This is a genomic window from Pseudoalteromonas ardens (genome assembly GCF_030125445.1).
GTDB classification, from domain to species: Bacteria; Pseudomonadota; Gammaproteobacteria; order Enterobacterales; family Alteromonadaceae; genus Pseudoalteromonas; species Pseudoalteromonas ardens.
On sequence record NZ_JASJUV010000002.1, the window covers coordinates 519,045 to 576,715 of the forward strand.

Annotated in this window: 55 protein-coding genes and 1 pseudogene (2 of these 56 cut by a window edge); 15 read left to right on the plus strand and 41 right to left on the minus strand. The window is 46.7% G+C overall.

Annotated features, from left to right (window positions below; translation table 11 throughout):
* Nucleotides 1-439, minus strand: the 5' portion of a protein-coding gene (locus tag QNM19_RS07260) for a hypothetical protein (protein ID WP_284026533.1). The gene continues 200 nt to the left of window position 1, outside the view; the window shows 439 of its 639 coding nt (coding positions 1-439); its start codon is at nt 437-439; the stop codon falls past the left edge of the window.
* A gap of 178 nt (nt 440-617) precedes the next feature.
* Between QNM19_RS07260 and QNM19_RS07265 the strand changes: the two are divergent.
* A pseudogene (locus QNM19_RS07265) lies at nt 618-762 on the plus strand (IS4 family transposase); the annotation flags it as partial.
* A gap of 481 nt (nt 763-1,243) precedes the next feature.
* Here the strand turns inward: QNM19_RS07265 and QNM19_RS07270 are convergent.
* From QNM19_RS07270 to QNM19_RS07280, 3 genes are all read right to left on the minus strand, one after another.
* Nucleotides 1,244-1,699 (minus strand): hypothetical protein, encoded by a 456-nt coding sequence (locus QNM19_RS07270; protein ID WP_049863052.1) that lies wholly within the window; start codon nt 1,697-1,699, stop codon nt 1,244-1,246.
* Nucleotides 1,700-1,816: 117 nt separating this feature from the next.
* On the minus strand, nt 1,817-2,197 hold the full coding sequence (locus tag QNM19_RS07275; protein WP_049863051.1) for a RidA family protein: 381 nt from the start codon (nt 2,195-2,197) through the stop codon (nt 1,817-1,819).
* 126 nt (nt 2,198-2,323) lie between these two features.
* Nucleotides 2,324-2,740, minus strand: a complete 417-nt coding sequence (locus tag QNM19_RS07280) for a GFA family protein (protein WP_082225310.1) — start codon at nt 2,738-2,740, stop codon at nt 2,324-2,326.
* Nucleotides 2,741-2,883: 143 nt separating this feature from the next.
* Here QNM19_RS07280 and QNM19_RS07285 point away from each other — a divergent pair, with 143 nt between their 5' ends.
* A complete protein-coding gene (locus QNM19_RS07285; RefSeq protein ID WP_284026534.1) occupies nt 2,884-3,459 on the plus strand; it encodes a TetR/AcrR family transcriptional regulator in 576 nt (191 codons plus the stop codon).
* A gap of 649 nt (nt 3,460-4,108) precedes the next feature.
* On the opposite strand, the gene QNM19_RS07290 is transcribed toward QNM19_RS07285, so the two are convergent.
* The 10 genes from QNM19_RS07290 to QNM19_RS07335 all read right to left on the minus strand — a co-directional run bounded on the left by QNM19_RS07290 (nt 4,109) and on the right by QNM19_RS07335 (nt 10,893).
* Complete coding sequence (locus QNM19_RS07290; RefSeq protein ID WP_049863049.1) at nt 4,109-4,462, minus strand: DUF4431 domain-containing protein; 354 nt, start codon at nt 4,460-4,462, stop codon at nt 4,109-4,111.
* 768 nt (nt 4,463-5,230) lie between these two features.
* Nucleotides 5,231-5,584, minus strand: coding sequence for an energy transducer TonB (locus QNM19_RS07295; RefSeq protein ID WP_284026535.1), 354 nt, complete (start codon nt 5,582-5,584; stop codon nt 5,231-5,233).
* Nucleotides 5,585-6,533: 949 nt separating this feature from the next.
* Complete coding sequence (locus QNM19_RS07300; RefSeq protein WP_049863045.1) at nt 6,534-7,055, minus strand: DUF6795 domain-containing protein; 522 nt, start codon at nt 7,053-7,055, stop codon at nt 6,534-6,536.
* Between the two features lie 84 nt (nt 7,056-7,139).
* Nucleotides 7,140-7,556, minus strand: a complete 417-nt coding sequence (locus QNM19_RS07305; protein WP_049863044.1) for a DUF5071 domain-containing protein — start codon at nt 7,554-7,556, stop codon at nt 7,140-7,142.
* Nucleotides 7,557-7,653: 97 nt separating this feature from the next.
* Complete coding sequence (locus QNM19_RS07310) at nt 7,654-7,944, minus strand: DUF3144 domain-containing protein (protein WP_049863104.1); 291 nt, start codon at nt 7,942-7,944, stop codon at nt 7,654-7,656.
* A 73-nt stretch (nt 7,945-8,017) separates the two neighbouring features.
* Nucleotides 8,018-8,386 carry a VOC family protein gene (locus QNM19_RS07315; RefSeq protein ID WP_284026536.1) on the minus strand — a complete coding sequence of 123 codons (369 nt, stop codon included), beginning with the start codon at nt 8,384-8,386 and terminating at the stop codon, nt 8,018-8,020.
* Between the two features lie 105 nt (nt 8,387-8,491).
* A complete protein-coding gene (locus QNM19_RS07320) occupies nt 8,492-8,674 on the minus strand; it encodes a hypothetical protein (RefSeq protein ID WP_049865440.1) in 183 nt (60 codons plus the stop codon).
* A 347-nt stretch (nt 8,675-9,021) separates the two neighbouring features.
* The gene (locus QNM19_RS07325) at nt 9,022-9,327 is read right to left on the minus strand and encodes a hypothetical protein (protein WP_049865439.1); all 306 of its coding nucleotides are present in this window, start codon (nt 9,325-9,327) and stop codon (nt 9,022-9,024) included.
* Nucleotides 9,328-9,438: 111 nt separating this feature from the next.
* Nucleotides 9,439-9,771 carry an immunity protein Imm33 domain-containing protein gene (locus QNM19_RS07330; RefSeq protein WP_049865438.1) on the minus strand — a complete coding sequence of 111 codons (333 nt, stop codon included), beginning with the start codon at nt 9,769-9,771 and terminating at the stop codon, nt 9,439-9,441.
* A gap of 111 nt (nt 9,772-9,882) precedes the next feature.
* Complete coding sequence (locus QNM19_RS07335) at nt 9,883-10,893, minus strand: PDDEXK family nuclease (RefSeq protein ID WP_049865437.1); 1,011 nt, start codon at nt 10,891-10,893, stop codon at nt 9,883-9,885.
* 486 nt (nt 10,894-11,379) lie between these two features.
* On the opposite strand from QNM19_RS07335, the gene QNM19_RS07340 reads away from it, so the two are divergent.
* Nucleotides 11,380-11,622 (plus strand): phage integrase N-terminal SAM-like domain-containing protein, encoded by a 243-nt coding sequence (locus QNM19_RS07340; protein ID WP_284026537.1) that lies wholly within the window; start codon nt 11,380-11,382, stop codon nt 11,620-11,622.
* A gap of 510 nt (nt 11,623-12,132) precedes the next feature.
* Here the strand turns inward: QNM19_RS07340 and QNM19_RS07345 are convergent.
* The 3 genes from QNM19_RS07345 to glnS all read right to left on the minus strand — a co-directional run bounded on the left by QNM19_RS07345 (nt 12,133) and on the right by glnS (nt 16,181).
* Nucleotides 12,133-12,429 (minus strand): hypothetical protein, encoded by a 297-nt coding sequence (locus QNM19_RS07345; RefSeq protein ID WP_010381464.1) that lies wholly within the window; start codon nt 12,427-12,429, stop codon nt 12,133-12,135.
* A gap of 92 nt (nt 12,430-12,521) precedes the next feature.
* Nucleotides 12,522-14,345, minus strand: coding sequence for a protein kinase domain-containing protein (locus QNM19_RS07350; protein WP_049865434.1), 1,824 nt, complete (start codon nt 14,343-14,345; stop codon nt 12,522-12,524).
* 174 nt (nt 14,346-14,519) lie between these two features.
* Nucleotides 14,520-16,181 carry a glutamine--tRNA ligase gene (gene glnS, locus QNM19_RS07355; RefSeq protein ID WP_010381467.1) on the minus strand — a complete coding sequence of 554 codons (1,662 nt, stop codon included), beginning with the start codon at nt 16,179-16,181 and terminating at the stop codon, nt 14,520-14,522.
* A 253-nt stretch (nt 16,182-16,434) separates the two neighbouring features.
* Between glnS and QNM19_RS07360 the strand changes: the two genes are divergently transcribed.
* Entirely contained in the window at nt 16,435-17,505 is a 1,071-nt protein-coding gene (locus QNM19_RS07360) for a DUF3083 family protein (protein WP_010381469.1), read from the plus strand.
* A 267-nt stretch (nt 17,506-17,772) separates the two neighbouring features.
* On the opposite strand, the gene QNM19_RS07365 is transcribed toward QNM19_RS07360, so the two are convergent.
* The 9 genes from QNM19_RS07365 to sdhC form a co-directional block, all read right to left on the minus strand.
* A complete protein-coding gene (locus QNM19_RS07365) occupies nt 17,773-19,710 on the minus strand; it encodes a hypothetical protein (protein WP_284026538.1) in 1,938 nt (645 codons plus the stop codon).
* Nucleotides 19,711-19,972: 262 nt separating this feature from the next.
* Nucleotides 19,973-20,845 carry a succinate--CoA ligase subunit alpha gene (sucD, locus tag QNM19_RS07370; protein ID WP_010381473.1) on the minus strand — a complete coding sequence of 291 codons (873 nt, stop codon included), beginning with the start codon at nt 20,843-20,845 and terminating at the stop codon, nt 19,973-19,975.
* A complete protein-coding gene (gene sucC / locus QNM19_RS07375) occupies nt 20,845-22,011 on the minus strand; it encodes an ADP-forming succinate--CoA ligase subunit beta (protein ID WP_010381475.1) in 1,167 nt (388 codons plus the stop codon). The genes sucD and sucC overlap by 1 nt, the downstream gene beginning before the upstream one ends.
* A 186-nt stretch (nt 22,012-22,197) precedes the next feature.
* Nucleotides 22,198-23,682: a 2-oxoglutarate dehydrogenase complex dihydrolipoyllysine-residue succinyltransferase gene (gene odhB, locus QNM19_RS07380; protein WP_049865971.1), complete on the minus strand. Its 1,485-nt coding sequence runs from the start codon at nt 23,680-23,682 to the stop codon at nt 22,198-22,200.
* Nucleotides 23,683-23,692: 10 nt separating this feature from the next.
* Nucleotides 23,693-26,506, minus strand: a complete 2,814-nt coding sequence (gene sucA / locus QNM19_RS07385; protein ID WP_049865972.1) for a 2-oxoglutarate dehydrogenase E1 component — start codon at nt 26,504-26,506, stop codon at nt 23,693-23,695.
* Nucleotides 26,507-26,589: 83 nt separating this feature from the next.
* Complete coding sequence (locus QNM19_RS07390) at nt 26,590-27,309, minus strand: succinate dehydrogenase iron-sulfur subunit (protein WP_010381481.1); 720 nt, start codon at nt 27,307-27,309, stop codon at nt 26,590-26,592.
* A gap of 10 nt (nt 27,310-27,319) precedes the next feature.
* Nucleotides 27,320-29,092: a succinate dehydrogenase flavoprotein subunit gene (sdhA, locus tag QNM19_RS07395; RefSeq protein ID WP_010381483.1), complete on the minus strand. Its 1,773-nt coding sequence runs from the start codon at nt 29,090-29,092 to the stop codon at nt 27,320-27,322.
* Nucleotides 29,093-29,440, minus strand: coding sequence for a succinate dehydrogenase, hydrophobic membrane anchor protein (gene sdhD, locus QNM19_RS07400; RefSeq protein WP_049865973.1), 348 nt, complete (start codon nt 29,438-29,440; stop codon nt 29,093-29,095). It lies immediately after the preceding gene.
* A complete protein-coding gene (gene sdhC / locus QNM19_RS07405) occupies nt 29,431-29,808 on the minus strand; it encodes a succinate dehydrogenase, cytochrome b556 subunit (protein WP_082225568.1) in 378 nt (125 codons plus the stop codon). Before sdhC ends, sdhD begins: the two co-directional genes overlap by 10 nt.
* Nucleotides 29,809-30,220: 412 nt before the next feature.
* Here sdhC and QNM19_RS07410 point away from each other — a divergent pair, with 412 nt between their 5' ends.
* The 3 genes from QNM19_RS07410 (at nt 30,221) to QNM19_RS07420 (ending at nt 33,273) form a co-directional block, all read left to right on the plus strand.
* Complete coding sequence (locus QNM19_RS07410; protein WP_125564282.1) at nt 30,221-31,507, plus strand: citrate synthase; 1,287 nt, start codon at nt 30,221-30,223, stop codon at nt 31,505-31,507.
* Nucleotides 31,508-31,639: 132 nt separating this feature from the next.
* The gene (locus tag QNM19_RS07415; RefSeq protein ID WP_284026539.1) at nt 31,640-32,863 is read left to right on the plus strand and encodes an aminotransferase class V-fold PLP-dependent enzyme; all 1,224 of its coding nucleotides are present in this window, start codon (nt 31,640-31,642) and stop codon (nt 32,861-32,863) included.
* Nucleotides 32,864-32,865: 2 nt separating this feature from the next.
* The gene (locus QNM19_RS07420; RefSeq protein ID WP_010381491.1) at nt 32,866-33,273 is read left to right on the plus strand and encodes a SufE family protein; all 408 of its coding nucleotides are present in this window, start codon (nt 32,866-32,868) and stop codon (nt 33,271-33,273) included.
* A 22-nt stretch (nt 33,274-33,295) separates the two neighbouring features.
* Here QNM19_RS07420 and tcdA read toward each other — a convergent pair whose 3' ends face one another.
* From tcdA to QNM19_RS07455, 7 genes are all read right to left on the minus strand, one after another.
* On the minus strand, nt 33,296-34,090 hold the full coding sequence (gene tcdA, locus QNM19_RS07425; protein WP_049866167.1) for a tRNA cyclic N6-threonylcarbamoyladenosine(37) synthase TcdA: 795 nt from the start codon (nt 34,088-34,090) through the stop codon (nt 33,296-33,298).
* 1 nt (nt 34,091) lies between these two features.
* Nucleotides 34,092-34,757, minus strand: coding sequence for a TIGR01621 family pseudouridine synthase (locus QNM19_RS07430; RefSeq protein ID WP_049866168.1), 666 nt, complete (start codon nt 34,755-34,757; stop codon nt 34,092-34,094).
* Nucleotides 34,744-35,508: a 3-deoxy-manno-octulosonate cytidylyltransferase gene (gene kdsB / locus QNM19_RS07435; RefSeq protein ID WP_284026540.1), complete on the minus strand. Its 765-nt coding sequence runs from the start codon at nt 35,506-35,508 to the stop codon at nt 34,744-34,746. Before kdsB ends, QNM19_RS07430 begins: the two co-directional genes overlap by 14 nt.
* Complete coding sequence (locus tag QNM19_RS07440) at nt 35,496-35,693, minus strand: Trm112 family protein (protein WP_010381495.1); 198 nt, start codon at nt 35,691-35,693, stop codon at nt 35,496-35,498. The genes kdsB and QNM19_RS07440 overlap by 13 nt, the downstream gene beginning before the upstream one ends.
* Entirely contained in the window at nt 35,683-36,666 is a 984-nt protein-coding gene (gene lpxK, locus QNM19_RS07445; RefSeq protein ID WP_049866169.1) for a tetraacyldisaccharide 4'-kinase, read from the minus strand. The genes QNM19_RS07440 and lpxK overlap by 11 nt, the downstream gene beginning before the upstream one ends.
* Nucleotides 36,663-38,405 (minus strand): lipid A export permease/ATP-binding protein MsbA, encoded by a 1,743-nt coding sequence (msbA, locus tag QNM19_RS07450; RefSeq protein WP_284026541.1) that lies wholly within the window; start codon nt 38,403-38,405, stop codon nt 36,663-36,665. The genes lpxK and msbA overlap by 4 nt, the downstream gene beginning before the upstream one ends.
* A 63-nt stretch (nt 38,406-38,468) precedes the next feature.
* The gene (locus tag QNM19_RS07455) at nt 38,469-40,526 is read right to left on the minus strand and encodes a DNA internalization-related competence protein ComEC/Rec2 (RefSeq protein ID WP_284026542.1); all 2,058 of its coding nucleotides are present in this window, start codon (nt 40,524-40,526) and stop codon (nt 38,469-38,471) included.
* Nucleotides 40,527-40,703: 177 nt separating this feature from the next.
* Between QNM19_RS07455 and QNM19_RS07460 the strand changes: the two genes are divergently transcribed.
* Entirely contained in the window at nt 40,704-41,219 is a 516-nt protein-coding gene (locus QNM19_RS07460; RefSeq protein WP_049866074.1) for a DUF2062 domain-containing protein, read from the plus strand.
* A 132-nt stretch (nt 41,220-41,351) separates the two neighbouring features.
* On the opposite strand, the gene QNM19_RS07465 is transcribed toward QNM19_RS07460, so the two are convergent.
* The 8 genes from QNM19_RS07465 to QNM19_RS07500 all read right to left on the minus strand — a co-directional run bounded on the left by QNM19_RS07465 (nt 41,352) and on the right by QNM19_RS07500 (nt 49,893).
* A complete protein-coding gene (locus QNM19_RS07465) occupies nt 41,352-41,960 on the minus strand; it encodes a MarC family protein (RefSeq protein WP_010381499.1) in 609 nt (202 codons plus the stop codon).
* Nucleotides 41,961-42,253: 293 nt separating this feature from the next.
* Nucleotides 42,254-43,015, minus strand: coding sequence for an SDR family oxidoreductase (locus QNM19_RS07470; protein WP_049866073.1), 762 nt, complete (start codon nt 43,013-43,015; stop codon nt 42,254-42,256).
* A gap of 21 nt (nt 43,016-43,036) precedes the next feature.
* Entirely contained in the window at nt 43,037-43,927 is an 891-nt protein-coding gene (mmsB, locus tag QNM19_RS07475; RefSeq protein WP_049866072.1) for a 3-hydroxyisobutyrate dehydrogenase, read from the minus strand.
* Between the two features lie 10 nt (nt 43,928-43,937).
* The gene (locus QNM19_RS07480; RefSeq protein WP_049866071.1) at nt 43,938-45,077 is read right to left on the minus strand and encodes an enoyl-CoA hydratase/isomerase family protein; all 1,140 of its coding nucleotides are present in this window, start codon (nt 45,075-45,077) and stop codon (nt 43,938-43,940) included.
* On the minus strand, nt 45,077-45,853 hold the full coding sequence (locus tag QNM19_RS07485) for an enoyl-CoA hydratase (RefSeq protein WP_049866070.1): 777 nt from the start codon (nt 45,851-45,853) through the stop codon (nt 45,077-45,079). Before QNM19_RS07485 ends, QNM19_RS07480 begins: the two co-directional genes overlap by 1 nt.
* A gap of 12 nt (nt 45,854-45,865) precedes the next feature.
* Nucleotides 45,866-47,023, minus strand: coding sequence for an acyl-CoA dehydrogenase family protein (locus QNM19_RS07490; protein WP_284026543.1), 1,158 nt, complete (start codon nt 47,021-47,023; stop codon nt 45,866-45,868).
* Between the two features lie 132 nt (nt 47,024-47,155).
* Nucleotides 47,156-48,646, minus strand: coding sequence for a CoA-acylating methylmalonate-semialdehyde dehydrogenase (locus tag QNM19_RS07495; RefSeq protein ID WP_049866069.1), 1,491 nt, complete (start codon nt 48,644-48,646; stop codon nt 47,156-47,158).
* A gap of 68 nt (nt 48,647-48,714) precedes the next feature.
* A complete protein-coding gene (locus QNM19_RS07500; RefSeq protein ID WP_010381507.1) occupies nt 48,715-49,893 on the minus strand; it encodes an acetyl-CoA C-acyltransferase in 1,179 nt (392 codons plus the stop codon).
* Between the two features lie 395 nt (nt 49,894-50,288).
* Here QNM19_RS07500 and QNM19_RS07505 point away from each other — a divergent pair, with 395 nt between their 5' ends.
* The 7 genes from QNM19_RS07505 to QNM19_RS07535 all read left to right on the plus strand — a co-directional run.
* Nucleotides 50,289-50,681 carry a MerR family transcriptional regulator gene (locus QNM19_RS07505; RefSeq protein WP_010381509.1) on the plus strand — a complete coding sequence of 131 codons (393 nt, stop codon included), beginning with the start codon at nt 50,289-50,291 and terminating at the stop codon, nt 50,679-50,681.
* Between the two features lie 78 nt (nt 50,682-50,759).
* A complete protein-coding gene (locus tag QNM19_RS07510; protein WP_284026544.1) occupies nt 50,760-51,935 on the plus strand; it encodes an isovaleryl-CoA dehydrogenase in 1,176 nt (391 codons plus the stop codon).
* A gap of 9 nt (nt 51,936-51,944) precedes the next feature.
* On the plus strand, nt 51,945-53,552 hold the full coding sequence (locus QNM19_RS07515; RefSeq protein ID WP_010381513.1) for a carboxyl transferase domain-containing protein: 1,608 nt from the start codon (nt 51,945-51,947) through the stop codon (nt 53,550-53,552).
* Between the two features lie 9 nt (nt 53,553-53,561).
* Nucleotides 53,562-54,344 carry an enoyl-CoA hydratase/isomerase family protein gene (locus tag QNM19_RS07520; protein WP_284026545.1) on the plus strand — a complete coding sequence of 261 codons (783 nt, stop codon included), beginning with the start codon at nt 53,562-53,564 and terminating at the stop codon, nt 54,342-54,344.
* 10 nt (nt 54,345-54,354) lie between these two features.
* On the plus strand, nt 54,355-56,298 hold the full coding sequence (locus QNM19_RS07525; protein ID WP_284026546.1) for an acetyl/propionyl/methylcrotonyl-CoA carboxylase subunit alpha: 1,944 nt from the start codon (nt 54,355-54,357) through the stop codon (nt 56,296-56,298).
* 1 nt (nt 56,299) lies between these two features.
* Nucleotides 56,300-57,208, plus strand: a complete 909-nt coding sequence (locus QNM19_RS07530; RefSeq protein WP_284026547.1) for a hydroxymethylglutaryl-CoA lyase — start codon at nt 56,300-56,302, stop codon at nt 57,206-57,208.
* A 34-nt stretch (nt 57,209-57,242) separates the two neighbouring features.
* Nucleotides 57,243-57,671, plus strand: partial view of a CoA transferase subunit A gene (locus QNM19_RS07535; protein ID WP_010381521.1) — the 5' portion only. The gene runs 270 nt beyond the window's last position; the window shows 429 of its 699 coding nt (coding positions 1-429); the start codon lies at nt 57,243-57,245; the stop codon falls past the right edge of the window.

The following is a 57,671-nucleotide window of genomic DNA, read 5'->3' on the forward strand; positions in this document are numbered from 1 at the left end:
TCGTAATTACATTTGGTAATGCCACTACAGCTTTTTTTTCCGCCCAAAAGCCATTGTAATGAAAACTGTATGGAACACTTGGATAGAACTTTTTAACATTAGGGTGTCCATTACTATCGTTTCCTTCGACAACTTTTGTAACACCGAAACCAGTTTTTTCATTTGCTAAGTTTAATTTTATTGGATAGGAACCTTTGTTTTCGATCAATACGTCTAACTCTAATCCAATTTTATCCTCGCAATGTACATCTAGAATGGACACTTCGATGTCTAAATCTAGAGCTACTAATTTTGACTCTTTTACCGATAAGTCCAGTTGTGCAGAATATTCAGTTCGTAAGATATGGAAATTATATAGTGCCCAAATACCTCCAAGTATGATTGCAATCACACCCCAGTAATTTTTGAATATTTCTGACCGTAGTTTTTGCTCTTCCATACCGGACATTCCGAATACTCCTTTTCAGTGTGAATTGAACCTAACGCCCAACTCTGAGAGCCCTAGACAATTCTATTTTAAATCAAAATGATGGACACTCGGCATTGTTTGTTCCAATTTATTTCAAAAAAACTAACCAGATAACAATGCCACGCGTGATACCATCATTCTACGCGATATGCTAAGAAAAGCTGCCCCAAATTCATGCCCGGCGCCTTGACTCACTAATGCTGACAACTGAGACTTTGCTCGGTAGTAATAAACTTTCACTTACTGAGCTGGGTAGATATATGAAGGGCCCTGCCGCTGCTAAGCACAACATAATGAATTTTTGATATCTCATCACTGAAACACCCTAAGTAAATCAGGCACTGCTACGAGCAGAATTTGCCTTATTAGTAAGAATCCTAGAACAGTCCCAATTGGGTAAACGATAATCCTAGCAATTATAACGGCCACGGATTCCGACAGCGGTGTATATTTGGCCAGCAATTTAGGTGAGTACGCCATATACATAACAAGCCAAATCGCAACCACACATACCAATATCTGTAGCGTACCCAAAATTTGAGATGTTCCACTTAGACCAGGGGACCCCAATGCCGTTAAGGCGAGAAGCCCCGCTATAGATCCAAATACAGCTAGTCCAACAATTGCCATATATCTAACGAGCAAATCGACGAACTTAAGACTCTTATGCATATGCACCTAACACCTTATTAATGGGAGCATAAATGCTTGGCTAAAGTTAGCGACAAAGGAGCGCAAGTCAAGCGTTTTGCGTCCTTTTGAGTAACTTGTTAGCTATACTTTTACACAAGTACCTACTTCTTCAAGCTCTTTGTATTTCGTTATGAACTTCGACTCTGATAACTCGACAATTTCTGATATGAATACCTCACCCTCATAAGAAACAGCATTAAACATCTCTGGCGAATTTTTTAATTCGGGAATTGAGGCATCAAGAATTACCGTTTTTGTTGCTTCCTCGGTAATTACATTCTCGTTTATTTTCCAGGGGCCTGAATGTGCTACTTTAAGCCATACATCTTCTTCCATGCCTCTTAGTCGGTATATATGAGTGTCTGTTGACGTACCGTCCTTTCTGTATTCGACAGTATGAGAAACATCGAAGATTCCCTCAACTTCTTCGCCTATTGTAAATGAATCGCACACCCAGCTTCCAATGGCGAGAGATGGATTTGGCGCTCCAAAAGTAGAAAAAGAAAACAATATTAAAAATAATGAAGAAATTCTCATAACTATCCTTGTATAGCTAACGCCCCAATAAGGGACTTTTAAATAGTTGGCTAAAATATGTAACAGAGCGGAACCTAGCCAACAGTTAAAAGTCCCACCTTGATCTGCGTGTTATAACTACAGTACTACACAGTCAATTTCTGTTTCAACTAACCATTTTTCGTCAATGAAACGGCTTACTTCAACAAAAGTACAGGCTGGTCTAATAGCTGAAAATAACTCACCGTGGGCTTTTGCCGCTTCTTCCCATTGAGAAATATCAGTAAGCATAATCCGAGTTCTAACAACATCACTAATATTCCCTCCAGCTTCTTCTATCGCACCAATTGATAGCTCAAGGCAATATTTCGTTTGATTGTATACGTCATCAATATAAACAGTTTCACCATTCTTTATTGGGGCAGTCCCTGAAACAGAGATTTGATTTCCGACACGACAGGCACGAGAAAAACCTATTGGTTCTTCAAGATGCGAGCCTGAACTTATAGTTTTTCTCATAAGTCGACCTGTAGTTATAACGCGGCGCTCAGCCGCTGACAAAACAAATAACAGCTTTGCCAGTTGGTTTCAGCGCCTTGTTATATTCCTGTTCACATAGCCTATTTCAGCTTTTTTGTCATACGTTTAGCCTGCCATTCCTGGAGGTAAAATGTCAAATTTTGGAACATTGTTAGGAAAGGTAGCCCACGATGGTGCTGAAGATGCATAAATCGACATTTTTGGAGTGAAGTTATTATTTTTTAACGACGTTGCCGATACAGAGTAAAAATTACCCGCTGTTATCTCTGCGCACAAAGCCGTGCTACAAATACTACAGAAGTGATAATGTACCTCTTTTCCTGAATCTCCAGAACGCGTATACGATGAGGGTATACCTTTAGTAAAAGAAAAGTTTTCTCTTGGCACCCAAAGCCCAAACCATTTATCCGATCCAGTAAGCGCTTGACAGTCCTTACAATAGCAAAAAGTAGAATTTATAGGATCATTATCAAAGCAAAATTCAATGTCGCCGCAACGACAACTTCCAATGTGTTTTTCCATGCTATCTCCAGTGTGGTTGATTCCAGAAATGGATAGGGTGAACTCAAATTCATATTGACTTTTCCATCCAAAGATCGACTTCATCCTAGAGTAGAACTTATATATGATAAAGAACATATATAAATATGAGAAGGCCTGGCCTTATGCCCTACACAAAGGAGCACAAAAATAAAACCCGCGAAAAAATTCTTGATAGTGCCTTCAGGCAATTTGTATTAAAAGGTTTTGAAGGCGTTACAATCAATGATTTGATGAAGGGCTGTGGACTTACCCGAGGCGCTTTTTATGCCCACTTTACGAGCAAAGCTGAGCTTTACCGTGAAGCATTAAGTTTCGCTTCCAGTAGTACTAAGCTTGCCAACCTTAAGCCTGAAGATTTATCAAATAAACAATGGCTATGTCTGTTGTTAAATGAATACCTAAGTCTGGATCATGTGAAAGAAAAAAATCCATGTCCGCTAGCGTTCTTAGTTACAGACATCAACATGAAAAATGATGAGGCCAATATAGCTTACGCGAACACTTTCCATGGTATGAATGCAGCAATTATGGAATACGCGAAAAGTTACACGGATTGTGACGAGCAAGATATTTTGTCGGTAACAGCAATGATTATCGGGGCAGTAGCTATAGCAAGAAAGCTTCAGGATCCAGATTCTATTCATAGCTTATTAGAAGCATGCAGACGAGAAGCTGGCGCAAAGTTGGGAGGAATATAACACTTTAATTTGGGGAGTTTTTACACACTTTAGAGCGAAGCGATAGTGTAGAAATTTTTAATAATAATTAAATTGTTAAGAGGTATTTTCGCACTTGCCTACACCTTGGTTAACTCCTTGAACGCGCATGTACCAGTGTTGCGTGTCTGCCACCTTTGCCTTTATGTCATCGACATAAGATGGTGATCCTTTAATCGGTTCTAAGTCACCGAAGTACTTGCCGTCAATCCAAAGCGCACCAGCCGGAAGCATATAACCGCGTAACCGCGCCACCCAACTTGTTCTACAGTGTATGTGCACTTGATTAGTGAAACCAAGTGCTCAGTAAAAATAGTTTCGTATTGTTCGAGGAGATCTGCTTTAGTTTTGACGTGACTAGTGAGCGGATAGGCAAATAGCTCTGATACTTTATTGCGCTCGTTAGCTAACACAAGCTCCCGAAACCCTTTATAGAATTTGTTTGCATCTGTCTCAGCCAACAGCAGACTTTCAGCTACACTCATGTTGCTGTAAAGAATGGTAAAAATATAGATTATTACTCGAACCATCTTTGCCTCTTAACGCCCGCATATGCGGAACAAAATGCTTGGCTATAATTGGTGAGGCACAAACCAAGCCAAGCTTTTTGGTTCCGCTCATAATGCGCTTGTTAGAGTTTTTTGGCTGACCTTACAATAAACAACACTTTTGTATGATGGTGTGCTGTATGCCAATGAAACGCATCGCCAATTAAAGAATACCTTTGTCCCAAACTTAAACTAATAGTATTTGGAGTAACGAGTTGCAATGTACCTAAACATTGTTCTTTATCAGAGATAACACCATCAGCTTTAAAGCACTGTTTTTGTTCAAGCTTAATGGTTTTAAATTTTATAAGCTTATCTTCAACAAGAACTTCCGAAAGCACTATTATTCCTGAAATAGTAACCTTTTCTCCATTAGTAGGCATACTTGAAAAAGTATCAAAAGAAACTAATGCTATAACTAATGCTAAATATTTCATGAAAACTCTATCGCCGCAATATGGGGCGTATTAGGCTTGGCTAAAGTTAGCGAAGAATGAGCGCCAGCCAAGCTTTAGACGTCCCACGTATGATTGCCTTGTATATTACGACTTACGCCTACGTTTTAAAAAACTTAATTGGATTTAAGTGACATACATGGACGCTCCATTGATGTCTATTCAATCTTTCTCATGTTGCTGTAAAGAATGGTAAAAATATAGAACATTAATCGAACCATTTTTGCCTCTTAACACTTCGCACAACGGGGTAATAATACTTGGCTAAAATTGGCTGCGCACGAGCCAAGCCAAGCTTTATCAGTCCATGCGTTGATGCGCTTTCTATGTGTACCTTTACAGCGACGCCTCAATAATATATAGAATAAAACCATAGGAGAAGCATAAATTAACCGCACAAATTCTTTTTAATAGGTGATTTAAGAACTTATGACCGAACAAAAACACCACAGAATTAATAAAAACGAATACACAAGCGGGAAAAATTAAATACACAGCGAAAATTAAAGCCTCATGTGGAGCTTTACCTATATTAAACCAATATTGAATAATTGAAAAAATAATCATACCATTAAAAATGGCGACAACAAAGGAGCTTGCTAATATAATTATTGGAGCTATTTTTCGTTCTTCCACATTCCCTCTGGTACACATAACGCTTTGCTAAGGGCCAATTAATAGTTGGCTAAACTTGCGCGAAGCGCCAAGCCAACTATTAATTGTCCCAGTGAGTTTACGAACGAGCTTGATCTACTTGTTATACTCAAATTTTTCCGACTCGTATTTAAAAGTTACATCAAAGCAACGTTCTGCATGCTTTGATGAGTTAAATTTCCACTTCTTTAACGCACGAAGTGATTGCCTATCAAAAATTCCTCCTGGCTGGGAGCGAGTAATTTGGTACTCTACAACCTTACCTTCACAATTCACTGTTACCCTAAAATCAACGTAACCGACACCTAAGAACCTCTCGGAATGTATCGGCCACTGAGGGTTTGCAGCTTCAATTAACTCAAATTTTTCACCTAAGCACGAACTTACCTCATACATTTCGGTATTAACAAATGACACTAAGGTTGTGGCTAAAACTAGTTCGATCATCATGGCTTATAACGCCCTCGCTAAGGGGCTGATAATGATTGGCTAAAATGTGTAGCGTAGCGAAACCGAGCCAAACTTTAGCAGTCCCGCTTGTACAGCTTCTTAGCAATACTACCCAAAGATTACCGCCAATAAAACTAAAGCAGAAAAAACACCAATAGAAACAAGCTTTTTGGATTTATAGCGTTTCACTTTATCAGTTTCAATTGGCTCCAACGGCACGCAGTAAAGAGAGTAAATTGGAAATATTATGGTGAAAGCAAACCAGATAGCCAAATATAAAATAGTCTGAGTAAATAGTGATAACCAACCCAAAACAAAGAGGCCAAGGAAAACTATTCGCCGATAAGAGTCATTTGCGCCTTTGGTATCAATTGAGTGTTTACCACAGTTTGAACATGTCGCAGGGCTACCTTCAAAAGATAGAAGCTTAGAAAAGTGGCTAACGCTTATTTGATTACAGTGTGGACAATTAAAAGCCATGCTTCCCTTGTGTTGCTAACGCCGCAAATATACGGCTAAAAATAGTTGGCTAAAATTTGTGAGGTACGAACAAAGCTAACTGTTTTTTGTTTGCACTTTCAATGTACTTTGTTAGTGTTCGTTTTTCGACTTTATCAAGAATTTCAATGCACCATACTTAACAAATGGCGACATGACATAAGCAAGTAACAAAGAGTCCGCAACTAGAATCCATGTGAGAACAACCGACTTATCTTCTGAGTTACATAACTCTTTATAAAATATTTCAAAGCAAACACCATCCGGTGATGACAAAATATATATTGCCACACCGAACAAAGTTAATGCGACAAGTACTCTTTTAAACATTTCCGCTTTGAGTTGTCGGCTAGCTCTAATTCTCAACTAAAACTCCAAGAACACTAACGCCTCAATAAGAGGCCAAGTAATGCTTGGCTAAAACCTATGAGGAACGAACACGAGCCAAGCGTTACGCGTCCGACGTTATTGACTTGTTATAAGCACACACTCCAGTGTAGCGGTACTCTAGTTCATTCTTTTCCCAATATCGGTCACCATTTAGCTCAGGAATTACGCTTTCAACTACAGCGTCAGATAATTCACAAGTTAATTTGATGGGTTTAGAAACGTCAATTTTATTGTTATCCATATAATCTCTAACACCAATAAGACCTATATAAACTTTGTCTTCATGATAGATAAATATTCGAGATTCAATTTTGTGGACATGTGGGCCAACAAGTCCGGTATGGGTGAACAGGGGAATATTGAACACGCCATTTTCATTAGTTTTATACTTATCTACTTTTGCATAAAACTGAGGAGACCAATGCGAGAAATCTCGTGTTGAGAAATTTTCCACAACAACATTTTCTAAAGGTTTGCCATTTAATGTCACTACCCCTTTTATTGATGGGAAATAATGTAAGGTTGAGTATGTGCACCCACTTATGAAAATCAAAAAGGTAAAAGAAAGGTAAAGATGTTTCACTCTATTTCCTTGTGCTTATCGCCGCCATAAGCGGACAAGTAATTGTTGGCTACAATGTGAAGCGGAACGAAACCGAGCCAACTGTTACGGTTCCGTTCTTAATGCCCTTGATACGCAGTGACTGTAATAAAACACAGCTTCTCGTGCAATTAGATTAACGCCTTCATCAGCTTCTGATTTTGAAGGTGAATTAATAATCCTTACAACTTCAGCCAAGGCTAACTCCATGACATCTGGCTTCAATTTCATAATTAAATGCTCGATAACATTACACTTCCATATTTCATCATCACCTGCCAGTACCTCATTTATAAATGGTACTATTTCAATATTCGCCTCGGCTAACTTTTCAGATATGGGTAATGCAACAGGCCAATTCATATCTTGAAGCCACGGAAGAAGAATCTCAACGTGAGATGTCAACTCCCCACTCGTAAGATTACATAAGTTCTTACATGCACCTAAATCGTGCTTATTTTGTGGCACAAAGTTCAAATTCATAATTGCGTATAACGCCCCGCTAAACGGCGAGCGTTAGCGAACCCGGTGAAGGCCACGCTTTTTGTGGCCGGAACGAATTTCAGCGGCTTGTTATGCATTATTCGCCAGGCAGCATATATGACTCGAAATTCTCGATATAATCATCTAGATTTTCTGCAAGCATTTTCCGATATTCGGTTACAAAGTATTCCAATGTTTCCTGCTTGGATTCAGCCATTTCTTGGCCATTGCTCCAGCCACAAGCACTAACCCAAGCATTGAAACGAGCAGTAGCGTACATATTTGAGGCACTGACTTTACCCAGAGTAGCCTTCTCATTTATCTGTTCGTTAGACAAATGAATATGCGCATCAGCACGTTCGTAAAATTCATCATCTACATCCTGCATGGATTCTCCTTTAATGCATAACGTCTAAATAAGGGGCGCCGCGCCTTATGCGGCGTCCGATTTGATTTAATTGTTAAGTGCCGTGCTTACATAGTAATTCAATAGTGTGACCATCAGGGTCTTTTACTACAGCCTTCCTTCCTGCTGAGCTGTCATAAGGTGGTGTAACCACTACCCCACCAAACCCTTCAATCTCGTGTATGTATCCATCAACAGTATCGATTTCAAAGCCTAGACGTATATTTGTAGTAGGCACATCTCCCTCCTTAAGAGGGTATATTTCAAACACAAAGCCATCTACAGAACATGCATAATGTTCAGGACCGCCTTCATGTTTTTCCTTAACGAAGAGTAATCCAAGCATAAAATAAAAATTTTTCGTCTTATTAAAATCTTTAGATCGAATTACAACTAAATTCATTTTCGGTGGTGGTGCATACATGCTTGTCACTTAACGCCCCACTAAGGGGCTGAAAACAGTTTGCTAAAATTGTGAAGCGAAGCGAAACCGAGCAAACTGTTGGCAGTCCCGCACTTCAGTGGCTTGTTAGGGTTCAATTTGCACAACTGCTGATTTAGCCCCAATTATAATCTCTGCTCCAGACTGAAAAGCAAATGACCAAAGCCAGTTATCATCTGGGGTTTTATCAACCCAAAATTGACCGTCGCACCATTCATCGTCTGATAGAAAACCAAAACTCTCTAGGCAGTCATCTTCTGTGAAAGGCATAACAGAATCTCTAGGTTTAAATTCAAATTGAGATACATTAGAAATATTTAGAACAATGAACTCAGGTTGATTTTGATTGACCCAATTTCCAGTACCTCTTTTCCATTTTAGAGTAACCGATTGATTTTAAATAATATAATTAACTTCGATGAAATCAAAATCATTGTGAAGATCATATTCGCTGGAATCGTATTTTAGATAAATACTCTCAGACCATGAAAAGTTTTCCGAAATCATCCTTGAACCCTAACGCTTGCCTAACCGGCGAAAAATAGCAGGCTAAAATTAGCGACGAAGGAGCACAAGCCTGCTGTTTTGCGTCCTTTGGTTTAGGCACTTGTTAGTTTTTAATGCCTACCAACAAACGCCATAATCCAATCATGTTCTTCATCACTTGTTGTTTCAGTATCAAAGAACTCTGATATTTCAGCTTTCATTGCATACAACTCGTTTACTCCCTCTTCTAGGGTTGATAAATAAATTGTATGAAAGAAGCACCCGTACACTCCACTTGTTATTGAGTATGGTGCAATATCACCACCTTTTTCCAAAGTTAGGCGAGCACCTTTGGAATGCTCCTCGTCCTTAATTATTTCACCACTTTCAGAACCTATTGTTCCAATGGTTTCTCCATTATCAGTTTGATTCCACATAGCTCAACTTTTGAAAACTAACGCCTTAATAAACGGCGAAAAATAGCAGGCTAAACTAAGCGAAGAATGAGCGCAAGCCTGCTGTTTTGCGTCCATTGTTTAATTAAATTGTTATATGCCGATTAAAGCCAAGTCTTGCCACACATCCTCGTAACCATCAGTAATTAGAAACCGATGCCCAGGAGGCAATGCTAAATAAGGCACTATTTGAGGAAGGTATTTATCAATATGACTAACGTGTAATGGTTTGAAGAAGTCTGGTTCATCGCTCCATTCTTCACCACACCAGATATACCAACCACAAGTTCCATTTTCTGCAACGTGTCTTAGGCCATTTATAGGAAGTTTACCGATTGTTTCAATGGCAATTCCCAATTTTTCCGCACTATTACAAGGCGTATATTCTGCGTTGAATTGCGCGCAAATATCTACCTGCTTACTCATTGACTTCCTTAGGCATATAACGCCGCATTAAGGTGTGAGCAGCGCTTGGCTATACTGGAGCGAAGCGAAACTGCCAAGTGTTGCGAATCACTCTTAAATGCTTTGTTAGCATTATGCTTTCGCTCTGCGCACAATTAAATCTGCCACTTTATCATTGTAAATTTTACACAAAGTACTTCTTACTGGTAAGTTATATCCTAAACCTCTAACTTCTGAAGCACTAATGCCATTCGGAACTTCTACTATATTTTTGACTTTCCTTATATACTCGCCTTCATCTTTCTTACCAAAAATACTATTGCTGGACTCAATAGTTGATTCAAACTCACCGATTGCAATAATCCCGACACCATTTCTATAAAAGAAAACACGATCTCCATCATTAGGTGCCGAAAGCATTTCTTCTGGGTTAGAGTAGCCATAAATTGCAATGCAAGAGTGCTCTAGCATATTTTTATATGCGCCCCGGCTATAGGTTTCATTGGTATTAAAAAACCAATCGCCTCCCCATTTACACCCAAAAGATAATGGTTCGACATTGATCTGATTAACTTTTAGGAGTAGTTCGTCCCCTTTTAGATACAATGTAAAAGGCGCAACATCAATTGGTAGATCGTAACTGCTTAACCAATGCACTATTCGAGATATTTCTTCTTCAAAATGTGGAGCAACAATGAATAATCTTTGCTTCTTACACAACTCATCCTTCGAAAAATCTTGGGAGTCAACGAATTTACGATATTCGTCAATTAATTCAGTTCCGTTGTTTTTATAAGACTTGTACCGAGCGTTAAAGTTTTCATACTCCCAAGCGGCTAAAGTGGAGGCATAATCTAATACCTGTCCAACGGTAGTTCGATCGGCAAGTCCTCTTTTTAATTCGATAATTATCAAATTACCTTGGGAGTCAATACCAAGTATATCTGCTTGCTTCTCCCCTTTGGATTCTTGGGACAAGATAAACACGGAGTCAGCATCTGTGAAAAGTACGTTCAAATTTTCTGCAAACCAGTTTTCTATATCTTTTTCATAGATATCGTAGTCTGAAGGGCTAATCTCTCGGTATAGCTCAAACTTTGGTTTTCTTTTGTCTGATAAATCTAATTCGAAGATTTTTTCCATTTGGAAATTTCCTGCTAAATAATGCTAACAGCTTATTAGCGTGAATGCCGGTTAAACCCAGTTCCTAAAACCGTAAAGATCCACAGCCAAATTAATTTATTCATATAAATAACAATAACCTACCACCATTACTCTCATTGCTCAAGCCAAAATGGCTTTGTTGAAACCGAGCCTTGTTCATAGCGAGACTTGGGGTCTCGTTATGTAAAACTACTAACCTCATGAATATAAAGAACTTAAATTGGTGTTTGACTTAAACGAGACCTTCAAGCGCGGAGAAAACGAGAAATTTGACTTGATAAATGGCCGTATTCACCTATACCTGTATAAAAAAACAGCACTCGGGGTAAAGATGTCTTATTCGCCTTTTTTGGAATCTGTACGCGTTGAGCTGAGGACCAAGCACTACAGCCTCAAAACAGAGAAAAGCTATCTATATTGGAGCAAAGGCTACATTTTATTCAATGACAAAAGCATCCTGCTAATATGGGCAACAGGGAAATAGAGCGTTTCCTAAACCACTTGGCCGTTAACCGGGCGGTGAGCGCTGCAACGCAAAATCAAGCGCTGTGCGCCATCATTTTTTTGTACCGTTTTATTATAAAGCGAGACATCAAAGGTTTGAACTATTCATTCAGTAAGCGGGATGTCACATTACCCACTGTTTTGAGTGCATATGGTTTGACAGGTTTATCTGTAACTAGTCGCTGTTGTTTGGTTTGTAAGTAGATCCCGGCTCGCAAGCGGCCGGGATGACGCAGTTGATTTTCAGGTTTGTCTGTAACAAGGCACAGCTGTGTAGTGTTCGGGTAGACCCCGGCTTGCACACGTCCGGGATGACGGAGTTGCCTTCTGCGTTGCCTGTAACGAAGCACAGCGGTGTGGTGTTCAGGTAGATCCCGGCTCGCACGCGTCCGGGATGACGGAGTTGTTTGTTAGGTTTGCCTGTAACGAGGTACAACTGTGTGGTGTTCAAGTAGATCCCGGCTCGCACACGTCCGGGATGACGGAGCTGTTGTTAGGTTTATTTTCATTCAAAAACTGCTGCATGTTGCTCAAGTAGAGCCTGACTCGCTCGCGTCCGGGATGACGGAGTTGTTTGTTAGGTTTGCCTTTAACGAGGCACAACTGCGTGCTGTTCAAGTAGATCCCGTCTTGCACGCGTCCGGAATGACTAATAAGCGCAAGTGCATGAAACAGGATTAGAGACTAAATGCTGATTGGAGGATCAGCACCCAATCACTTATCCAGCCCATAGAGAGCATCGGCAGTTTTACGTAAGTCGACTTCGTCGATAAAGTCGTCACTGAGCGTTAGAATAGCGTTGAGGTTATTTTTAAGCTTTTCCTGGCTAAGCCCATTAGGTTTAAGTGCGGTTTGCAGCAGGTGTAGCGACATATCTGCCAGCAGCAGCTTTTGCTTTTCTGTCCAGTTGTCGTCGCCCTGTTTGGCGCTGTCTTTTAATATGGCCTGCTCTACTTCGTCGTGCATGCTCCAGCTCAGTTTGAGCAGCTCTCGGCGTGTTTCCTGATCCATGTTTCCCTCCGGTTGTTCGCTGTTTATCTTGGCGGAGGACGGGCTGATGTGCAACGTGCGTTTTGTTATATCTTAGTCGTAGACGGCCTCATTCAGCCCTGTACAGCAGCCTTTGGGTCTTTGGGATAAAAGTGATCCGGTTGCCTTGCGCATAAGGCAAATTCGCGGGTGTTTTTATAGGGTAGTTTCATAAAGCCTGCGACGCCAAAGTCCTGAATACTCATGGCATATTGCATAATACGGGTCAGCAGCACTTTAAACTCACGCTCTTTACTGGCATCCAGCAGGCAATAATAATGGTGAATTTTAAGGCGGTCGTTGAGCGACTCAAAAATGATGCAGCCGGTATGATGGATCTGGTTTAGCTCAAATACACACTGCACTATCTGCCGTGGTAATTGTAGTTGCTCATCGGGGTCTTTGCCGTCCTCAAAGTAAGAATGCGGCCTGGCGATTTCGCTGGTGCCAATGTCCGATACCGTATATTGCAGCTCAGGAACCTGATCAAAAATAAACGCACCTGTGCCGTCACGCTGAAGCTGAATGGTCTGTCTGGCGTCGAACAGGCAGCATTTAAATAAGCCTTTCTGCTCTATGCCTTGAGCCAGCATCACAGTGGCATTTACCGCATCGGTAAAAGCACTTTGCAAAGATTCATCGTGCAGTACCAGGCTGGATTCAACAAACAACGAAGCGTCTTTCCAGTGAAAACTCAGACCGCCTACTACCGGATACTTTGCCAGCCGGCTGATGGACGCCAGAAACGCCTTTTCGCTATCGCCGGTATCAAACAAAAACTCTTTATAGTAGCGGTCAAGCTGAGCGTCGTTCACATCCAACAGTTGCTGGTTATGATCGGCCCGGCGTAAAAACTGTTTGCGAGAGCTGTACACAACGGTGTCTGGCTCTTCATCGATTTCAGTGAACCAGAATGGGATGCTGGCCTTACTAGGCGTTGTTTCAAGTTCAGGCAAATACATACGGGCCATTGCCGGCATATTACGCATAAAGTAGTCACCGGCCTGATCGCGTGTGGCTTTGTCTTTACTCAGCATTGCATCGATCATTCTGGCAAATGCCTGCGGCAGCCCCAAGCTGGTTGCAGGAATTACAGCGGCACCAAAACGGCAGGACTGAGCGCTGGCCAGTGCATAGATTGTGGATGCCACGCCCTGCTCGTCAAAGCGCGGCGAAGAACGCGCACCCGACATCTGTTCGTCACCGATAAAATACACATCGCCCATTCGGGCATTAGTACTACTGATGTCAGAGGACATCAGATCCATGATATTGCTGGCAATGGGCTCGCCGTGGGCATCAAGCTGTGCATACACCGAGCTACCCCAGTCAACCAGCGAGAAGCTATCTGTTTGTACATCCCAGACGATGTTAGAGGGTTTAATATCGCCATGCACCACAGGCTGCGGCGACATGCCATTTTTACGGTCGCGTAAATCAACTAAAACGTTACGTAGCTTATTAGCCAGGTGCACCAGTTCATGCGGTTTAAAGCGACCACGTTTTAACGACCACTGCTCCAGATCTTCGCCTTTTGCGCGGGCCATCATCAGGATCCCCTGCTTTTTTACCCGTTCAAAGGCGTAAAATTCGGGCACCATAGGGTTATGGATCTGCGACAGCATATACGCTTCGTCTTCAAGGCGGTCGCGCACGCTTTGTGCCAGTGTAATGCGGGAGAATTTAAACACCCATTCCCTGTCCTGCTCATCAATACCGGCAAAGACAAAACCAAAAGCCCCAGAGCCAATCACTTCCACATCCCGATAGCCCAGCAAAGTCAGTTGCTTTTGGCAGATGTTGAGCCACTGACGGTGTTTTTTTGCATCTTTATGTGAGAGCAAATACACCGACTGCTGTTCATTGATGTAAAAGTTGTGGATCGACTTTTCTGCCATATAACTGTCCGTTTAACGCTATCCGTTTAGTGTACGACTGTAATACTCACCTCTAGTGCAACCAATGGATGTTCATCGATTGCTGCAAGCGTATGTTATCAAATCGGTTATGAAGTTCGGGCATGATAATTAAAAAAGGCCGACATGAGCCGACCTTTTTGTTATTTGCACGTGTTAGGCGTTTTCGATTTTCGCCCAGGAGTCACGCAGACCAACCGTCTGGTTAAACGTTAGCGTGTCACCCTTGTTATCACGGCAGTAATAACCTAAACGCTCGAACTGGAAGCCCTGCTCAGCTGCTGCTTCTGCCAGAGACGGCTCAAGCTTAGCATTTGCAATGATCACCAGTGAGTCCGGGTTCAGCGTTGTTGCAAAATCTTCCGCAGCAGCCGGGTTTGGTACATTGAACAGGCGGTCATACTGACGTACTTCTGCATCAATGCAGTGACTTGCAGAGACCCAGTGGATCACCCCTTTCACTTTACGACCATCAGCCGGATTTTTACCCAGAGTATCTGCATCGTATGTACAGTAAATCGTGGTGATGTTGCCCGCGTCGTCTTCTTCAACACGCTCAGCTTTGATCACATAGGCATTACGCAGACGCACTTCTTTGCCCAGTACCAGACGCTTAAACTTTTTATTTGCTTCAACACGGAAATCATCGCGCTCGATGAAGATTTCACGTGTGAACGGCAGCTGACGTGAGCCCATATCCAGCGTCGGGTGGTTAGGCGCGTCAAGCATTTCAACCTGCTCGGCATCATAGTTCTCAATGACTATCTTAACCGGATCAAGCACAGCCATCGCACGGGGTGCATTTTCGTTCAGGTCGTCACGGATACAGGCTTCTAGCATGCCCATTTCAACCATGTTGTCTTGCTTGGTAATACCGATGCGCTTACAGAATTCGCGAATAGACGCTGGGGTATAACCACGACGACGCAGACCGGCAATGGTTGGCATGCGCGGATCGTCCCAGCCTTCTACCTGACCATTCACAACCAGGTCATTCAGCTTACGCTTTGACATCACAGTGTATTCAAGGTTCAGACGAGAAAACTCAATTTGCTGCGGGTGACACTCAAGACTAATGTTGTCCAGTACCCAGTCGTACAAACGGCGATTATCCTGAAACTCCAGCGTACACAGTGAATGAGTGATCCCTTCCAGCGCATCCGAAATACAGTGCGTAAAGTCGTACATTGGGTAAATGCACCACTTGTCACCCGTTTGATGGTGGTGAGCAAAACGAATACGATAGATAATAGGGTCACGCAACACCATGAAAGAGCTGGCCATATCAATCTTAGCACGCAGTACACACTCGCCTTCTTTAAACTCACCGTTCTTCATTTTTTCGAACAACGCCAGGTTTTCTTCTGGTGAGGTGTCGCGATGCGGGCTGTTTTTACCCGGCTCAGTTAGGGTGCCACGGTATTCACGCGCCTGCTCTGGCGACAGGAAACACACGTAAGCAAGGCCTTTGTTGATCAGCTCAACCGCGTACTCATATAACTTGTCAAAGTAGTTAGACGAATAGCAGATCTCACCGTCCCAGTTAAAGCCCAGCCACTGCACGTCTTCTTTGATTGAGTTAACGTAATCCAGATCTTCTTTTTCCGGGTTCGTGTCGTCAAAGCGCAGGTTACACAGGCCCTGGTAGTCGCGAGCGATGCCAAAGTTCAGACAGATAGACTTAGCATGACCTATATGTAAGTAGCCATTTGGCTCCGGTGGAAAGCGCGTGTGCGTGCCGCCATGCTTGCCGCTGGCCAAGTCCGCATCAATGATATTTGTTATAAAGTTTGTTGGGCGATTTTCTGCTTCCGCCATAGGAACTCATTCCTCTGAAAATTTAGTACCAGTTAACTGAGGCATTATTACAAAAAGTTCGCGCAACGAACAGCGTAAAACTGAGGCGAGAACAGATTTACCACGCAATTGTGTAAACCTGGGCATAAAACAGCCAATTCAAGTGTAAAATGGCGCGTCATTTTTATGACAAATTTTGTTCTAGCGCAATATATTCGTCACACGCTCGCTCTATCATAGGCGTCAACAACAGAGGTATCGCAAGGAAAAACCTATGGCATCAATGAATCTTCACCGCGTTTACATTCCAACGAACGCACGCAACAACCATTATATTCTGGCTGAGTTTAAACCCAGCGACGCATTCTTCGATTGTTTTGACGACGTAGAAAGCTGCTACCAACGCCTGGCCCGAAAGTTGTTTGCCATTTGCGACGAACATGAGTTATTTAACGTCCACGTGATTGCTAATGACAAGCTGCCAGTCGTGCGCTATCACGATGAGGCCTACAGCCTGCAAACGGATAAGCAGATCCTGTTCTTTTACAACCCTAAATATCACGAAGGTCACAAGATACACTACGAAGCGGATCACAGAGCGCGCAAAATCCGCTTGTTATTCCTGGCAACGGGTGACGAATTACGCGCCAATGCGGCCAGTTTTCACAGCAAAGTGAAAAAAGCGCTAGACGATTTAAAAGAGCAATATGAGCCAGAAGGCCTGTCTTATAAAGTACGCGACCATCAGCATCTGACCTATGATATTTTCGCTAAGGTGAAAGGTCACAGGGAAAGCTATGGATACAAGCTGCGTAGTTTATATCCGCGTTATCAGGCACGTAACTGTAGCTTACCAGAGCAACACTCAGAGATGAGCTATGTGTCGTTTTCTGTGCCTATCACCCGTGCAATCAAAACAGAATATCAAAGTCAGATGCGCCCGGGCGACTATGCTCAGTTTTATCGCAGCATTGAAGACAGCTTTTTGACTTTATGCGACCAGCTGCAACTGACTCATGTTGGTTTTATCGCAGATGGTCGCCTGCCGCTGGTACGCAGCAGTCAGATAGATAAATCAGACGCAAACCGCGAATTACAAAAGCTCAGCTTTGATACTTCGGCGCTCGATGGCCAGGTGCGCTCTATTTGGGCAGGTGAACACCTGTGCGATACCATGCATTTTGTGGTGGTCGCCAGCGACAAAGATAAAAAAGACGTTGGGTATGGTAAGTTTATGAACAACGCCGAAACCATGATCCGTCGTTTAACCGGCAAACTGCCAATTAACCCTGAAAAGCAAGATGTGATTGTACGCTTCTTCCAGCATATCAGTTATCAGGATTAAACCTGTTCAGCGGGGGCCCCTCCCCCGCTTTTAACGGATTTTGCACTGCCCCTCAAAATAACAAGTTCGCACCTGACCACCTCCCTGGCTTACTCGCAGCCCGCTGGTTCACCACAAAATGGGCGATAAGATAACTCGATAATAGCAATAAGAATCTAGCAATGTGCTAATGGGTGTTTGTGCAGACATGTGGTGTAGGCATGCCTTTGTAAACATATGGCAGAGTTAAAAAGAAAAGGCGCCCTCAGGCGCCTTTTTAAAATCATTTTAATTGCTGGAGTAGTAGCATACATCACATACACGTAAGAACTGCATGTTGTGAGTAATACGACTATTCCATTGCTGATTGTCATCCTGGCTGTAATGGGTATGCTCTCGCATAAACCAATACCCTTCCCTTTGTTTATATAGCAACTTAAAATTCAGTACATTTTTCTCGGTCTGGGCACTCAGGCACTCTGCATAGGTATCTTCATTACACGGCAGAATAAAACTCATACTGTTGTCGTCTTCCATCTGCCAACGGCCATTAGGGCCGAAAATACCGCCAGTGTATATAATCGCCCTACCATCAGACTGAGGCTCAAGTACCAGGTGTCGGCCTTTGTTATTCAAATCCATGGTATCGATGTAAAAAGTCCGCATGTAATCTGCTTGCGTTGGCTCAACCTGACCAGGTAGTTTTGCTATGCTTGCCAGAATAAAAGGCGAATCCCCGCCGCGCTCTTTTATATAAGCAGATTGATTATTGAAAAACTGTCCATATCTGACCGTCTGCGTGTATTCAGCAAATGTATAACTCAGTGTATCTTGTGTTTTGCTTACTGATACATCCAAACGGTGCTGCTCCCCCGTTACACCATCTGTTACGGTATAAACCCCCGCTGTAGCAGAGGTGAATTCGAGCGTAGTATTCACAGCACTGAATGTTCCCCCCGTCGACAACTCTCCACTGAGAATCGGCGAGAGCCCCAAAGTTTGACTGCCCGCAGAGAGCTCAGGAATGTCCATCATCTCCAGGCCACGGTATATTTTATAGCTGCGCCTAGGGACCATAACATCGTCGAGCCCTTCATAATTACCCCATTCAGCTTCTGGTACTAAGCCTGAATCCAATGTCGGCACAATTTCAAAACGATACACAAACTCCAGAGCCACAAAGTCACCCTTCGCAGCTACAATTTTTGCGCTGAGAATATTGGGGTCAAAACTTAGCTTTTTAAATGTTTGTGTACTGGTATTCAGAAATTCTTTCTCTAATGAACGGCCAAAGAGGTTTCGCTCCGGTCCGCCGCTCAAAATCAGATAGTTATCACCATCATAGTAAGGGGCATAATGAAACGGCACTTGTTGTTTGTAGTCTTCATAGTCAACAGTCAGAGCTCCACCAATCAGGCTAGGTAAGCTGGTACTTGTAGATAGTTTACTGACGTAAATGTCATCAGATAAACGTTGTTCAATGTAGTAGGTGTGTTCGAGTGACTTCACATCCCCTTTTGTTAACACAACCAACTCGTAGTCCTGCTCACTGGCATGTATTTTTACCGCTATTTTATCGCCTTGTTGTGCAACAACCTCAATAGGTAAAAACTGAGTACGACTACAGTGTGCGATACATTCGGCTTCTCGTGTAGTCAGTTCAATATCATCCTGGTTGTTCCAGTCAAATGCGAAGCCCTGATCCTTATACAGCCCCAGCCCCTTATTATCATCCGTAAAGTGAAATAGCACATCGCCAGATTGGTTAGACCAGGTACCCTTTACAGCATCGTCGGACAAAGTGATCGTCTCTGAAGGGTGAGATTCGGGATCTGCGGTTACCTGAATAACGATAGTCTGAGCAGACGTGTCTTTAGAATCCGACAGCACTAGCGCTATGCTATGAGTGTCCACATCAAAGATACCTGGCTCAGCAACTAAAGAAAATGCATTGCCTGTTTGATCCAACTTCAGCCATTCAGGCAGTTCTTCTGGTGAAACACTAACAGAATCCCCTTCTTTATCACTTAATTCAAAGCGCTTGGTGCTCTGCACATTGGCAGAAATGACCCATGTCCCCTCGTCGCTCTTCAGAGTCGGAGCAGTATTATGAGTTGAACTTTGACCACCCTGAGTGCCCGGCGTAGCATTACCAGTTGATTCAGATGACCCTCCACCGCATCCAGCGAGTAAGGCAATCATCAACGATCCCAATAAAAATCTCATACAATTTCCTATAAGCAAAAAATAGCGACATGATAAAAAATGGTGCTTTATGCTGCTTACCAAACAAGGTCAAATAACAATGCTGAGACAGACACTGTGATGAGATTACCTTCTAAAGCAAAGAGGTAAGACAAGCAAAAAATCGAACGCGGATTATACAGAAAAACACATCAAATGAGACAATAAGTTATCAGGAGAATTGTAAAGAAAAGATCAAAAAAGGCGCCCTGAGGCGCCTTTTTTTACAGTACAGGTAAAGTGATTACCAGCCTGCTTTTTCTTTTAGTGCAGAACCGATCTCAGCAAGTGAGCGAACGGTCTTAACGCCTGCAGCTTCAAGTGCAGCAAACTTCTCGTCAGCTGTACCTTTACCGCCTGCGATGATTGCACCAGCGTGACCCATACGCTTACCTGGAGGCGCTGTAACACCTGCAATGTAAGAAACAACTGGTTTAGTCACGTTGTGCTTGATGTATTCTGCCGCTTCTTCTTCAGCAGTACCACCGATCTCACCAATCATTACGATTGCTTCAGTCTTAGGATCGTTCTGGAACATTTCCAGTACGTCGATGAAGTTAGTGCCTGGGATTGGGTCACCACCGATACCTACACAAGTAGACTGACCGAAGCCAGCGTCAGTAGTTTGCTTAACCGCTTCATAAGTCAAAGTACCTGAACGAGATACGATGCCTACTTTACCAGGAAGGTGGATGTGACCAGGCATGATACCGATCTTACACTCGCCCGGAGTGATAACACCTGGGCAGTTAGGACCAATCATGCGAACGCCAGTTTCTTCCAGCTTCACTTTAACATCAACCATATCAAGTGTTGGGATGCCTTCAGTGATACATACGATTAGCTCGATACCTGCGTCGATCGCTTCAAGGATAGCGTCTTTACAGAATGCAGCTGGTACGTAGATTACAGATGCAGTTGCACCAGTAGACTCTACCGCTTCACGTACAGTGTTGAATACTGGCAGACCCAGGTGAGTTGTGCCGCCTTTACCAGGAGAAACACCACCAACCATTTGCGTACCGTACTGGATAGCTTGCTCAGAGTGGAAAGTACCCTGGCCACCAGTGAAACCCTGACAGATTACTTTAGTATCTTTGTTAATTAGTACAGACATTATTTGCCCTCCGCAGCAGCAACTACTTTCTCAGCAGCGTCAGTTAGAGACTCAGCTGCAATGATGTCAAGGCCAGAGTTAGCTAGTACTTCACGACCCGCTTCAGCGTTAGTACCTTCAAGACGTACAACTACTGGTACGTTTACGCCAACTTCTTTAACCGCACCGATGATACCTTCTGCGATCATGTCACAACGAACGATACCGCCGAAGATGTTAACTAGTACAGCTTTAACGTTGTCATCAGAAAGGATGATCTTGAACGCTTCAGATACACGCTCTTTAGTTGCGCCACCACCTACGTCAAGGAAGTTAGCTGGCTTTCCGCCGTGCAGGTTTACGATGTCCATTGTACCCATCGCTAGGCCAGCACCGTTAACCATACAACCTACGTTACCGTCTAGTGCAACGTAGTTCAGCTCGAAGCTTGCTGCGTGAGCTTCACGCGCGTCTTCTTGTGAAGGATCGTGGAATTCACGGATCTTAGGCTGACGGAACAATGCGTTGCCGTCTACACCGATCTTGCCGTCAAGACAGTGCAAGTTACCTTCGTCAGTGATTACCAGAGGGTTGATCTCTAGTAGTGCAAAGTCGTGGTTGATGAACATGTCAGCAAGACCCATGAAGATCTTAGTGAACTGCTTAACTTGAGTTGGGTTCAGACCTAGTTTGAACGCAAGCTCACGACCTTGGTAAGCCTGAGGACCGACTAGTGGATCGATCTCAGCTTTGTGAATTAGTTCTGGTGTGTTGTGAGCAACTTCTTCGATCTCAACACCACCTTCAGTTGATGCCATGAACACGATTTTACGTGAAGCACGGTCAACAACAGCACCCAGGTATAGCTCATTTGCAATATCAGTGCAGCTTTCTACTAAGATTTTAGCAACTGGCTGACCTTTCTCGTCAGTTTGGTAGGTTACCAGGTTTTTGCCTAACCAGTTTTCAGCAAATGCGCGGATCTCGTCTTTGCTGTCTGCTAGTTTTACACCGCCCGCTTTACCACGGCCGCCAGCGTGTACTTGACATTTTACAACCCACTTGTCACCACCGATTTTACCAGCAGCTTCTACAGCCTCTTGAGGCGTGTCACAAGCGTAACCCTCTGATACAGGTAAACCATATTCGGCAAAAAGTTGTTTTGCCTGATACTCATGCAAATTCATGATGCTTTATCCAATTTTTTATACTAAAAAAGCTGAATATTTATGCAAATAATCAGCTATCCCAAATTGCGCCCATAGTATAGATCTCAAGGCCTTGTATGAAAACCCCAGTAAGACTAATGGCGCAAAAAAAAAGCTGTATGCGGACATTATGCTCACATACAGCTTAATCTTTAATCTAGATGATTAAACGTCCAGAAGCAGACGCGTTGGATCTTCCAGAAGTTCCTTAATTGTAACCAGGAAGCCAACCGATTCTTTACCATCGATTTGACGGTGATCGTAAGATAGCGCCAGGTACATCATAGGCAGGATTTCAACCTTGCCGTTTACCGCCATTGGACGCTCCTGGATTTTGTGCATACCCAGGATTGAAGACTGTGGCAAGTTGATGATAGGCGTAGACAGTAGTGAACCAAATACACCACCGTTAGTGATTGTGAAGTTACCGCCAGTCATGTCGTCAACAGTTAGTTTACCGTCACGGCCTTTAAGTGCCAGCTCACGGATGCCTTTTTCGATTTCAGCAACAGACAGCTTGTCACAGTCGCGTAGTACTGGTGTTACCAGACCACGTGGTGTAGATACTGCGATGCTGATGTCGAAGTAGTTGTGGTAAACGATGTCATCGCCGTCGATAGACGCGTTTACTTCAGGGAAACGCTTCAGTGCTTCTGTAACCGCTTTCACGTAGAAAGACATGAAACCAAGACGGATACCGTGACGCTCTTCAAATACGTCTTTGTACTGCTTACGAAGGTCCATGATAGGCTTCATGTTTACTTCGTTGAACGTAGTCAACATCGCCGTAGAGTTCTTCGCTTCAAGCAGACGGTTCGCGATTGTCTTACGCAGACGAGTCATTGGAACACGCTTCTGAGTACGGTCACCTACTGGCGCCGCAGGTGCTGCCGCCGCTGGCGCTGCTGCTGGTTTTGCCGCAGGCGCTTTCAGGAATGCGTCAACATCTTCTTTAGTGATACGACCGCCTTTGCCTGTGCCTTTGATTTGTGAAGCATCAAGACCTTTTTCAGCAATCAGACGACGTACAGATGGCGTTAGCACGTCTGCATTGTCATCGCTTGCTGGTGCAGCGTCAGCCTGTGCAGCTGGAGCCGCTGCTGGCGCGCCACCGGCAACCAGTTTACCAATCACTTGCTCACCCAGAACGGTTTCACCTTCTGCGTGCAGTTGCTCGCCCATTACACCGTCTTCAGGTGCAACAACTTCAAGAACAACTTTGTCTGTTTCGATGTCTACCAGGTTTTGGTCGCGGCTTACCGCTTCACCTGGTTGTACATGCCAAGTTGCAACTGTAGCGTCTGCTACTGATTCAGGAAGTACAGGTACTTTAATGTCCACTTCTTTACCTTCTGCTGCTGGCGCCGCTGCTGGCGCTGCTGTTTGTTCATTTGATTGCGCTGGAGCGGCATCTGACGCGCCCAGCTGTGCGATAACTTGCTCACCAAGAACCGTTGCGCCCTCTTCTTCAGAGATAGCGACGATAACACCGTCTTCCGGTGCAACCACTTCTAGCACAACTTTGTCTGTTTCGATATCTACCAGGTTTTGGTCACGGCTTACTTTGTCACCAACGCTTACGTGCCATGTGGCAACTGTTGCATCTGCAACAGATTCAGGAAGAACAGGAACCTTAATTTCGGTCGTCATCTCTAATTCCTTATTTCTTAATAGTTAAAGCGTCAGCAATCAACGCATTTTGTTCTTTTGTATGGGTCGACATGTAGCCACATGCAGGCGCTGCTGCAGCTTTACGACCGGCGTAAGTCAACTTCGCACCACTTGGGATAGCTTCCCAGAAATGGTGTTGTGAACAGTACCAGGCCCCCTGGTTTTGAGGCTCTTCCTGACACCATACGAAGTCTTTAACGTGCTGGTAGCGAGCCATGATTTCGTCCATCTCTTTGTGCGGGAACGGATATAACTGCTCCACACGAACGATAGCGACATTATTCAGCTCTTGCTTGCGACGCTCCTGTAGCAATTCGTAGTAAACCTTACCGCTACAGAACACAACGCGCTCGACGTTTTCAGGATTGATGTCATCAATCTCATCGATCATGTTGTGGAAAACACCTTCGGACAACTCATCCAGGCTAGACACAGCCAGAGGGTGACGAAGTAAAGATTTTGGTGTCATAACAATCAGTGGACGACGCAAAGGACGTACTGACTGACGACGTAACATGGCATACACTTGTGCAGGTGTACTTGGTACACACACTTGCATGTTGTGGTCTGCACACAGTTGCAGGTAACGTTCAAGACGCGCAGAGCTGTGCTCAGGGCCTTGGCCTTCGTAACCATGTGGCAGTAATAAAGTCAGACCACACAGACGGCCCCACTTTTGTTCACCTGAGCTCAGGAATTGGTCGAAAACAACCTGAGCGCCATTAGCGAAGTCGCCGAATTGTGCTTCCCACAGTACCAATGAAGTTGGCTCAGCAGTTGCGTAACCATATTCAAACGCCAGTACAGCTTCTTCAGACAATACTGAGTCATATACTTCAAACAGACCCTGATCGTCTCGAACGTTTTGCAACGGCAGATAAGTTGAAGCATCAGCTTGGTTGTGAACAACAGCATGACGGTGGAAGAAAGTACCACGACCTGAATCCTGACCGGTCAGACGAATGTCTGTACCCTGATCAACCAAAGTCGCATAAGCAAGTGTTTCTGCCATACCCCAGTCAAGTAGCTTTTCGCCACTGGCCATGGTCTTACGGTCGTCGTAGATTTTCTTAACCCGCGACTGAGCTTTGTGATCAGCCGGGTAAGTCGAGATTTTCTCGCTTAACTCTTTGAGCTTTTCAACCGGAACACTTGCCTCGTAAGCCGTATCCCAGTCGTGACCAACGTACTTAGACCAATCTGAAGAGTGCTTGGTCTCAGGTTGAATTTCTTCAACCACAATCTGACCTTTGTCCAGACCGTTACGGTAATCATCAGCTAGCGTCTTCGCTTCTTCAGCGCTCAGTACGCCTTCAGATACCAGTTTGTCAGCATAGATCTGACGAGGCACTGGGTGCTTTTTAATCTTCTGGTACATCAGAGGCTGAGTTGCATTTGGCTCGTCGGCTTCGTTGTGGCCGTGACGACGGTAACAAACCAAGTCAATCACCACATCACGCTTAAACTTATTACGGAAATCAAGCGCAACTTGCGTTACGAACGCAACCGCTTCCGGGTCATCCGCGTTAACGTGGAAAATAGGTGCCTGAACCATCTTAGCGATGTCAGTACAGTACTCAGTTGAGCGCGTATCTTCCTGGTTTGACGTAGTGAAACCAACCTGGTTGTTCACCACGATGCGGATTGAACCACCCACACCATAAGCACGAGTCTGAGACATGTTGAATGTCTCTTGCACCACACCCTGACCTGCGATAGCTGAGTCACCATGGATAGTAATTGGCAGTGCTTTAGAGCCGCTCTTACAGTTAAGGCGATCCAAACGTGCACGTACCGACCCCATAACCACTGGGTTTACGATCTCAAGGTGTGACGGGTTAAACGCCAGCGCCATGTGAACGTTGCCGCCCTGCGTTGCAAAGTCTGAAGAATAGCCCATGTGATATTTTACGTCACCAGAGCCCGCTGACTCGCCGTACTTGCCCGCAAATTCGTCAAACAGTACTTGTGGGTTTTTACCCAGTACGTTAACCAATACGTTCAGACGACCACGGTGTGCCATACCAATGACCACTTCTTCCTGGCCACTTTCGCCGGCACGATGTACCAGTTCTTTTAGCATGGGAACCAGTGAATCACCGCCTTCCAGTGAGAAACGTTTTGCGCCTGGGAATTTAGCACCCAGGTACTTTTCAAGACCATCAGCGGCGGTCAGGCCTTTAAGGATCCTAAGCTTAGTTTCTTTGTTGTATTTAGGCTGTGCGAAGGAAGATTCGATGCGCTGCTGTAACCAACGTTTTTCTTCTGTTGAAGTAATGTGCATATACTCTGCACCGACAGAGCCACAGTAAGTGGTCTTCAATGCATTGTATAAGTCTTTTAGCTTCATTGTCTCTTTGCCACTCGCAAAAGAGCCAACGTTATATTCTTTTTCCAGGTCGGCATTGTCTAAATCATGATAGGCCAGGTCGAGTTCACGAACTCGATCACGCTGCCATAGACCCAATGGATCTAAATTCGCGTTTTGGTGACCTCTGAATCTGAATGCATTAATAAGCTGCAAAACACGAACCTGTTTTGCATCTGCCGCACCTTCCGCAGAAACGATTACTTCTCTGTGTTTGTTTTTAGCAAGGTCTGCAAACTGAGATTTGATCTCTGAATGCTTAACATCAACGTCAACGCCTTCTACCTTTGGCAGTTGATCAAACACTTCTCGCCATTCTTCTGGCACTGAAGCCGCATCATCAAGATACGCCTCATATAAATCTTCAACATATGCAACGTTGCCGCCGTATAAGTGCGAAGATTCCAGCCATGCCTTCATCACACCTTCGTGCATTTATTAGCCCTTTTTCTAGCGCAGAAACTTAAACGAAAACAAGATGGCATGCTGAGCATGCCATCTGTAGATTTAAATATGTATTAAACCGAACGATTTAACAACATAGATTTAATGTGTCCGATCGCCTTAGTAGGATTCAAGCCTTTCGGACAAACGCTTACACAGTTCATGATACTGTGGCAGCGGAAGACGCTAAACGCGTCATCAAGGTCAGCCAGACGCTCTTCTGTTGCAGTATCACGGCTGTCAGCCAGGAAGCGATACGCGTGAAGAAGGCCCGCAGGACCGATAAATTTATCTGGGTTCCACCAGAATGATGGGCATGACGTTGAACAACATGCACACAGAATACACTCGTACAGTCCATCCAGCTTATCACGCTCTTCAATGCTTTGAAGACGCTCTTCTCCACCGGTTGGCTTGTCGTTGATCAGGTAAGGTTTTACCTTTTCATATTGCGTGTAGAACTGGCTCATGTCGATAACCAGGTCACGGATCACTGGCAGACCAGGTAATGGACGAACAATAATCTTGCCTTTGCCATTGTTCTGCAATGCAGATAGTGGCGTGATACAAGCCAGACCATTCTTACCATTCATGTTTACACCGTCAGAACCACACACACCTTCACGGCATGAACGGCGGAACGACAATGTTGGATCTTGTTCTTTCAACATTAACAGTGCATCTAGCACCATCATGTCGCGACCTTCTTCAACCTCCAGCTTGTAATCTTGCATACGAGGTGCTGAATCTACGTCAGGGTTGTAACGATAAACAGATAATTCTAAAGTTGCCATCGCTTAGCTCCTAGTATGTACGTGCTTTCGGTGGGAATGCTTCACGTGTCTTAGGCGCAAAGTTTACTTCGCGCTTAGTCATCGTGTCTGACTCTGGGTGATGCAGAGAGTGGCACAGCCAGTTCTCATCGTCACGCTCAGGGAAGTCAAAGCGAGAGTGTGCACCACGGCTTTCTGTACGGAAGTTAGCTGCAACGGCTGTTGAGTAAGCTGTTTCCATCAGGTTATCAAGCTCTAAGCACTCGATACGCTGGGTGTTGAACTCAGTTGACTTGTCGTCAAGACGCGCAAACTTAAGACGTTCACGGATCTCTTTAAGCTCTTTAAGGCCATCCGCCATCGCATCACCTTCACGGAATACCGAGAAGTTAAGCTGCATACATTCTTGTAGATCTTTCTTGATCTGAACCGGATCTTCGCCTTTGCCTTTCTCAGACGATTCCCAACGGTTGAAGCGCGCAAATGCCTGCTCAACATCGTCAGAAGATGCATCACCTGTAGACTCAAAGCCTTGTAGGTAAGTACCCAGGAAGTTACCTGCCGCACGACCGAATACAACCAAGTCAAGCAGTGAGTTACCGCCCAGACGGTTTGCACCGTGTACAGATACACACGCGATTTCACCAACCGCGAACAGACCTTCAATGATGCGCTCTTCGCCGTTTTCATTCACGTTCAGTACCTGACCATTTACGTTGGTCGGAACACCACCCATCATGTAGTGACAAGTTGGGATAACTGGAATTGGCTCTTTAGCAGGGTCAACGTGTGCGAATGTCTTAGACAGGTCACATACGCCTGGCAGGCGTAGGTTAAGCATTTCTTCACCCAAGTGGTCAAGCTTAAGCTTAATGTGTGTACCCCAAGGGCCTTCACAACCACGGCCTTCACGGATTTCAGTCATCATTGCACGAGCAACAACGTCACGACCCGCAAGGTCTTTCGCGTTAGGCGCATAACGTTCCATGAAACGCTCGCCGTCTTTATTCAGAAGGTAACCACCTTCACCACGACAGCCTTCAGTTACAAGCGTACCCGCACCAGCGATACCGGTTGGGTGGAACTGCCACATTTCCATGTCCTGCATAGAGATGCCAGCGCGAACCGCCATACCAACACCGTCGCCCGTGTTGATGTGCGCGTTAGTGGTTGATGCGTAGATACGACCTGCACCACCCGTTGCTAAAACAACAGCTTTAGATTTGAAGTAAACGACTTCGCCGCTTTCGATGTCGATTGCAGTAACACCAACTACGTCGCCTTTGTCGTTCTTAACCAGGTCAAGCGCGTACCACTCAGAGAAAACGTTAGTTTTGTTCTTAACGTTCTGTTGGTACAAGCAGTGTAACAATGCGTGACCTGTACGGTCTGCCGCAGCCGCAGTACGTGCAGCCTGCTCACCACCAAAATTCTTAGACTGACCACCGAAAGGACGTTGATAAACACGGCCATTCTCAAAACGAGAAAAAGGCAGACCCATGTTTTCAAGTTCAGTGATCGCCTCAGGACCAGTTTTGGTCATGTACTCAATCGCGTCCTGGTCACCAATGTAATCAGAACCTTTTACCGTGTCGTACATGTGCCATTCCCAGTTGTCTTCGTGGGAATTACCCAGCGCAACTGTAATACCACCCTGTGCAGATACCGTATGAGAACGTGTAGGGAATACTTTAGAGATCAATGCACAAGTTTTGCCTGACTCAGAAATCGCAAGCGCTGCGCGCATGCCAGCACCACCGGCGCCAACTACAACAGCGTCAAATTCACGAACATTATATTTCACTTAAACACCCCACAATACAAACAGGCCAACAACAACATAAGCCAGTGCCATCAGATTAAGTGCAAAGCCCAGCACAGAACGCATCGTTGAACATTTCACGTAGTCCGTAAGAACTTGCCACAAGCCAATACGAGTGTGGACCATGATGCATACCAGTGTGATGAAAGTTGCCGCTTTAACGGCCAGGTTTGAGAATAAACCTGTCCAGGCTTCATAGCTGATTTCGGGCGTTAGCAGAAAATAGCCAACGATAAACACCGAATAAGCCAGGATGATTAGTGCAGTCGCGCGCAAAGACACATAGTCTTGCACACCGTCGCGCTTCAGAGTTGCTTGATTTAAGACCATATCCACACTCCTGCCAGGATGGCTACGATTACCCACAGCGCCAATGCGATTTTTGCACTGGTGTTGCCCGATTCTAATTCTTCCCAGTGACCCATGTCTTGGATCATGTGACGTACACCGCCAATGATGTGGTAAGACAATACGGTGAGGGTGCCCCACGCGATGAATTTTGCAATAAAGCCAGTCATTAGCTCTTTAACAAATTCAAACCCTTCAGGAGAAGAAAGAGACTCAGACCACGCCCAAATGACAAAGGTCAATGCGAAGAATAACGCAACACCGGTGATACGGTGCAAAATCGACGCTTTTGCCGTAGGTGGCATAGAAATAGTCGTAAGATCTAGATTTACAGGTCTTTGCTTTTTCACAGTTACTTGCCCATCTTGCTCACAAAGGAGCTCATCTACTTGTTTTTATAAAACCACTTGCGCTGCTTGCACAAATGGCACACTCTAGATATACCTGTTTAAACACTGAGCGGTTCACAAAGTGAAAAATGCCAATGTAAAAATAGGTTTACCCACAGACGACACGGTATAAAACCGTAGATAGTATATAAGGCCAAGCGGCCTTTTACAATTCTTGTTTAGATTGAGACGCTTGCGAATTAGCCGATGGTATAATATTTAAACTGCGTAGAATATTTATCATACATTTCTGCATAATTCTCAGAAAAATTGACTTTCCACCCCCATTTTAAGTTAGAATGATCTGAATTTGCTTAACATTAGTATCACAACATAACAATCAGAATATTGTTATTTCATAGGAGATAAATAGATGGCAGATAAGAAAGCCACAGTCCATATCGATGGTCATGATCCGATCGAACTCCCGATCTACTCTGGCACTGCTGGCCAGGACGTAGTCGACGTCCGCACACTTGGCGCTCACGGCTTCTTCACATACGACCCTGGTTTTATGTCGACTGGCTCTTGCGAATCATCTATTACTTATATCGATGGTGCAAAGGGTGTACTGCTACACCGTGGTTACCCAATCGAGCAATTAGCAGAGCAATCTAACTACATTGAGCTGTGCTACCTGCTTCTAAACGGTGAATTACCAAACGACGCGCAACTTGAAGAATTTGCAAAGAACATCACGCACAACACTATGTTGCATGAGAAAATTGCGTCTTTCTTCCAAGGCTTCCGTGTAGATTCTCACCCAATGGCGATGCTTTGTGGTGTGGTTGGTGCATTGTCTTCATTCTACCATGATGACTTGGACATCTCAGACGCTGATCAGCGTATGCGTTGTGCAATCAAGCTGGTTGCTAAGCTGCCAACGATTGCTGCTATGGCATACAAGTACAACACAGGTCAGCCGTTCGTTTATCCACGTAACGACCTGAGCTATGCTGAAAACTTCCTACACATGATGTTCTCAGTACCGGCTGAAGAGTACAAGGTGAACCCTGTTCTGGCTAAAGCAATGGATCGTATCTTCATGCTTCATGCTGACCACGAACAAAACGCGTCTACTTCAACAGTCCGTCTTGCTGGCTCTTCAGGTGCTAACCCTTACGCATGTATCGCTGCAGGTATCGCTTCACTTTGGGGCCCTGCGCACGGTGGTGCAAACGAAGCATGTCTGAACATGCTAGAAGAAATTGGCACAGTTGACCGTATCGACGAATACGTTGCAAAAGCAAAAGACAAGAACGACCCGTTCCGTCTGATGGGCTTTGGTCACCGTGTATACAAGAACTTCGACCCACGTGCGACAGTAATGCGTCAAACTTGCCACGAAGTATTGAAAGAGCTGAACATTCAGGATCCATTGCTTGACGTTGCAATGAAACTTGAACAAATCGCGCTTGAAGACCCGTACTTTGTTGAGAAGAAACTATACCCGAATGTTGATTTCTACTCAGGTATCATCCTGAAAGCAATCGGTATTCCAACCAGCATGTTCACTGTGATCTTCGCTATGTCTCGTACTGTTGGCTGGATCTCACACTGGAACGAAATGCTGTCTCAGCCGGGCCACAAAATTGGTCGTCCACGTCAGCTGTACACAGGCTACACTGCACGTGACTACAAAAAAGAAGGCGACAGATAAGCCGCGCTTAACTTTCGCTTTTGAAATAGGGTTGCCAGTGGCAGCCCTTTTTTATGCCTCTCGATCAGACAGACTTGCAAGCCACTATAAATCCGGTAAAATCCGCCTGCTCAGGCGCAGTAGGAGACCCTTTTGAACGAAAACCCTTGCACACAACTTCGGCATGATTTCCCCATTTTTGAGGTGTCACTAGATGACCAGCCATTGTGTTATTTAGACTCTGCTGCAACGACCCAAAAGCCGCATCAGGTGATCCAGGCTGTAAAGGAATTTTACCAGTCTCAAAACGCCAATGTACACCGGGGTTTACACACGCTCAGTGAACAGGCAACGATCGCCTACGAAGCCGTGAGGGGCAAAATTGCGCAGTTTCTGAACGTACAAAGCCGAGAAATCGTCTGGACCAGTGGCGCGACAGCCTCGCTCAACTTAATCGCCTATGGCCTCAGCGAACGTCTGAATGAAGGCGATGTAATTCTGCTTTCACCTTTAGAGCATCATGCGAATATCATACCCTGGCAACTCGCAGCACAGCGCACAGGTGCCCGTATTGAGTTGTTGCCAGTAGACACGCAAGGTATTCTCCAGCTTAAGCAAGCCAAAGCGCTGATTGCGAGCCTGAAACCAAAAGTACTGAGCGTCTGTCACGCCTCCAATGCACTGGGTAATATCAATGACGTGGCAGCATTGATAGGCAGCTGCAAAAAATTAGATACCATTACGGTGATAGATGGCGCACAGTCTTTATTGCACCTGCGTCCGGATCTGCAGCAACTTGATTGCGATTTTTATGTCTTTTCAGCTCACAAGGCGTTAGGACCAACTGGCCTCGGTGGCCTGTATGGTCGCTATGAACTGCTAAATGCCCTGCCCGTCTATCAAAGCGGCGGTGAAATGATAGACACTGTCAGCTTTACTGGTACAACGTTTCGCCCGGCACCTGAAAAATTTGAGCCCGGCACGCCCAACATTGCCGGTGTGATTGGCTTTGGCGCAGCGCTGGAATACCTGATGGCGCTCGAGCACGACTCTTTGTTCCAGCACGAACAGGCGCTTTATCGCACGTTAGTTGAACAACTAAGCGACATTGACGGGATCCGGATTTGGGGCGATACCACCCACAATGTCGGCACAATCAGCTTTAGTTATAAAAAAGAACATCATTACGACCTGGCAACGCTACTAAATACCCATGGTATTGCCGTCAGAAGCGGCCATCACTGCACGCAGCCACTGATGGCGCATCTGGGCATTGAGGGGACTATCCGAGTCAGCCTGGCGTTTTATAATAATCATCAGGACATCTGTCGATTTATCGCGGCACTGAAAGACACAATCAGCTTATTAGAAGAGTAATTATGGACTTATCACACATAGAGCAGACCCTTGCTCAGCACAGCGCCTGGCAGGGCAAATATCGCGAAATCATGCTATTGGGCAAAGCGCTCCCAGCGATGCCTGATGCGCTTAAAACAGAAGCTGCTCTGGTGAAAGGCTGTGAAAGTAAAGTTTGGTTACACCTGGATCTGGATGAGCAACAACAACGACTGGTCCTCATCGCCGATTCCGACACTCGCATCGTAAAAGGTTTACTGGCAATTATTCTGGCTTGCTATAACAACCAGTTGCCAGAAGAAGCAAAAAAAATTGATGGCTATGAGTTATTTTCCACACTTGGCCTTATCAAACACCTGAGCCCATCTCGTGGTAATGGCGTTCGCGCGATTGTAGAGCGTATTCATCAACAACTTCAGGTGCTGCAATAGCACCTGACAAAACCACAGTGAATTAGCCTGCTTCCCTCGCCCGCTTGTCCAGATACTTACGGATCGCTTTTGCCGCGGCAAAAAAGCCAAAACTGCCCGTCACCATAGTGGCAGAGCCAAACCCGGTCGCACAGTCCATATTTTTACTGCCATCAGCCATTTGTTTGGCCTTACAGACGCTACCGTCTCCCGTTGGGTAAACCAGTTGCTCCGTTGAGTACACACAATCAACGGCAAACTTGCGTTTCGGGTTGGTTGTAAAATTATATTGCTTGCGCAGCAGGTATCGGACTTTTGCAAGCAAAGGATCGTGTGTCGTTTTGGCCACATCCCCATAGCAAATCTGACTTGGATCAGTCTGACCGCCTGCGCCACCTGTGGTGATCACCGGAATTTTTTGTCGCTTACAGTGGGCTATCAACGCTGCCTTTTCTTTCACTGCATCAATGCAGTCAATAACATAATCAAAACCCTGAATATGCTCTTTGATATTATCCAGAGTGATAAAGTCATCTATTACTTCAACCTGACAATCCGGGTTGATGGACTGACAACGCGCCTGCATGGCTTCGACTTTAGGCTGGCCTATGGTCTCAGTTTTTGCATGCAGCTGGCGATTGACATTTGTGACACATATATCATCAAGATCAATGAGGGTAATTTTACCTATGCCGGTGCGCGCCAGTGACTCAGCCACCCAGCTGCCAACACCGCCAATCCCTATCACACAGAAGCTGGCTTCGCCAAGCCAGGTTAATTCTGTATTACCATACAAGCGGCCAATGCCACCAAACCTTAAAGATGTATCTTGCGTCATATTACCACTCTAACTCTCTGGGCTTTGCCCAGCTTTGCATTACTTCTGTGTCTGCCAGTTCAGCAAACCGTGCCCCGCCTTGCGGCAAAGCATAAAACGTCATTCTTTCATTATCCCACTCAAAACTTAAACAGTAGGCATGCAGATAGACCCTGTCGGCCTCACTCCCCCCATAGCTGACATCGCCCAGAATAGGTGCAGACAGGCTTTTTAACGCCACCCGCAACTGATGGGTTTTGCCACTGTATGGTTTGAGTAAACAAGCTCTCAGACCCGGGGCTATGCTGGCACTGTAAAAACGCGTGATGGCCGGGTTGTCCTGACTCGCTAATAACTTATAAGTCCCACGTCGCGACTTGGCCATATCGCCTTTGACCCAGCCTTGCTTCTTTTTAGGTTTGCTATCAATCAGGGCTAGATAGAACTTATCCACGGTCCGACTGGTAAACAGCTCAGTCAGCCGGGCTGCTGCATGACTGGAGCGAGCCAGTACCAGTAAGCCGGAAGTCACTTTATCGAGTCGGTGTACAGGGTATAGCGATTCTCCTAGCTGCTCAGCTAATAAAGCAACAAAACCGCTTTCCTGCTCACTGTGAAAGCTCACTCCCGCGGGCTTAAGCGCCACCACAAAGTCCGGGTGGCTGGCAATGACCTCAATGGGTGCCATTGAGATACTCGACTACACGCTTTAAATCTTCCGGTGTATCAACCCCGGCATAAACTGGACGGCAAGCCTTGGCAATTTTGATCCGATAACCGTGATACAGCACGCGTAACTGCTCCAGCGATTCCTGACCTTCGAGGGGAGAGACCGGTAAAGCCAGGTAGGTTTTAATGAAACCGGCACGATAGGCATAGATACCCACATGGCGTTGAAAATGTGCCAGAGGAACTTTGCTCTCATCCAGCGTCATCATGCTGTCGCGCTGAAATGGGATAGAAGCGCGTGAAAAATACAGTGCATTGTGGTGGGCATCCTGAACCACTTTGACCGCATTGGGATTCAACACTTCGTGAACATCTGTAACGTCCACACTGAGTGTGGCCATCGGAGCTTCCTGTGCATCATGCAGCAAAGTAGCGACCTGAGTGATATTTTCCGGCGCCAGTAAGGGCTCATCACCCTGAACATTAACCACTAACGTATCATCAGCCAGTCCAAGCTGTTCAACCACTTCTGCAAGGCGCTCAGTTCCCGATTGATGATCTTCTCGCGTCATTAATACGTTTTCAGTAAATGCTTGAGCGCGCTCAAACACCTGCACATTATCGGTCGCGATATAAACGGCTTTAGCACCAGATTTTTGGGCCTGCTCATAAACATGTTGGATCATAGGCTTACCACAAATGTCAGCCAGTGGTTTGCCCGGCAGGCGGGTTGAAGCGTAACGCGCCGGAATAACGACTATGAATTCCACTTTTCGACCTCTTCGAGCGATAATTCGCGCGCTTCATTTTCCAGCAGTACTGGAATGTCGTTTCTTACCGGATAAGCCAGTTTCGCAGCCGTGCTGATCAGCTCCTGATTGTCTTTGTCAAATCTCAGTTTTCCTTTGCAAACCGGACAGGCAATAATCTCGAGTAATTTAGTGTCAAAGGCCATGGTTGACTATCCCTTTTTGTTTTAATAACGAATTAAGTTGTTGTGTAAGTTCAGCACTTGGCTGTGCGTCTACTTTTAAATAATACCAATTTTCTTTACCGAATGACTGGCATTTTACTGCGTCTTTTTCGGTCATAAATACAGCAAGGTGTTCGCAGGTCGCAAAGTCTGACTCGCTGTAAGCGTGGTGGTCGGCAAAATGCAGTGTATCAAGGAGCTCAACACCATCTGAACGCAATGACTGTTCAAAGCGTTGTGGATTGCCAATAGCACTCACAGCAATGCCCTGCTCAGCTATTTGTTCAATTGCCTGATTATCGCGGACACTGAAATAGCCACTGCGTACCAGCTCATAACCAACCCCATCTGATTTGCCATTATAGACCACCAAGTCAGTGTGCTTCAGGCGGCTCGGCGCTTCACGTAACGGGCCAGCCGGTAACAACAGAGTGTTGCCAAAGCGGCGCTGCGCATCAACGATGCAAATCTCAATATCCCGGGCCAGCTGATAGTGCTGCAGGCCATCGTCACTGACGATAATATCCGGTTTATCTTCGCGCATCAGCAGTTCAATACTCGCCTGGCGATCGCCACCTATCATCACCGGGCAGCCTAATCGCTTGTATATCAATAAAGGCTCGTCACCTGCTTCTTTGGCGCTGCTGCTATCTGTCACTCGATATGGCAGGCTGGGGGGGTGTGCACCATAGCCACGGCTGATCACCGCGACTTTGAGACCCAAAGATTCAAGATATGGCACCAGCCACAAAACAAACGGCGTTTTGCCGTTGCCACCTATGCCGATATTGCCAACGATGATCACCGGCACGGCCGCTTTATAGACACCTTTAAGGCCCAGCTTAAACAGCACCCTGCGCAGTGAACTCAGCAACCAAAATACACCTGACAAAGGCAACAATAAGATATTTATCAGCCCTACAGGTTGATACCAGCTGCGCTCTAAGCGATTCATGCCTGCTCACCGTACTGCATCTGACACAAAGCAGCATAAATCCCCTTTTGCTCCAGCAATGCCTGATGCTTGCCTTGCTCGACAATACGCCCCTGATCGAGCACATAGATGCAGTCTGATTGCTCAATGGTCGACAAGCGATGTGCGATCACAATAGAGGTTTTATCTTTCATCAGGTTGTCGAGCGCTTGCTGAATTAACCGCTCTGACTCAGTATCCAATGCAGAAGTTGCTTCATCCAATATCAGAATGGGGGCATTTTTAACAATTGCACGGGCGATAGCGATGCGTTGACGCTGACCACCGGAAAGCATGACGCCGTTTTCACCCACCATAGTATTCAAACCCTCTGGCAAGTCTTTGACAAATTCCCAGACATGCGCCTGTTTAGCCACCTGCTCCAGCTCCTCCTGGGTATAGGGGCGCTCCAGTCCATACATGATGTTATTAGCGATGGTATCGTTAAACAACACCACCTGTTGTGACACCAGCGCGAACTGTTTACGCAGTGATGGCAAAGTGTAGTCTTGAAGTTTCACCCCATCGAGGGTTATCTCTCCTTCATCCCAGTCATAAAAACGTGGCAACAGGTTGGACAAAGTTGATTTGCCAGAGCCACTGCGCCCCACTAGCGCAATGCTCTGACCGGCCGGAATTTGCAAAGATAAGGATTTGATAACGGCTTCGTCTTTGCCCGGATAATGGAATGTCACACCAGAAACTGTCAGCTCGCCTTTCACACTATCCGCTGCGAGCTTGCCTGTATTCTTTTCCTGCTCTTTGTCCAGAATTTCAAAAATACTGGTGGCAGCGGCAATCCCCCGCTGTAAATCACTATTCACATTAGCCAGCTGCTTGAGCGGTCTGAGCATCATCATCATCGACGTTGTCAAAGACACAAAGGTACCCGACGAAATCGTGTCGATCATTTCTGGCATCGCGATAATAGCAAGGATCAACGCCATCGCGCTGGCTGCAATAATTTGGATCACAGACACGCTTAGCGCCCTGGTCGCATCCATCTTCACTCTCTGCTGGCGATTACGATTGTTGACATCAGCAAAGTGAGTTATCTCTTTGTCCTGGCCGCCGAAGCCATGGATCACTTTATGCCCCGCCAGCATTTGCTCAGAGCTGCGGGTCACCTCTCCCATGGCATCCTGAATATTCTTTGAGATCTTGCGAAAACGCTTAGAGACCAGGTTCACAATCACGCCAACAATGGGAATAACAACTAAGAATATCAAGGACAACTGCCAGCTGGCGTTGAACATCACCACCAGCAGGAACAGTACAAAGGCCCCTTCGCGGATCATAACCTGCAAAGCACGGGTTACGGCCTGTTGTACTTGTTCAGTATCGAACGTGATTTTCGAGATCATTTCGCCATTAGAGTGTTGATCATGAAAACTCACGGGTAAAAATAGCATATGCTCAAACAAGGACTGGCGGAGCTTTCTGACCACCTGAGAGCCCACATAGCTCAGACAGTATGATGCCATGTAATTGAAAATACCCCGTCCAATAACCAGTAGCACCACCACAATGGGTGCCATTTTTAACACTTCTGCGTTGCGCGCTGTCAGGCCATCATCGATAAAAGGCTGCATCAGCTGAACAAAGAGTGCGTCCATTGCGGCATAACCGAGCATGCCAATAATGGCAAACAAGGCGGGCACTTTAAAATCGAAGGTGTAACTCAGAAGCCGCTTGTAGATCTGCTTGGCGGATTGTTGCATAGTGTCTCTCTGGTACGTCATAACCCGCGTATTGTAGCGGTACTGATGGCAAAACTGAATGCATTATCTTAAGAACCAAAAACTTTTCCTGTCCCGGGCAGTTTCTACTTGAACGTCTGTCCCGGTTATTTTGAATCGGATCTGACCATCTTCGGCCGTATCCAGCATACGACTGCCGATTAACTGATAGCGCTCCACAACCTCCTGGTGCGGCAAACGCCATGGCGAGTAGTAGCCGCGCGAGAACACAACCCACCTAGGTGCAACGGCTGAGACAAACGCCATGCTGGACGACGTGTTACTGCCGTGATGCGGCGCAATCAGTATATCAGCGGGCATTTTTCCACCTTGTAACGCCAGCAATGCATGCTCAGCCAGCTGTTCAATGTCCCCTGGCAATAGCAGATTGGTATTGCCATCACTAACCCTGATCACACAGGAGTTATTATTGTCACTGTTCATCGGGGCTGCTGGCCAGAGCGACTCTATGGTTAATTTATCCATTGTCACCGTTTTTAAGGTGCACAGCGCCTTACCGTCCCCCTCGTGAAACTGCCAAAGCGAGCGGCCACCATCGTAGCGGTATAAATCTGCTAACCCACCGTTGTGGTCACTGTCATCATGGCTTATCACGGTATGCAGCAAGCGAATACGATGAGCCTCAAGATAGGGCTTAATTACATTATCAAACAATGAATATCGGGAAAAATAACTAGCACCCAGGTCAACCAAAATACCCTTGCCCTGCGTGGATACCAGTACCGCCGTGCCATGACCAACATCAAAGACATCCACTTGCCAGTCAGGAGAACGCTCAAGCACACTGAATATCACCCCGGCAGACAGCGGGATCCAGGCAAAGATCCGGGTCACGGCACACACACAAAGGAGCAATGCCAGATAGCCTAACGTCACCACCTCAATGCTCACGGCACCAATCTGCCACCAATGGTAAGGAAATGTGTTTACCCATTGGTAGACAGAGTTCAGCAGTGCATCAAATGGGCCCAACATCGCCTTGTCCATGGTCAGCACAGCAAGTGTGTGCAGCAGCAAAAGCGGAAAAATCACCACCGTCAGCAAGGGGATAACCAACAAATTAACTAAGATACTGCTCGCACTAAACCCATGATACGAATAGAGCGTGAGCGGCAATAATGTAACAAATAAAGCACATTGCAAATAACATAGAAGCTTAGCTTTGGACGTATGCTCTGACCCCTGCATCGCAGTTCGAAATACGAAAAAAATCGTCACAACGGCCAGGAATGAAAAATACAGGCCCAGATTAAGCACCGCAAACGGGTTGGCAACCAGGATCACAACCAACGCATACAACAAGACTCTTGCAGGGCTCAGTTGCCGGGCAAACAAAAAGCAACATGCTCCCAGCAAAGCCATTAACCAGGCACGCTGTGCAGACACCTGTAACCCACTTAGCCACACATACCCGCCACTGAGCCCCAGCGCGAAAACAAAATAACCCAGCTGATAGTTATGCCATTGGGATAGATGCGGCCAAAATAACCACAAGCCGAACTTACAAAGAGTAAAACTCAGCGCAAAGACAATGGCTACATGCAAACCAGAAATAGCCAGCAAGTGACTCAGGCCCAGAGACTTAAAATGATCTTTGTCCGCTTGCGCAATGGTACTTTTATCTCCCGTGAGCAACACATAATAGAACCAGCCAAAATGTAGCCCTTCGAACGCCTCTGCAACCCAGTCACGATATGCCGCTCGCCAGGTTTTTTGTTCACCAGCAGTCACTTCAGACACGGCTATCCGGCCTTTATAGAATATTTGGCTTCGAAAGGCATAAAGCTCAGCATCAAATACCGTAAAGTTTTTTCGACTACGAAATGGTTTAAGAATGGCGCTTCCTGACAGCACTGTCTCGTGTAACTCAGCAGGCAGTTCACCGCTCAATGAGGCATTGATCCGTATAGTACGATACCAAGGTACTTTATATTGTCCCAGTTGTTTCAGATCGAGCGTGACATAGGGTCGCGTACCTGAGCCTATCACTTTACTCACAACACCGACCACTGGGACCTCCTGCTCTAAGACTTTTTCAGCAACCGGTGGTGCATAAACCAGCCAATAGTGACAAATCGTCACAAAAATACCTAAAATAAAACCTGCCAAAACACTCGAAAAAGCCTTAAAATACCCGCAGAGAAAAAGGAGCACGCCTGAGCAGACAAACCACTGCCACTGACTCAGATAAAATACTGAGATCAGGCACCCGCTGATCAGGCCGCAGCAGATCAATATTGATGTAAATGGTTGCTTAACATGCCAAAGAAGACGATCCAAAGGTTTCTACCCGATCACAACAAGATCAAACAGCAAAAGTCGCTGAAAATATTCGGCAGTTTGTTACATGACGCAAACCTTTGGCATTTAAATCGCCGCTCGGCGCGGGGGGCCTTTTCCGTCGGCCTGTTCTTTGCTTTCATCCCTGTTCCTTTTCAAATGGTCCTTGCAGCCGCCCTGGCTATCCCTTTCAGAGTCAATTTACCACTTTCAATCGCGCTGGTGTGGATCACTAATCCACTGACTATGCCCCCTATTTTCTATGCATCTTATCAGGTTGGCGCATTCGCACTGGGCCAGGAAGAGCAACCGTTTCACTTTGAAGCCAGCTGGAACTGGCTGGTCGAGAGCCTCTCAACCATCGGGCCCGCATTTATGGTCGGCTCGCTGATCTGCGCCTGTATGGCCGCCATATTGGGCTTCTTTGTTATCGACTTTTTGTGGCGTCGCTCCGTGAATAAAGCCTGGGCTGAACGTAACCAACAATCCAGCTAACCACCCTCTTTATGGTTTAGCAGCCCACAGGCTGCTTTTCCAGCGACATATCATACAACTGCGCATAATTGAGTCGTCAATCCTGTCACGAGAACATCGCTTAGATTGGTTATGTATTCATGCCAATTGGTATCACTTATCGAAGTAACTCACAAAGCCTGCCAGGGCATTGGTCACAGCCACAGATGCCAGTATCAGCCCCATCACACGGCTTATTACACTTGCACCGGCATTACCAATTACTTTGTGAATACTGCTGGCGACTAACATCAACAGTAAAGTCAGCAAAATAACCGCTAACATCATGGCCACAGTTTGTACCTGCTCGAACAAATTAAATCGGGCATTTTCTGTTAGCAGTACACACGCCAGTATGGCACCAGGACTAGCTATGGATGGCACAGCAAGCGGAAAAATTGCGGTTTCATGGTGGTCGCGGACTAATTTCACTTCTTCGTCTGGTTTACTTTCACCGAAAATCATCGACAATGCGAACAAAAACAACACAATACCACCGGCTATCTGAAATGCTGGCAACGGTATCCCCATCGCTGTAAGCAAAAGCTCACCGGCAATCGCAAAAAAGACCAATAAAACAGCCGCGACTAAGCTGGCAATCATGGCTATCTTGCGTTTTGCCGCAGCATCGTAGCCACGAGTAACAGCAATGAAAACGGGCACAGTCCCAATGGGGTCGATAACCGCAAAAAAGAAAATAAACGTCGCAACAAAGTCAATCACACTATGTCCTTTATCAGTGGGCTGAATAGCCAATCATTTGATATTTTAGCTCCAGGTTAGCTAAGGAGTGCAGAAATTGCCGATATTTATCAAAAATCAACGAGAAGTTATTGAGAAAATGAAGTGCGGATTGGCAGTACTACCATAAACTAAAAAGCGGCAGGTATGCGTGGCCTGCCGCTTGATTCAACACACTTTCTTCTTTCGAAGATAAAGGAACATAAGTATGCGAATTCTTTTGTATTGGTTTTAGGGTAAAAACAAAAACAAACCGATACTTAAGTATTAATTTATCAGAGTCTGATCCCGCCGTCAATTTCTACTACACGACCAGTGAAAAAGTCATTCTCGATGATGTATTTTGCTGTATGGGCTATCTCGCCCGCTTCACCCAGACGACCAACGGGTTTCATCTTCAGCAGTCGCTCTTTGGCTTCTGGTTTCATTGCGTCCGTCATCTGCGTGCGGATCACACCGGGTGCGATTGCACCGACACGAATACCATAACGACCTAGTTCTTTGGCCCAGGACGTTGTCATCGCAACAACACCCGCTTTAGCGGCTGAGTAGTTGGTCTGTCCCATGTTACCTGCTCGTGCCACACTCGACATATTGATGATAACGCCCCCTTCCTGGCCTTCTACCATCTTAGTTGCCGCTTCACGACCACACAGGAAAACCCCGGTTAAGTTAACATCAAGCACAGACTGGAACTGTTGCAGTGACATCTTATCAGTCACTTCGCCGTCTTTGGCTTTTAATAGCAGGCCATCACGCAAAATGCCTGCATTGTTAACCAGCACGGAAATCTTACCCAGATCTGCGACTATGTCGTTAAACACTTGCTCAACGTCACTTTCCAGGCTGACATTAGCCACATACGTTTTTACTTCAACATCCAGTGCTCTAAGTTCTGTGGCTGCTTCTTGCAGCTGCTCTTCCTGCATGTCAATCAGTGCCAGTTTGGCACCCATTTTGGCAAGTTCCGTTGCCATCGCAAAGCCAAGGCCTTGCGCACCACCGGTGATCACCACCGCTTTATTCTTTATATCCATGATATTTCAACCCTGCTTCTGTTACTGCTTTTGTGAATAGAGTTTAAAAATAGCACTAAAATCTTCACTGCCACTGCCCTGATTCTGCATCAGGTTGTAGAGATTTTTTGCCAGTGCCCCCATCGGCGTAGCCGAGTTTGTTTGCTGTGCCGCCTGCATCGCCAGTCCCAGGTCTTTGGCCATCAAATCAACCATAAACCCAGGTTTATACCCATTTGACGAAGGCACATTCTCTAATACGTCCGGACATGGGTTATATAACTCCAGTGTCCAGTTGCGACCCGAGCTGTTGAGCATAATCTCACTCAATACTTTTGGATCAAGGCCGTGGTCAACGCCCATTTGCAGTGCCTCACTGGTGCCTGCCATGAGTATTGATAGCAGCATATTATTACAGATCTTAGCGACCTGACCGGCTCCCACTGCACCGGCATGGAAAATATTCTTCCCCATGTCGTTAAGTACGGTTTGCGCTTTATTGAAGTCATCGTCATTACCGCCAACGATAAAGGTCAATGTACCCGCAGCAGCACCAGCGACACCACCTGAAACAGGTGCATCAACAAACGCAATGCCGGCGTCGGTCAGAGCGCTGCCAACAAACTGCGCTGATTCTGCATCTATGGTTGAGCAGTCGATTACCAGCGTCGACTTTTCAAGATAGTTGATTAAGCCATCTTCGCCAGTATAAATCATCCGCACATGCTTGCTGGCAGGTAACATACTCACGACAAAATCGGCCCCAGAGCATACATCAGAGACTTTGTCTGCCGCCACAGCGCCCAGCGATACAAGATGTGCCACCGCTTCAGCACTGAGATCAAACACAGTGACCTGGTGCCCGGCTTTCACCAAATTGGCGGCCATTGGGCCACCCATATTTCCTAAACCAATAAATCCAATCTTTGCCATAGTTTATTCCTTACAGATCAGCCAGGGGATGCGTGCTCTCTTCCCAGCGTGGTGCAAAAAAGCTATCTATCACTTTGCTGTCTACGTCAGCAATGGTCTTGAACTGCCATTGTGGTTGTCCGTCTTTGTCAATCAACAGCGCACGCACACCTTCACGGAACTCGCCCACTTCACCGCAACGCACCGACATTGCCAGCTCGCGTTGAAAACAATCTTTGAGTGACAACCCTTCAGCACGATTTAGTTGTGCCTGGATTAACACGGCACTGAGTGGAGAGCCATGTTTTAGCGCTTTTTGCGCCTTGCTCAGCCATTTATTCTCTGCGCTGTCGAGGGACAGAATGTGCTCAACCTGGGCCTCCAGCGTGTCTAGCTCAGCCAATTTAGCAAAAGACTCAGCCAGCGGCTTGATTTCGCTGCGCGGCGGAATGTGCGACGCTTCATCAAGAGAAATAAGTAGCTGAGTCAATTTCTCATGATTGAGTACGTTGGTCTTACCCCAGTTGACTTCACTGAGGTTGTGCAGCAGCATATCCAACCGCTCACCATCCATATAATGATCGGCCAGACCAACAAATTTTGCATCAGTGGCATTGATAGAGGCGCCTGTCAGGCCCAGGAATAAGCCCACACCGGCCGGCATTTTATTGAGGAAATAGCTGCCACCCACATCCGGATATAAACCAATGGTGATCTCCGGCATGGCGATACGTGATGATTCAGTCACCACACGATGACTGGCTCCGGCCATCAGGCCCAGGCCACCGCCCATGATAATGCCATTACCCCACAGCAGGATCGGTTTATCATAATTATGGATGTGATAATCGAGACGATATTCCTCAGCAAAGAAGACTTCCAGATGATTATTACCATCTTCTGCTGCCATTGCATTGTAGAGGCTAACCACATCACCACCGGCACAGAACGCTTTCTCTCCCGCGCCTTTGAGCAATACCATAGCTACCTGCTCGTCTTCAGCCCACACTTTGAGCTGGGGTTCGAGTAGGCGGATCATTTCCAGGTTAAGTGCGTTGAGTGCTTTTGGCGCATTAAGGGTGACAACTGCCACCTTCATGCCGTTATTACAGTGCGCCAACTCAAATACCACAGGGGCATCTGCCTGGTTCAGTAACTGTAATTCAACCATTAGCCATTCACCCAGTTTGCTTTACGTTTTTCCAAGAAAGCATTTACGCCCTCTTTCTGATCTTGTGTGTCGAACAAAGTCACAAACAGTTCGCGCTCAAGCGGCAATGCACTGTTGATGGTGCCTGTACGACCTTTTTGGATCAGTGCTTTACAGGCGGTAACCGCCACTGGGCTTTGATCTTCAACTTTGTTAGCCAGCTCAAGTGCAGCTTCAAGCGCTTTGCCCTGCTCCACCACTTCTTCAACCAGTCCAATCTCCCGCGCTTTATCCGCTTTGAGGCGCTCGCCACACAGAATCATGCGCTTAGCCCAGCCTTCGCCTACCAGCCAGGACAGGTTTTGCGTACCACCGGCACAAGGCAGTAAGCCCACTTTGGCTTCTGGCAGAGCCATTTGAGCCTGCGCTTCTGCAATACGAATGTCACAGGCCAGCGCGACTTCCAGGCCACCACCCATGGCAAAACCGTTAATGGCGGCGATAGACACACCACGGAAGTCACTCAGTGTTTCAAATGCTTCGCCAAATACGCGAGACATGTCGGCCGCAACCCCTTTGTCCCCATCGGCGAACACATTCAGATCGGCACCGGCTGAAAAGAACTTTTCACCTTCCCCGGTGATCACCAATGAGTAGATGTTTTTATCGGCATTAAGCTCGTTCACCAGCTCTTTGAGGCCTACCAAAGTGTCGCGAGTCCAGGTGTTAGCCGGTGGGTTAGACATAGTAACTATCGCGATGTGACCTTGTTTTTCGAGTTTCAATTGTGCTGACATAATGATGCTCCTTTACAATACGCTTGCTGCGCCTTCGGCTAAAATTCGGCGTGCAATGATCACCCGCATGATCTCATTGGTGCCTTCCAGGATTTGATGAACGCGTACATCACGCAGGTGGCGCTCAAGTGGGTATTCTTTGATGTAGCCATAACCACCATGAATTTGTAATGCGTCATCACAAACCTTAGTGCCAACATCGGTCGCAAAGCGTTTAGCCATGGCACAATAAGTGGTTTTTTCACTGTCGTTGCTGTCTAGTTTAAAGGCCGCCAGGCGTACCATCTGACGCGCAGCAACCAGTTCTGTGTTCATGTCAGCAATCTTAAATTGAAGTGCCTGGAAAGCCGCCAGTGGCTTACCAAACTGCTGACGCTCCTGCATATATTCTTTTGCTGTATTTAACGCCTGTTGCGCAGTGCCAATTGAACAGGTGGCAATATTGATACGTCCACCGTCCAAGCCTTGCATGGCAAATTTAAACCCTTCCCCTTCTTTGCCCATCAGGTTAGCAGCAGGAATACGCACATCTTCAAATGTGACCAGACGGGTCGGCTGAGCGTTCCAGCCCATTTTTTCTTCAGCTTTACCATAGATGACACCCTCAGCATCTGCCGGAACAACAAAGGCTGAAATGCCTTTCGGACCGTCTTCACCCGTTCGGGCCATTACGACCAGTACATCGGTCTCACCCGCACCGGAGATGAACATCTTTGAGCCGTTAAGAACATACTCATCGCCTTCCAGTACAGCTTTCGTTTTCAAAGACGCCGCATCAGAGCCCGAGCCAGGTTCAGTCAGGCAGTAAGAAGCCAGTAGCTCCCCCATCACCAACTGGTCCATGTATTGCTCTTTTATCGCATCGGTTGCGAAGCTGGCGATCATCCAGGTCGCCATGTTGTGTATAGTCAGCATCGCCGTGGTTGCCGTACAGCCCATCGACAATTGCTCAAAAATAATGCTTGAATCTAGACGCGACAGACCCAGACCACCCGCGTCTTCCGGTGTGTATAAGCCGCAAAAACCCAGCTCACCGGCTTTTTTAATGACGTCTTTAGGGAAAATGTGTTTCTGATCCCATTCAGCTGCATGGGGCGCCAGTTCACTCATGGCGAACTGATGTGCGGTTTCGGCGAATGCCTGTTGATCTTCGTTGAGATTAAAGTCCATAAAAGACCTCACTTGTTGTCATGTCGGGCGAAGTGACGATTCTGCCCGGCGTTATTCTTATGTACCTGAGTCTCAGGTATTACTACGAAAGGCCCGGGCAAAAGCCGGGCCTGAAAGGGTAACTGATTGGTGTTATCGCAGGTTAATGCTCATGTTAGGGCCTGTTACGGCCTCATCAGCAAACCAGCGCGATGTGATGGTCTTGGTTTCGGTGTAGAAACGTACACCCTGCTTACCATACGTGTGCTGATCACCATAGAAAGAGTTTTTCCAACCGGTGAATGAGAAGAATGGTAATGGCACAGGAATTGGAATATTAATGCCTACCTGACCGACTTCGATTTCATGCTGGAACTTACGTGCCGCTGCACCACTGGCAGTGAACAAGGAAGTGCCGTTACCATATGGGCTGTTGTTCACCAGCGTAATGGCTTCTTCCAGCGTATCTACACAGACGCAGTTTAGTACCGGACCAAAAATCTCTTGCTTGTAGATATCCATCTCTGGTGTCACGTCTGTGAACAATGTTGGACCAACCCAGTTGCCATTTTCGTAGCCTTCAACCGTAAAGTCTGAACCATCCAGCAAACACGTTGCGCCTTGTTGTTTACCACTTTCGATCAGTGACAAAATACGTGCCTTGGCCTGAGCCGAGGTTTGCGGGCCATAAGCCGCTTCTGGGTCGTTCCACACACCCGGACGTACTTTTTCAAGGCCGGCTTTTAAGTCGTCGATCCACTCTTTGGACTTGCCAACAAAGACCGCAACGGAGATACCCATACAACGCTGACCCGCTGCACCGACAGATGCACCCACCAGGTTGTTAATGGTTTGCTCGCGACTGGCATCTGGCATGATCACCATATGGTTTTTCGCGCCTACACAGGCCTGAACACGTTTCAGGTTCTCAGTGCCTTTACTGTAGATATATGACCCTACACCGCATGAGCCAACAAAAGAAATTGCGCGTACTTCAGGCGCTGTCAGGATTTGGTCAACCTGCTCTTTTGCACCGTGTACAACTTGCAGAACCCCTTTTGGTGCGCCTGCTTCTTCGAACAGCTCTACCAGACGCATTGGCGTCAGAGGGTCTTGCTCAGAGGGTTTTAATACGAATGTGTTACCACACACAATCGCCATTGGGAACATCCACAATGGGATCATCGCCGGGAAGTTGAACGGTGTAATACCCGCACACACACCCAGCGGTTGAATATAAGAATACGTATCGATGTTACGGGCAACGTTCTCAACCGTTTCGCCCATCATCAGCGCCGGTGCATTTGCTGCCTGCTCAACGACTTCAATACCACGCCATACATCGCCCTTGGCATCTTCAAAGGTCTTACCAAGTTCATGGCAGATAATGGTCGCAATTTCTTCCTGGTGCTCTTTTAGCAATGCAGCATAACGCATCATAATGCGCGCACGCTCCGTTACTGGCACATTACGCCAGGTCTTGAATGCCTCTTGTGCTGACGTGATAGCAGCCTGTACTTCATCGTGCGTCGCACATGGCACCTGCGCCAAAACTTCCTGATTCGCCGGATTGACGACATCTAACCACTTGTCAGACTGAGACTGGGTAAATTCACCGTTGATGTATAATGGTACCTGGTGCATGTGCACTCCTCCCCAAATAAAACGAAAAAGCGCCGCTTAATTATTGTCGTTGCGGCGCTATACTTAACTTAAACTTCGACGGCTAACGCCACCGCTTCACCACCACCGATACACAGTGAGGCAATCCCTTTTGATAACCCACGATTGCGTAACGCATGAATGAGTGTTACCAGGATACGTGCACCGCTGGCTCCGATTGGGTGACCCAATGCACAGGCACCACCGTTCACGTTCACTTTACTTTGATCAAGGCCTAACTCGCTGATTGCCAGCATAGTCACCATGGCAAATGCTTCGTTGATTTCCCACAGGTCCACGTCATCTTTAGACCAGCCAGTTTGTTCAAGCAGTTTATTCATTGCACCTACTGGTGCGACTGTGAACTCGGCAGGTGCCTGAGAGTGAGTCGTGTGACCTGCAATTTTACACAGCGGTGTTAAACCGTGACGTTTAGCTTCTGATTCACTCATCAGTACGAGTGCTGCCGCACCGTCTGAAATAGAAGAAGAGTTTGCTGCGGTGATAGTGCCGTCTTTTTTGAATGCCGGGCGCAGTGACGGGATCTTGTCCGGACGTGCGTTACCTGGCTGCTCATCAATGGCCACTTCAACATCACCTTTGCGAGTCGAAATCACATGGGCAGCAACTTCATTGTCGAAGCTGCCATTTTCGATGGCTGCATTGGCTTTGCTCAAAGAGCTCAACGCAAATTCATCCATATTGTCACGCGTAATGCCGTACTCATCAGCCGTATCTTGTGCGAAGCAACCCATTGCTTTATTGTCGTAGGCATCTTCAAGGCCATCCGCCATCATGTGATCTTTGATTTCACCATGACCCATACGCATACCACCGCGCGCTTTAGGAATAAAGTAAGGGGCATTGGTCATGCTCTCCATACCACCTGCGATGGCGTTGTTGATGCTGCCTGCTTTAATTAAATCGTGCGCGAACATGGCTGCTTTAAGGCCTGAACCACATACTTTATTAATTGTGGTTGCGCCTGTTGAGCGAGCCAGACCCGCATGTAACATAGCCTGACGTGCAGGTGCCTGACCTAATCCAGCCGGCAGCACACAGCCCATAATGACTTCATCAATGCTGGCATCTGACAAACCAGTCTCAGCCATAACCGCTTTAATTGCGGTTGCACCTAAATCAGTAGCGCTGGCACCTGAAAGGCTACCCATAAATCCACCCATAGGGGTACGTTTTGCGGCGACAATGACAACAGCTTCGTTACTCATTAAAAAAACTCCTGTTTACAAGCAAGTTGCTTGCTTTTAGTAATCTCTTACGTCGAGCATACCTAATATTTACGTTTACGCCAACGTAAATCTAAAATCAAGCAAATTGCGATCTCTGAAAGTGTAAAGTTAAGTTGCACATCGAGGTTGCCACTGGTGTGGGATCGATGTGTCGTCCTCCTCGCCAGTCAGTCCTGAACCAAGCGACTATACTGCATTGTGACGTACCATCTGGAGTGCCTCAGCGGGTCTTCTGCAAGCTAAACGAATACCTAAAGTAGACCAGTATGAGCAGCTTCGATATGCGACTATCGGATGAAACAAACACCATACTTTACCTTTACGTAAACTTCACTTATATTGGATAAATCAGTTTTGATGTAAGTGCGTAAACGATGCAAGACAACCAAGAACCAACATATTCAATCAGCGAACTCGCCAAGGAGTTTGATATTACCACCCGAAGTATTCGGTTTTATGAAGATCAGGGATTACTTTCACCTGATCGTCACGGCCAGACCCGCATCTATTCAAAGCGTGACAAAGTCCGCCTCAAACTGATCCTGCGAGGCAAGCGTTTAGGCTTTACTCTGGCAGAAACCGGCCGCTTGTTTGAGCTCTACGACGCTGACAAATCAAGCGCCAAACAGCTTCATACTATGCTGCAACTGATCGAAGAAAAAAAGGCCGATCTGAGTCAGCAGATGGACGACATTAAAGTTGTCCTGATGGAGCTGGTGACAGCGGAACGCCGCTGCCTGGATACTTTAAAGAATTTAGACGAATAGTGATTGAGCAATGTAGCACTTAATGCAAGCCGCGGCGAGTGCTTAATCAAGAATAACTCTCACACAGGATAACTACAGATGAGCACAGTATCACTTTATAAAGAACTTAACTTTGGCCTGGGCGAAACGGCGGACATGATCCGTGACCACGTTAACAGCTTCGCCAGCAGTGAAATTGCCCCACTGGCAGAAAAAACCGACGAAGAAAATGCGTTCCCCAATGAAATGTGGCCAAAGTTTGGTGACATGGGCCTGTTAGGCATCACAGTACCGGAAGAATTTGGTGGTGCAAACATGGGCTATCTGGAACACGTTATCGCGATGGAAGAGATCAGCCGCGCCAGCGCCTCAATCGGATTAAGCTATGGCGCCCATTCAAACTTGTGCGTCAACCAAATTAATCGCAATGGTAATCAGGCACAAAAAGAAAAGTACCTGCCTAAACTTATCTCAGGTGAGCACATAGGTGCACTGGCGATGAGTGAGCCTAACTCCGGCTCAGATGTGGTATCCATGAAACTCAAAGCCGAGAAAAAAGGCGATAAGTTCATCCTGAACGGTAATAAAATGTGGATCACCAATGGTCCGGACGCCGATGTATTTGTCATCTACGCAAAAACAGACTTAGAAGCGGGCCCGCGTGGTATCACCGCGTTTATCGTTGAACGAGACTTCCCGGGTTTCTCTACCGCACAAAAACTCGACAAACTGGGCATGCGTGGTTCTAACACCTGTGAACTGGTATTCGAAGACTGTGAAGTGCCAGAAGAGAACATACTCGGCAACTATAATGAAGGCGTTAAGGTCCTGATGAGCGGTCTGGACTATGAGCGTGTCGTACTGGCAGGTGGCCCTTTGGGGATCATGCAGGCGTGTATGGATGTGGTTGTGCCTTATATTCATGAGCGCAAGCAATTCAACCAGTCTATCGGTGAGTTCCAGCTTATACAGGGCAAAATCGCTGACATGTACACACAAATGAATGCGGCTCGCTCATACGTATACACCGTTGCCAAAGCCTGCGACCGCGGCGAAACAACCCGTAAAGATGCAGCTGGCGTTATCCTGTATGCCGCAGAGCTGGCAACCAAAATGGCACTTGATGCAATCCAGTTACTTGGCGGCAACGGCTACATCAACGAATATCCGACCGGACGTTTACTGCGTGATGCCAAACTATATGAAATTGGTGCCGGTACCTCTGAGATCCGCCGTATGCTGATCGGTCGTGAGCTGTTCACCGAAAGCCGCTAAGGAGGCAGCATGACAGTACTAAACTCGAATGTTAATAGTCATGACCCGCAGTTTAAGGCAAACCAGGACGCCATGGCGTCTCTGGTTGCCGATCTCAATGATAAGGTTGCAACGTTATCAATGGGCGGCGGCGAAGCCCTGATCGCCCGTCATCAGAGTCGCGGTAAACTCTTTGTTCGTGACAGAATCGAGCACTTGCTCGATGAAGGTTCTCCCTTTCTAGAAATCTCTCAGTTCGCAGCCTACGGTGTATATGAACAAGATATCCCTTGTGCTGGCGTGGTTGCAGGCATAGGCCGGGTGAAAGGCATTGAGTGCATGATTGTCGCAAACGATGCGACAGTCAAAGGCGGCACTTATTTCCCACTCACAGTAAAAAAGCACCTTCGCGCACAAGAAATTGCGGAACGTTGTCACCTGCCCTGTATCTATTTAGTAGATTCGGGCGGGGCGAACCTGCCAGAGCAGGATGAAGTGTTCCCGGACAAGCTGCATTTTGGCCGTATTTTTTATAACCAGGCGCGTATGTCAGCGAAGGGCATTCCGCAGATCGCCGTCGTCATGGGCTTGTGTACCGCCGGTGGTGCGTACGTGCCCGCCATGGCCGATGAGAGTATCATAGTCAAAGAGCAAGGGACGATTTTCCTCGCGGGTCCCCCGTTGGTGAAGGCAGCAACCGGTGAGGAAGTGAGTGCAGAAGACCTGGGTGGTGCCGATGTGCACTGTAAAGTATCTGGCGTTGCTGACCATTACGCGGAAAATGACGAGCATGCCTTATCTATTGCGCGTCAATGTGTATCTCGTCTTAATCACCAACGCCCTGTCCGCCCCGTGTTAAAAGATTTTAAAGCACCAAGATACGACATTGGTGAGATCTACGGCATCGTTGGCACCGATTTAAAGAAACCGTTTGACGTACGTGAAGTGATTGCCCGTATTGTTGATGACTCACAATTTGATGAATTTAAACGGTACTTTGGTGAAACCTTGGTCACCGGCTTTGCCGAAATTTATGGTCACCCGGTTGGTATCGTCGCCAACAACGGCATTTTGTTCTCTGAGTCTGCACAAAAAGGCGCGCACTTTATACAACTTTGTGCGCAGCGCAATATTCCGCTGTTATTCTTGCAAAACATCACCGGCTTTATGGTCGGTCAGAAGTATGAAGCCGAAGGTATCGCCAAACACGGTGCTAAGATGGTGACCGCTGTCTCTTGTGCAGACGTACCAAAGTTTACCGTTCTGATCGGTGGCTCGTATGGTGCGGGTAACTACGGCATGTGTGGTCGCGCTTATGAACCCACGATGATGTGGATGTGGCCAAACGCGCGCATCTCGGTCATGGGTGGTGAGCAGGCCGCGGGCGTACTGACTCAGGTCCGTCAGGATGGGTTGGCACGCAAAGGCCAGTCAATGAGCGACGAAGAAGTCGCCGAGTTCAAAAAACCCATCGTTGAGCAATACGAAAAACAAGGTCACCCCTACTACGCCAGCGCGCGCTTGTGGGATGACGGCATCATAGATCCTGCTGATACACGCACTGTACTTGGTCTGGCACTTGAAGCGGCCGCCAACGCACCTGAGCAGGATTCAAAATTCGGCATTTTCCGGATGTAAGGAGGCCCCATGACAGTAACCTTAAATATCACCAAAAGTAAGGTGGCCGTGCTGGAACTCAGCCGCCCGGAAAAACACAATGCCTTCAATGCCGAGGTCATTGCTGAATTAATCAAAAGCATTGAATACGCCAACGAGCTCGATATTCGTGCACTCATACTGAAAACCAACGGAAAACACTTCTCTGCTGGTGCCGATCTAGCCTGGATGAAGTCTATGGCTGGCAATAACTACGACGAGAATGTTGCAGACTCCATGGAGCTGGCCAAACTGATGAAGGTGCTGGCAAACAGTCCACACCCCACGGTTTGCCTGGTTCAGGGCGCCGCATTCGGTGGTGCGCTGGGTTTAATCGCATGTTGTGACATCGCCGTTGCAACGCCAGATGCTAAATTCTGCCTGAGCGAAGTGAAACTTGGCCTTATCCCGGCTGTTATTAGCCCTTATGTGATCCGAGCCATTGGTGAGCGTCAGGCGCGCCGTTATTTCCTCAGTGCAGAGATCTTTACTGCCGACAAAGCGCTAAGCATGGGTTTCATCCATGAAGTTGCCGAAGATTTAGCCGGTGCAGAATCTCACTTCATTGAAACCCTTTTGAACAATGGTCCTGTGGCAGTGAAAAGCGCCAAGGCATTGATCGATGAAGTCGCAGGCCACAGCATCGACGACACGCTGATAGCCCATACCGCAAAGCGGATCGCAGAAATCCGCGTGAGCGAAGAAGGACAGGAAGGCCTGAGTGCCTTTTTCGAGAAACGTGCCCCCGGCTGGCAAAACGCGGCCAGCAAGTAAGGAGTACACTATGTTAAAGAAAATTCTGATAGCCAACCGAGGCGAAATCGCCTGCCGTGTCATGCGCAGCGCCAAACGTCTGGGTCTGAGCACTGTGGCGGTTTACTCTGATGCCGATGCCAATGCGATGCACGTCCAACAGGCCGACGAAGCCTATCACATAGGTCCGGCGCCAAGTAAGGACTCTTACCTGGTGGCCGAACGCATTCTGGACGTTGCCAAGCGCACCGGTGCGGACTGTATCCATCCGGGTTACGGGTTCTTGTCTGAAAACGAAGCCTTTGCCAACGCCTGTGAACAGGCCAATATTGCCTTTATTGGCCCCTTAGCCACGTCAATTGAAGCCATGGGGTCAAAAACCCGTGCCAAAGAAATTATGGCCGAGGCCAACGTGCCTCTGGTGCCTGGTTATTATGGCAAGCAACAAGATACTGATTTTCTGGCTCAGGAAGCCGAGAAAGTGGGCTACCCGGTGCTGATTAAAGCCGCTTACGGTGGGGGCGGTAAAGGCATGCGCGTGGTACGCGAGGCAGGCGAGTTTATCAGTTCTCTGGAGGGCGCAAAACGTGAAGCCGCAGCCAGCTTTGGTAACGATCTGGTGCTGTTAGAGCGCTTTGTCGATAAGCCGCGCCATGTTGAAGTCCAGGTTTTCGCAGACAGCCATGGTAACTGCGTGTATCTGGGCGACCGCGACTGCTCTTTGCAACGTCGTCACCAAAAAGTCATCGAAGAAGCCCCAGCGCCGGATCTCAGCGCAGAGCTGCGCCGTGAAATGGGTGAAGCCGCGGTACGCTGTGCTCAGGCAATCAACTACCGTGGCGCAGGTACTGTCGAATTTTTGTTATGTGGTGACGAGTTCTTCTTTATGGAAATGAACACGCGCCTGCAAGTAGAACATCCGGTGACTGAAATGGTGACGGGTCAGGATTTGGTTGAGTGGCAAATCCGTGTCGCCAACAACGAAGTACTGCCACTCACTCAGGATGAAATTCGTCTCAGTGGCCACAGCTTCGAAGCGCGTATCTATGCTGAAGACCCTGAGGAGAACTTTATGCCCTGCTCGGGTGTCTTGTCACACCTGGGTTTCCCTGAAGCGAAAGATGGTGTGCGCATTGACACTGGCGTACAACAGGGAGATGAGATCAGCCCGTTTTATGACCCGATGATCGCCAAATTAATCGTCCACGGGCGGGATCGTCGCACTGCGTTGTTAAAATTGCGCAGCGCACTAGCTGAAGTACATCTGGCCGGTTTGAAGAGCAATATTGCCTTCTTACATCACCTGGCAGGCCATCCGGCAATCAGTACTACTGCACCGGATACTCACTTTATTGACACGCAAACCGATACGCTGACGGCGTCACAGGCACCCAATGATTTATTGGTATGCCTGGCCAGTGCAGCTTACCTGGCGCACCAGCAGGCAGAAAAAGTGACCTCGCCCTGGCAACTATCGGGCTTTAAGCTCAATCAGCCGCGTCGTCAGGTATTGCCATTTGCTGACCACCTGATCATCGCTGAAGCCAATGGAAATCAGTGGCAGGTCTTTTACCAGGACCTCGACCATACTATGGATGTGCGTCTGGATGGGCACAGCCTGGTAGCGAATCTGGATGGTAAACGTTTGCTGGCGGATGTGGTGATCACCGAAGAGCAGATCACGGTTATGTTCGGCCCCTATCAGTTTGATGTGGCGCTTAAGTCTAAACACTACGTCAGCGAACATGAGCATCAGGAAGCACCTCTGGCTGCGCCACTTAACGGCACGGTCGTGAAACACCTGCAAAGTGTTGGCGCTCAGGTGAGCAAAGGCGACCCTGTGGTTGTCATCGAGGCAATGAAAATGGAATACACCCTGAATGCGCCATTTGATGGCACGCTGACAAGTTACTGCTTCGATGAGGGTGAGTTGGTCAGCCATGGCGCGATGCTCGCTATTGTTGAGGAGGCCTGAAATGGCGAACTACCCTGCTCAGGTTAAAATTGTCGAGGTCGGTGCACGTGATGGTCTGCAAAACGAGTCCAGTGTATCGACCGAGGCTAAAATTACGCTGGTCAATGCTCTGGCTGAAGCTGGTTTGAAACACATCGAGGCCGGTGCATTTGTGTCACCCAAATGGGTGCCACAAATGGCAGACTCCAGTGACGTGATCCAGAGATTTGTGCGCCGAGAAGGCGTGGAGATCAGTGCACTCACCCCCAACCTGAAAGGTGCCGAACTGGCACTGACCAATCAGGTCGACGAATTCGCGATATTTACTGCGGCCAGTGAGGCCTTTACGCAAAAAAACATCAACTGTTCGATTGAAGAGAGCATCGAGCGCTTTCGTCCGGTTGTTGAACTTGCACAAAAAAACAACATCAAAGTCAGAGGCTACGTGAGCTGTGTGGTTGGCTGCCCGTATCAGGGAGAGGTCGAACCAGAGCAGGTGCTCGAGGTGTGTAAACAATTATTGGCATTGGGTTGCTATGAGATCAGCCTGGGCGACACCATAGGTGTGGGCACAGCCAATCAGGTAAGGCAACTGCTTACCTTATTGCTGTCACACATCCCGGCTGAGCGTCTTGCCGTGCACTTTCATGATACCTATGGCCAGGCATTAGCCAACATCCATACGGCACTGGAAATGGGCATTGCCACCATAGATTCCGCCGTCGCAGGGTTAGGTGGTTGTCCCTATGCTAAGGGCGCGTCAGGAAATGTTGCCACCGAGGATGTTGTTTACTTGCTGCAAGGACTTGGCATTGATAGTGGAATTGATTTAGAAAGACTGGCAAAAGCAGGCTGGCAGATTTGTGAGGCGCTTGATAAAGCACCCGTAAGCAAGGTGTCACTGGCGCTGAAAAACAGCTGTCAGTCATAACAACCGAGAACAACGAACAACTAGGAGTGGGCTAATGGCCGGTTTCGATAAAGTAGTTTCAAGCTATGAAGCAGCAATGGAGGGCCTCAAAGATGGCGATACCATTATTGCCGGTGGCTTTGGATTATGTGGTATTCCTGAAGGCTTGATTGCTGAAATTAAACGCAAGCAAACCAAAGAACTGACTGTCGTGTCTAATAACTGCGGCGTAGACGACTTTGGTCTGGGCATTTTGCTACATGACCGTCAGATCAAAAAAATCATCGCCTCTTATGTAGGCGAAAATGCCCTGTTTGAGCAACAGCTATTAGACGGCATTATTGATGTTGAGTTGACGCCTCAGGGCACGCTGGCAGAGAAGATGCGTGCCGGTGGTGCAGGTATCCCAGGTTTTTACACCGCAACAGGCTACGGTACACCAATTGCCGAGGGCAAAGAAGTTAAAGAGTTTGATGGCCGCCCT

Excerpts from the sequence above, each read along its gene's own strand:
- QNM19_RS07270 (WP_049863052.1), bottom strand. The coding sequence starts at position 1,699 with ATGAGAATTTCTTCATTATTTTTAATATTGTTTTCTTTTTCTACTTTT.
- QNM19_RS07275 (WP_049863051.1), bottom strand. The coding sequence starts at position 2,197 with ATGAGAAAAACTATAAGTTCAGGCTCGCATCTTGAAGAACCAATAGGT.
- QNM19_RS07280 (WP_082225310.1), bottom strand. The coding sequence starts at position 2,740 with ATGGAAAAACACATTGGAAGTTGTCGTTGCGGCGACATTGAATTTTGC.
- QNM19_RS07285 (WP_284026534.1), top strand. The coding sequence starts at position 2,884 with ATGCCCTACACAAAGGAGCACAAAAATAAAACCCGCGAAAAAATTCTT.
- QNM19_RS07290 (WP_049863049.1), bottom strand. The coding sequence starts at position 4,462 with ATGAAATATTTAGCATTAGTTATAGCATTAGTTTCTTTTGATACTTTT.
- QNM19_RS07295 (WP_284026535.1), bottom strand. The coding sequence starts at position 5,584 with ATGATGATCGAACTAGTTTTAGCCACAACCTTAGTGTCATTTGTTAAT.
- QNM19_RS07305 (WP_049863044.1), bottom strand. The coding sequence starts at position 7,556 with ATGAATTTGAACTTTGTGCCACAAAATAAGCACGATTTAGGTGCATGT.
- QNM19_RS07310 (WP_049863104.1), bottom strand. The coding sequence starts at position 7,944 with ATGCAGGATGTAGATGATGAATTTTACGAACGTGCTGATGCGCATATT.
- QNM19_RS07315 (WP_284026536.1), bottom strand. The coding sequence starts at position 8,386 with ATGTATGCACCACCACCGAAAATGAATTTAGTTGTAATTCGATCTAAA.
- QNM19_RS07320 (WP_049865440.1), bottom strand. The coding sequence starts at position 8,674 with ATGCCTTTCACAGAAGATGACTGCCTAGAGAGTTTTGGTTTTCTATCA.
- QNM19_RS07325 (WP_049865439.1), bottom strand. The coding sequence starts at position 9,327 with ATGTGGAATCAAACTGATAATGGAGAAACCATTGGAACAATAGGTTCT.
- QNM19_RS07330 (WP_049865438.1), bottom strand. The coding sequence starts at position 9,771 with ATGAGTAAGCAGGTAGATATTTGCGCGCAATTCAACGCAGAATATACG.
- QNM19_RS07335 (WP_049865437.1), bottom strand. The coding sequence starts at position 10,893 with ATGGAAAAAATCTTCGAATTAGATTTATCAGACAAAAGAAAACCAAAG.
- QNM19_RS07340 (WP_284026537.1), top strand. The coding sequence starts at position 11,380 with ATGGGCAACAGGGAAATAGAGCGTTTCCTAAACCACTTGGCCGTTAAC.
- QNM19_RS07345 (WP_010381464.1), bottom strand. The coding sequence starts at position 12,429 with ATGGATCAGGAAACACGCCGAGAGCTGCTCAAACTGAGCTGGAGCATG.
- QNM19_RS07350 (WP_049865434.1), bottom strand. The coding sequence starts at position 14,345 with ATGGCAGAAAAGTCGATCCACAACTTTTACATCAATGAACAGCAGTCG.
- glnS (WP_010381467.1), bottom strand. The coding sequence starts at position 16,181 with ATGGCGGAAGCAGAAAATCGCCCAACAAACTTTATAACAAATATCATT.
- QNM19_RS07360 (WP_010381469.1), top strand. The coding sequence starts at position 16,435 with ATGGCATCAATGAATCTTCACCGCGTTTACATTCCAACGAACGCACGC.
- QNM19_RS07365 (WP_284026538.1), bottom strand. The coding sequence starts at position 19,710 with ATGAGATTTTTATTGGGATCGTTGATGATTGCCTTACTCGCTGGATGC.
- sucD (WP_010381473.1), bottom strand. The coding sequence starts at position 20,845 with ATGTCTGTACTAATTAACAAAGATACTAAAGTAATCTGTCAGGGTTTC.
- sucC (WP_010381475.1), bottom strand. The coding sequence starts at position 22,011 with ATGAATTTGCATGAGTATCAGGCAAAACAACTTTTTGCCGAATATGGT.
- odhB (WP_049865971.1), bottom strand. The coding sequence starts at position 23,682 with ATGACGACCGAAATTAAGGTTCCTGTTCTTCCTGAATCTGTTGCAGAT.
- sucA (WP_049865972.1), bottom strand. The coding sequence starts at position 26,506 with ATGCACGAAGGTGTGATGAAGGCATGGCTGGAATCTTCGCACTTATAC.
- QNM19_RS07390 (WP_010381481.1), bottom strand. The coding sequence starts at position 27,309 with ATGGCAACTTTAGAATTATCTGTTTATCGTTACAACCCTGACGTAGAT.
- sdhD (WP_049865973.1), bottom strand. The coding sequence starts at position 29,440 with ATGGTCTTAAATCAAGCAACTCTGAAGCGCGACGGTGTGCAAGACTAT.
- QNM19_RS07410 (WP_125564282.1), top strand. The coding sequence starts at position 30,221 with ATGGCAGATAAGAAAGCCACAGTCCATATCGATGGTCATGATCCGATC.
- QNM19_RS07420 (WP_010381491.1), top strand. The coding sequence starts at position 32,866 with ATGGACTTATCACACATAGAGCAGACCCTTGCTCAGCACAGCGCCTGG.
- tcdA (WP_049866167.1), bottom strand. The coding sequence starts at position 34,090 with ATGACGCAAGATACATCTTTAAGGTTTGGTGGCATTGGCCGCTTGTAT.
- QNM19_RS07430 (WP_049866168.1), bottom strand. The coding sequence starts at position 34,757 with ATGGCACCCATTGAGGTCATTGCCAGCCACCCGGACTTTGTGGTGGCG.
- QNM19_RS07440 (WP_010381495.1), bottom strand. The coding sequence starts at position 35,693 with ATGGCCTTTGACACTAAATTACTCGAGATTATTGCCTGTCCGGTTTGC.
- lpxK (WP_049866169.1), bottom strand. The coding sequence starts at position 36,666 with ATGAATCGCTTAGAGCGCAGCTGGTATCAACCTGTAGGGCTGATAAAT.
- msbA (WP_284026541.1), bottom strand. The coding sequence starts at position 38,405 with ATGCAACAATCCGCCAAGCAGATCTACAAGCGGCTTCTGAGTTACACC.
- QNM19_RS07460 (WP_049866074.1), top strand. The coding sequence starts at position 40,704 with ATGCCAAAGAAGACGATCCAAAGGTTTCTACCCGATCACAACAAGATC.
- QNM19_RS07470 (WP_049866073.1), bottom strand. The coding sequence starts at position 43,015 with ATGGATATAAAGAATAAAGCGGTGGTGATCACCGGTGGTGCGCAAGGC.
- mmsB (WP_049866072.1), bottom strand. The coding sequence starts at position 43,927 with ATGGCAAAGATTGGATTTATTGGTTTAGGAAATATGGGTGGCCCAATG.
- QNM19_RS07480 (WP_049866071.1), bottom strand. The coding sequence starts at position 45,077 with ATGGTTGAATTACAGTTACTGAACCAGGCAGATGCCCCTGTGGTATTT.
- QNM19_RS07485 (WP_049866070.1), bottom strand. The coding sequence starts at position 45,853 with ATGTCAGCACAATTGAAACTCGAAAAACAAGGTCACATCGCGATAGTT.
- QNM19_RS07490 (WP_284026543.1), bottom strand. The coding sequence starts at position 47,023 with ATGGACTTTAATCTCAACGAAGATCAACAGGCATTCGCCGAAACCGCA.
- QNM19_RS07495 (WP_049866069.1), bottom strand. The coding sequence starts at position 48,646 with ATGCACCAGGTACCATTATACATCAACGGTGAATTTACCCAGTCTCAG.
- QNM19_RS07500 (WP_010381507.1), bottom strand. The coding sequence starts at position 49,893 with ATGAGTAACGAAGCTGTTGTCATTGTCGCCGCAAAACGTACCCCTATG.
- QNM19_RS07505 (WP_010381509.1), top strand. The coding sequence starts at position 50,289 with ATGCAAGACAACCAAGAACCAACATATTCAATCAGCGAACTCGCCAAG.
- QNM19_RS07510 (WP_284026544.1), top strand. The coding sequence starts at position 50,760 with ATGAGCACAGTATCACTTTATAAAGAACTTAACTTTGGCCTGGGCGAA.
- QNM19_RS07515 (WP_010381513.1), top strand. The coding sequence starts at position 51,945 with ATGACAGTACTAAACTCGAATGTTAATAGTCATGACCCGCAGTTTAAG.
- QNM19_RS07520 (WP_284026545.1), top strand. The coding sequence starts at position 53,562 with ATGACAGTAACCTTAAATATCACCAAAAGTAAGGTGGCCGTGCTGGAA.
- QNM19_RS07525 (WP_284026546.1), top strand. The coding sequence starts at position 54,355 with ATGTTAAAGAAAATTCTGATAGCCAACCGAGGCGAAATCGCCTGCCGT.
- QNM19_RS07530 (WP_284026547.1), top strand. The coding sequence starts at position 56,300 with ATGGCGAACTACCCTGCTCAGGTTAAAATTGTCGAGGTCGGTGCACGT.